At 67.3% G+C, this 56,250-nt stretch carries 51 protein-coding genes (1 of these 51 only partly in view); 22 read left to right on the top strand and 29 right to left on the bottom strand.

Features of this window, described 5'->3' with window-relative positions; translation table 11 throughout:
* From OP497_RS13655 to OP497_RS13635, 5 genes are all read right to left on the bottom strand, one after another.
* On the bottom strand, positions 1–30 hold the beginning of the coding sequence (locus OP497_RS13655; protein ID WP_280549313.1) for a hypothetical protein. 438 nt of this gene lie to the left of the window's left edge; only the first 30 of its 468 coding nucleotides appear in the window; the start codon lies at positions 28–30; its stop codon lies beyond the left edge, outside the window.
* A 241-nt stretch (positions 31–271) separates the two neighbouring features.
* Positions 272–1,573, bottom strand: a complete 1,302-nt coding sequence (locus OP497_RS13650) for a restriction endonuclease subunit S (protein ID WP_280549311.1) — start codon at positions 1,571–1,573, stop codon at positions 272–274.
* Positions 1,566–4,001 carry a class I SAM-dependent DNA methyltransferase gene (locus OP497_RS13645; RefSeq protein WP_280549309.1) on the bottom strand — a complete coding sequence of 812 codons (2,436 nt, stop codon included), beginning with the start codon at positions 3,999–4,001 and terminating at the stop codon, positions 1,566–1,568. Before OP497_RS13645 ends, OP497_RS13650 begins: the two co-directional genes overlap by 8 nt.
* 561 nt (positions 4,002–4,562) lie before the next feature.
* Positions 4,563–5,168, bottom strand: a complete 606-nt coding sequence (locus tag OP497_RS13640) for an exopolysaccharide biosynthesis protein (RefSeq protein WP_280549307.1) — start codon at positions 5,166–5,168, stop codon at positions 4,563–4,565.
* A complete protein-coding gene (locus tag OP497_RS13635; protein WP_280549305.1) occupies positions 5,158–5,313 on the bottom strand; it encodes a hypothetical protein in 156 nt (51 codons plus the stop codon). The genes OP497_RS13640 and OP497_RS13635 overlap by 11 nt, the downstream gene beginning before the upstream one ends.
* Before the next feature lie 202 nt (positions 5,314–5,515).
* Between OP497_RS13635 and OP497_RS13630 the strand changes: the two genes are divergently transcribed.
* Together OP497_RS13630 and OP497_RS13625 are read left to right on the top strand one after the other, a co-directional pair.
* Positions 5,516–6,133: a LysE family translocator gene (locus OP497_RS13630; RefSeq protein WP_280549303.1), complete on the top strand. Its 618-nt coding sequence runs from the start codon at positions 5,516–5,518 to the stop codon at positions 6,131–6,133.
* A gap of 93 nt (positions 6,134–6,226) precedes the next feature.
* Positions 6,227–7,459 (top strand): EAL domain-containing response regulator, encoded by a 1,233-nt coding sequence (locus OP497_RS13625; RefSeq protein ID WP_280549301.1) that lies wholly within the window; start codon positions 6,227–6,229, stop codon positions 7,457–7,459.
* On the opposite strand, the gene OP497_RS13620 is transcribed toward OP497_RS13625, so the two are convergent.
* Entirely contained in the window at positions 7,399–9,075 is a 1,677-nt protein-coding gene (locus tag OP497_RS13620; RefSeq protein WP_280549299.1) for an acyl-CoA dehydrogenase family protein, read from the bottom strand. The genes OP497_RS13625 and OP497_RS13620 overlap by 61 nt on opposite strands.
* Positions 9,076–9,196: 121 nt before the next feature.
* Between OP497_RS13620 and OP497_RS13615 the strand changes: the two genes are divergently transcribed.
* Genes OP497_RS13615 through OP497_RS13595 form a run of 5 tightly spaced genes read left to right on the top strand, consistent with a single transcriptional unit; the run spans position 9,197 to position 14,275 of the window.
* Positions 9,197–9,733 (top strand): NUDIX domain-containing protein, encoded by a 537-nt coding sequence (locus OP497_RS13615; RefSeq protein ID WP_280549297.1) that lies wholly within the window; start codon positions 9,197–9,199, stop codon positions 9,731–9,733.
* Positions 9,730–10,656, top strand: a complete 927-nt coding sequence (locus tag OP497_RS13610) for a MoxR family ATPase (protein WP_280549295.1) — start codon at positions 9,730–9,732, stop codon at positions 10,654–10,656. Before OP497_RS13615 ends, OP497_RS13610 begins: the two co-directional genes overlap by 4 nt.
* Positions 10,653–11,609 (top strand): DUF58 domain-containing protein, encoded by a 957-nt coding sequence (locus OP497_RS13605; RefSeq protein ID WP_280549294.1) that lies wholly within the window; start codon positions 10,653–10,655, stop codon positions 11,607–11,609. The genes OP497_RS13610 and OP497_RS13605 overlap by 4 nt, the downstream gene beginning before the upstream one ends.
* Positions 11,606–13,744, top strand: a complete 2,139-nt coding sequence (locus tag OP497_RS13600; RefSeq protein WP_280549292.1) for a DUF3488 and transglutaminase-like domain-containing protein — start codon at positions 11,606–11,608, stop codon at positions 13,742–13,744. The genes OP497_RS13605 and OP497_RS13600 overlap by 4 nt, the downstream gene beginning before the upstream one ends.
* Positions 13,745–13,789: 45 nt before the next feature.
* A complete protein-coding gene (locus tag OP497_RS13595) occupies positions 13,790–14,275 on the top strand; it encodes a glutathione peroxidase (protein ID WP_280549290.1) in 486 nt (161 codons plus the stop codon).
* A gap of 89 nt (positions 14,276–14,364) precedes the next feature.
* Here the strand turns inward: OP497_RS13595 and OP497_RS13590 are convergent, their stop codons facing one another.
* The gene (locus OP497_RS13590; RefSeq protein ID WP_280549288.1) at positions 14,365–14,751 is read right to left on the bottom strand and encodes a hypothetical protein; all 387 of its coding nucleotides are present in this window, start codon (positions 14,749–14,751) and stop codon (positions 14,365–14,367) included.
* Positions 14,752–14,947: 196 nt separating this feature from the next.
* Here OP497_RS13590 and fabV point away from each other — a divergent pair, with 196 nt between their 5' ends.
* Both fabV and OP497_RS13580 read left to right on the top strand, forming a co-directional pair.
* Positions 14,948–16,174, top strand: coding sequence for an enoyl-ACP reductase FabV (gene fabV / locus OP497_RS13585; protein WP_280549286.1), 1,227 nt, complete (start codon positions 14,948–14,950; stop codon positions 16,172–16,174).
* A 142-nt stretch (positions 16,175–16,316) separates the two neighbouring features.
* The gene (locus OP497_RS13580; protein WP_280549284.1) at positions 16,317–17,294 is read left to right on the top strand and encodes a GlxA family transcriptional regulator; all 978 of its coding nucleotides are present in this window, start codon (positions 16,317–16,319) and stop codon (positions 17,292–17,294) included.
* A 16-nt stretch (positions 17,295–17,310) separates the two neighbouring features.
* Here the strand turns inward: OP497_RS13580 and OP497_RS13575 are convergent, their stop codons facing one another.
* Complete coding sequence (locus OP497_RS13575; RefSeq protein WP_280549282.1) at positions 17,311–17,922, bottom strand: class I SAM-dependent methyltransferase; 612 nt, start codon at positions 17,920–17,922, stop codon at positions 17,311–17,313.
* Positions 17,923–18,131: 209 nt separating this feature from the next.
* Between OP497_RS13575 and OP497_RS13570 the strand changes: the two genes are divergently transcribed.
* From OP497_RS13570 to OP497_RS13535, 8 genes are all read left to right on the top strand, one after another.
* A complete protein-coding gene (locus tag OP497_RS13570) occupies positions 18,132–19,346 on the top strand; it encodes an aspartate aminotransferase family protein (RefSeq protein ID WP_280549279.1) in 1,215 nt (404 codons plus the stop codon).
* A gap of 50 nt (positions 19,347–19,396) precedes the next feature.
* The gene (locus tag OP497_RS13565; RefSeq protein ID WP_280549277.1) at positions 19,397–20,485 is read left to right on the top strand and encodes an arginine N-succinyltransferase; all 1,089 of its coding nucleotides are present in this window, start codon (positions 19,397–19,399) and stop codon (positions 20,483–20,485) included.
* Entirely contained in the window at positions 20,485–21,531 is a 1,047-nt protein-coding gene (gene astA, locus OP497_RS13560; protein ID WP_280549274.1) for an arginine N-succinyltransferase, read from the top strand. The genes OP497_RS13565 and astA overlap by 1 nt, the downstream gene beginning before the upstream one ends.
* Positions 21,531–23,000, top strand: coding sequence for a succinylglutamate-semialdehyde dehydrogenase (gene astD, locus OP497_RS13555; RefSeq protein WP_280549272.1), 1,470 nt, complete (start codon positions 21,531–21,533; stop codon positions 22,998–23,000). Before astA ends, astD begins: the two co-directional genes overlap by 1 nt.
* Positions 22,997–24,376 carry an N-succinylarginine dihydrolase gene (gene astB / locus OP497_RS13550; protein WP_280549270.1) on the top strand — a complete coding sequence of 460 codons (1,380 nt, stop codon included), beginning with the start codon at positions 22,997–22,999 and terminating at the stop codon, positions 24,374–24,376. The genes astD and astB overlap by 4 nt, the downstream gene beginning before the upstream one ends.
* 65 nt (positions 24,377–24,441) lie before the next feature.
* A complete protein-coding gene (zapE, locus tag OP497_RS13545; protein WP_280549268.1) occupies positions 24,442–25,611 on the top strand; it encodes a cell division protein ZapE in 1,170 nt (389 codons plus the stop codon).
* Positions 25,612–25,808: 197 nt separating this feature from the next.
* Positions 25,809–26,546, top strand: a complete 738-nt coding sequence (locus OP497_RS13540) for a trimeric intracellular cation channel family protein (protein WP_280549266.1) — start codon at positions 25,809–25,811, stop codon at positions 26,544–26,546.
* Positions 26,543–27,631, top strand: coding sequence for a DUF3541 domain-containing protein (locus tag OP497_RS13535; protein ID WP_280549265.1), 1,089 nt, complete (start codon positions 26,543–26,545; stop codon positions 27,629–27,631). Before OP497_RS13540 ends, OP497_RS13535 begins: the two co-directional genes overlap by 4 nt.
* A 115-nt stretch (positions 27,632–27,746) precedes the next feature.
* Here the strand turns inward: OP497_RS13535 and OP497_RS13530 are convergent, their stop codons facing one another.
* The 6 genes from OP497_RS13530 to OP497_RS13505 form a co-directional block, all read right to left on the bottom strand.
* Positions 27,747–28,559, bottom strand: coding sequence for a PEP-CTERM/exosortase system-associated acyltransferase (locus OP497_RS13530; RefSeq protein WP_280549263.1), 813 nt, complete (start codon positions 28,557–28,559; stop codon positions 27,747–27,749).
* Positions 28,556–31,441 carry an EAL domain-containing protein gene (locus tag OP497_RS13525; protein WP_280549261.1) on the bottom strand — a complete coding sequence of 962 codons (2,886 nt, stop codon included), beginning with the start codon at positions 31,439–31,441 and terminating at the stop codon, positions 28,556–28,558. The genes OP497_RS13530 and OP497_RS13525 overlap by 4 nt, the downstream gene beginning before the upstream one ends.
* Positions 31,442–31,474: 33 nt before the next feature.
* Positions 31,475–32,695, bottom strand: a complete 1,221-nt coding sequence (locus OP497_RS13520) for a hypothetical protein (RefSeq protein WP_280549259.1) — start codon at positions 32,693–32,695, stop codon at positions 31,475–31,477.
* The gene (locus OP497_RS13515; RefSeq protein WP_280549257.1) at positions 32,664–33,110 is read right to left on the bottom strand and encodes a hypothetical protein; all 447 of its coding nucleotides are present in this window, start codon (positions 33,108–33,110) and stop codon (positions 32,664–32,666) included. Before OP497_RS13515 ends, OP497_RS13520 begins: the two co-directional genes overlap by 32 nt.
* A gap of 391 nt (positions 33,111–33,501) precedes the next feature.
* On the bottom strand, positions 33,502–34,986 hold the full coding sequence (gene nhaD / locus OP497_RS13510; protein ID WP_280549256.1) for a sodium:proton antiporter NhaD: 1,485 nt from the start codon (positions 34,984–34,986) through the stop codon (positions 33,502–33,504).
* A gap of 124 nt (positions 34,987–35,110) precedes the next feature.
* Entirely contained in the window at positions 35,111–38,569 is a 3,459-nt protein-coding gene (locus OP497_RS13505) for a hypothetical protein (RefSeq protein WP_280549254.1), read from the bottom strand.
* Between the two features lie 141 nt (positions 38,570–38,710).
* Here OP497_RS13505 and OP497_RS13500 point away from each other — a divergent pair, with 141 nt between their 5' ends.
* The 3 genes from OP497_RS13500 (at position 38,711) to OP497_RS13490 (ending at position 41,286) form a co-directional block, all read left to right on the top strand.
* On the top strand, positions 38,711–39,424 hold the full coding sequence (locus OP497_RS13500) for a DUF3581 domain-containing protein (RefSeq protein WP_280549252.1): 714 nt from the start codon (positions 38,711–38,713) through the stop codon (positions 39,422–39,424).
* A 105-nt stretch (positions 39,425–39,529) separates the two neighbouring features.
* Entirely contained in the window at positions 39,530–40,498 is a 969-nt protein-coding gene (locus OP497_RS13495; RefSeq protein ID WP_280549250.1) for a magnesium transporter CorA family protein, read from the top strand.
* A 335-nt stretch (positions 40,499–40,833) separates the two neighbouring features.
* Positions 40,834–41,286 (top strand): hypothetical protein, encoded by a 453-nt coding sequence (locus OP497_RS13490; protein ID WP_280549248.1) that lies wholly within the window; start codon positions 40,834–40,836, stop codon positions 41,284–41,286.
* An 84-nt stretch (positions 41,287–41,370) separates the two neighbouring features.
* Here OP497_RS13490 and OP497_RS13485 read toward each other — a convergent pair whose 3' ends face one another.
* From OP497_RS13485 to OP497_RS13455, 7 genes are all read right to left on the bottom strand, one after another.
* Complete coding sequence (locus OP497_RS13485; protein ID WP_280549246.1) at positions 41,371–42,552, bottom strand: MFS transporter; 1,182 nt, start codon at positions 42,550–42,552, stop codon at positions 41,371–41,373.
* A 67-nt stretch (positions 42,553–42,619) separates the two neighbouring features.
* Positions 42,620–43,690 (bottom strand): GGDEF domain-containing protein, encoded by a 1,071-nt coding sequence (locus OP497_RS13480; RefSeq protein WP_280549243.1) that lies wholly within the window; start codon positions 43,688–43,690, stop codon positions 42,620–42,622.
* Between the two features lie 61 nt (positions 43,691–43,751).
* The gene (locus tag OP497_RS13475; protein ID WP_280549241.1) at positions 43,752–43,982 is read right to left on the bottom strand and encodes a DUF3820 family protein; all 231 of its coding nucleotides are present in this window, start codon (positions 43,980–43,982) and stop codon (positions 43,752–43,754) included.
* A 204-nt stretch (positions 43,983–44,186) separates the two neighbouring features.
* Positions 44,187–44,939, bottom strand: a complete 753-nt coding sequence (locus OP497_RS13470) for a DUF1499 domain-containing protein (RefSeq protein ID WP_280549239.1) — start codon at positions 44,937–44,939, stop codon at positions 44,187–44,189.
* Between the two features lie 108 nt (positions 44,940–45,047).
* Positions 45,048–45,665, bottom strand: a complete 618-nt coding sequence (locus OP497_RS13465) for a TPM domain-containing protein (protein ID WP_280549238.1) — start codon at positions 45,663–45,665, stop codon at positions 45,048–45,050.
* A 62-nt stretch (positions 45,666–45,727) separates the two neighbouring features.
* The gene (locus OP497_RS13460) at positions 45,728–46,516 is read right to left on the bottom strand and encodes a TPM domain-containing protein (protein ID WP_280549237.1); all 789 of its coding nucleotides are present in this window, start codon (positions 46,514–46,516) and stop codon (positions 45,728–45,730) included.
* Complete coding sequence (locus OP497_RS13455) at positions 46,513–47,133, bottom strand: LemA family protein (RefSeq protein WP_280549236.1); 621 nt, start codon at positions 47,131–47,133, stop codon at positions 46,513–46,515. The genes OP497_RS13460 and OP497_RS13455 overlap by 4 nt, the downstream gene beginning before the upstream one ends.
* A gap of 213 nt (positions 47,134–47,346) precedes the next feature.
* On the opposite strand from OP497_RS13455, the gene nfsA reads away from it, so the two are divergent.
* Positions 47,347–48,078, top strand: a complete 732-nt coding sequence (gene nfsA / locus OP497_RS13450) for an oxygen-insensitive NADPH nitroreductase (RefSeq protein WP_280549234.1) — start codon at positions 47,347–47,349, stop codon at positions 48,076–48,078.
* Positions 48,079–48,086: 8 nt separating this feature from the next.
* Here the strand turns inward: nfsA and OP497_RS13445 are convergent, their stop codons facing one another.
* The 8 genes from OP497_RS13445 to OP497_RS13410 form a co-directional block, all read right to left on the bottom strand.
* Positions 48,087–48,242, bottom strand: a complete 156-nt coding sequence (locus tag OP497_RS13445) for a YgjV family protein (RefSeq protein WP_280549233.1) — start codon at positions 48,240–48,242, stop codon at positions 48,087–48,089.
* Entirely contained in the window at positions 48,239–49,426 is a 1,188-nt protein-coding gene (locus OP497_RS13440) for an MFS transporter (protein ID WP_280549231.1), read from the bottom strand. Before OP497_RS13440 ends, OP497_RS13445 begins: the two co-directional genes overlap by 4 nt.
* A complete protein-coding gene (locus OP497_RS13435; RefSeq protein WP_280549229.1) occupies positions 49,423–49,989 on the bottom strand; it encodes a TetR/AcrR family transcriptional regulator in 567 nt (188 codons plus the stop codon). Before OP497_RS13435 ends, OP497_RS13440 begins: the two co-directional genes overlap by 4 nt.
* A gap of 70 nt (positions 49,990–50,059) precedes the next feature.
* Positions 50,060–50,308 carry a hypothetical protein gene (locus OP497_RS13430; RefSeq protein ID WP_280549227.1) on the bottom strand — a complete coding sequence of 83 codons (249 nt, stop codon included), beginning with the start codon at positions 50,306–50,308 and terminating at the stop codon, positions 50,060–50,062.
* Complete coding sequence (locus OP497_RS13425) at positions 50,308–52,041, bottom strand: Hsp70 family protein (RefSeq protein WP_280549225.1); 1,734 nt, start codon at positions 52,039–52,041, stop codon at positions 50,308–50,310. Before OP497_RS13425 ends, OP497_RS13430 begins: the two co-directional genes overlap by 1 nt.
* Positions 52,038–52,727 carry a nucleotide exchange factor GrpE gene (gene grpE / locus OP497_RS13420; RefSeq protein WP_280549224.1) on the bottom strand — a complete coding sequence of 230 codons (690 nt, stop codon included), beginning with the start codon at positions 52,725–52,727 and terminating at the stop codon, positions 52,038–52,040. Before grpE ends, OP497_RS13425 begins: the two co-directional genes overlap by 4 nt.
* Positions 52,727–53,020 carry a DnaJ domain-containing protein gene (locus OP497_RS13415; protein WP_280549223.1) on the bottom strand — a complete coding sequence of 98 codons (294 nt, stop codon included), beginning with the start codon at positions 53,018–53,020 and terminating at the stop codon, positions 52,727–52,729. Before OP497_RS13415 ends, grpE begins: the two co-directional genes overlap by 1 nt.
* Positions 53,017–55,554, bottom strand: coding sequence for a hypothetical protein (locus tag OP497_RS13410; protein ID WP_280549221.1), 2,538 nt, complete (start codon positions 55,552–55,554; stop codon positions 53,017–53,019). Before OP497_RS13410 ends, OP497_RS13415 begins: the two co-directional genes overlap by 4 nt.
* Positions 55,555–55,869: 315 nt before the next feature.
* Here OP497_RS13410 and OP497_RS13405 point away from each other — a divergent pair, with 315 nt between their 5' ends.
* Positions 55,870–56,145, top strand: a complete 276-nt coding sequence (locus OP497_RS13405) for a type II toxin-antitoxin system RelE/ParE family toxin (RefSeq protein WP_280549220.1) — start codon at positions 55,870–55,872, stop codon at positions 56,143–56,145.
* The last annotated feature ends 105 nt before the right edge of the window (positions 56,146–56,250 follow it).

Raw genomic sequence — 56,250 nt, 5'->3', positions numbered from 1 at the left:
TGTCCAGTCAGGAATCGACACGTTGATCATGGGGCTTCCCTGCGTTCACTCATTTGACGTATCACTCTTAGCTTAGTTGCCCGGTCGACAGCCCGCCATGCGCCACCTGAGCACCGGGATCTTGTTGGCGGTGATGTCCTTGAGTCCGACCTTCCGTAAAGAGGGGGCAGCGAGCGCCAGAACGTTGCAAGAGAGCTGTCGAAGGTGATCATGGCGGTTCCCTGTGCGATGTGTGGTCCTGTTGTTGTGATGTTGTTGTAAGAGCCCCGGTCTATGCCGGGGTGGTGGCCTGGGCCTGGTCGAGAAGCGGCGTAACGCGGACGCGGCCGGTCAGGAGGTCGTCCATCAGGCCCGATTTTTGGATGAGCATCTTATCCAGGAAGTCCTTCTCAGACTCAATTTTTGAGGCCATTGCTTGTAGCTCTTTGACTATGAGCATTTGCTCGGCACTTGAGGGGAGTGGAACCTGAAAAGCTTTCAATTGAGTTGAGTTTATTGAAGCCAAGTTGGTACTTTGCTTCGATGACCGGATGAAGTAGTGCTTGCCAGCAACTGATGATGAGAAAGCGGTGAGAAAGTGTGGGCTCAGCATGCCCGGGTTTGTGCGAACACGGAACACATGGTTCTGGTGAAGGCAAAGCTCTATTTGACCTTGCCACAAAGCCCCTCGGCCTAACTTGTCGAAGTCTCCTCCTTCATTCATGAGCACATCGCCGGGAAGTAGCCGATACTTGTCAATATCGGCAGGGCCCACTTTAATTCGCTTTATGTCTGTGAGGTCGAGGTAGCCATCCTGAACATTTGCCACCCGCAGGTAAGGCACCAGTGGCCAATCACTACTTCCTGACTTGCCTCCGAGAGTAACCCCGCTAACAATTTCCGAAAGATTACCTAGAGAGCCGACACTCCACTCCCTCGGAATCAACCCCAGCGGCGACTCCTTATAGAGCTCTGGCGCTTGCTCGGGGCTGGGGCGCAGCCGGCCGCTCTCATCGATGCCGCGGGTCAGCAGGTCGTGGAGCAGGCCCTCCTTGACCTTCTCCAGTTTGGCGATCAGAGCATCGGTCTTCTGGATCTGGGTGTCGAGAGTGTCGAGGATGTGGGCGACAAGCTGCTGCTCAGCTCTGTCGGGAGCAAAGACTCGATGCTTCCGAAAAAAGTCCGTGGGCACTCGCTTCTGACCGGCTGACCCGATCATTGAGGCTTCCGCTTTCAGCCTAAGGTTCGGGCTTTGGGAAAGATGAAAGATATAGCGAGGGGAGTTATCAGCTTTGGCCCGCAGAACATGAAACTCCGTGCTTCCGTACCCGACCCCGTTTTCAAGACCAACGGCATGGGCGCCCTTTCCATTCTCCATGCAGGGGGTGATCTTCGCGAAAAGAACATCACCTTCCTGGAAAGGGGTGAAGCCAGACTTTACCTCTCGTAATGGTCTTGTCTGGCGAGCCAACCACTGACCACTTTCACTCACATCCCCCATCGGGATGAACGAGATGGGTGCCTCAGGGCGATCTGGAGTTGGCGCTCTGAGAGGTGGATTGATTTCAGCCAATTCGGCTATAGGTTCAAACATACCCCAGCCCCTCCAGATACTGCTGCAGTTCCTTGGCTGCGGCGTCGCGCTCGGCCTCGATGTCGGCCAGCGTTACCCGGTACTTGTCCCACCAGGTCTCGAAGGCGGCGATCACCTGCTGGCGCTGCTGGCGGATATAGCGCTCGAGGATGTCCTTCAGGTCGTTGTGCAGGATGGTGCCCACCAGGTCGGCGGCGGCGGGTTCGTCGAGGGCATCCACGGCGGCGTTGAGGTGGGTCTCGAAGCTGGCCACCTTGGCCTTGTGGGCTTTTCGCACCTGCGTGCGCTCGCTCTTCCAGGCCTTGATCTGCTCCGGCGTCGGGGCGTCGTCATCCTCGCCGTCGCTGGATTCCGTTTCGTCGCCGTCGTTGCCCTCGGGCTTGGCCTCGGCGGCCTTGATGCGGGCGTCCAGCTCGGCCTTGCGGGCGGCGAGTTCCTCCAGCTCGGCGACGTACTCCTCGAGCAGGAAGTGGACCAGGCGGTGGTCGAGGGGGTTGGCCTTGCTCTGCTCGTCTTCCAAGAGGCTCACGATGCTGGTGCGCCAGGCGTCCACCACGCCCAGGCAGCCGCGGGCCTGCAGGGTGCGGAACTCGTTCTTGTTGTCGAACCAGAAGCCCGCGATGATGCCGCGCACCGCGAAGCGGTCGAGCATGGCGGTGGGCTCCAGCGCCGCGGTGAAGCTGCCCAGCAGCTCGTCGCGCAGCCGGGTGAGGCGACCGCCGTTGCCGGAGAGAGTGGTGATGCTGGCGCCATGTTCGGCCCACCAGGCCTCGAAGGCGGCCATCACGCTGGCTTCCTTGTGCTGCAGGCCGGTGTCGGCCTCGATGGCGGGCTTGAGCTCGCGCTTCTCGCTCAGGGGTTCGGCGAAGGCCACGTAGTCGGGGTCGGGCTTTTCAGAAGAGCCGCGGGGCGTGAAGAGCCCCATGGGGTCGAGGCCCTGGGCGTCGAAGAGCGGGCGCCTGGCGTCGATCTCGGCCACCGGCACGCCGCCCTTGAGGTGGGCGCGCACGTCCTGGGGCTCCGGCGGCGGGGTGTTGTCGGCGTAGCGGCGGATGTTGAGGTTGTAGTCGTTGTCGCGCAGCTCCGCGAGCGGCACCACCCGGGCGAAGCCGGGCACGTCCTCGAAGACCTCATAGGTGCTGGCGATCTTCTCGATGTGCTCCGGCAGCAGGTGGTTCTGGGCACGGCCCTCGTAGTATTCGCGATCGGCGTTGATGAACAGCACACGGCCCTGGCGCTCCTCGGGCTTGGCCCCCTTGGCGCGCAGCACCAGGATGCTCGCCGGGATGCCGGTGCCGTAGAAGAGGTTGGGGGCCAGGCCGATCACCGCCTCCACCAGGTCGTCCTCGAGCAGGCCGGCGCGGATGCGCTTCTCGTCGCCGCCGCGGAACAGCACGCCATGGGGCATGACGGTGGCCAGGCGGCCGTCGGACTTGAGACAGGCGACCATGTGCTGCAGGAACATCAGGTCGGCCTTCTTGGCGCCCTCCGGCACGCTGCCGTAGTGGAAGCGCTCGGGGAAGTTCTGGCTGGGGGTGTAGCCGATGGAGAACGGCGGGTTGGTGAGGATGCGGTCGAAGCGCGTAAGCTCGCCGCCCTCGACGTGCTGCGGGTCGGTGAGGGTGTCGTCGTTGCGCAGGTCGGCGGAGCCAATGCTGTGCAGCAGCATGTTCATCTTGGCGATGGCCCACACCGAGCCGGAGGCCTCCTGGCCGAAGAGGTTGAGCCGGCGCGGGTCGCCGCCCTGCTCCTCCAGGTACTCCTTGGCGTGGATCAGCATACCGCCGGAGCCCATGCAGGGATCGTAGACGCTGTGGCCCTCCTGGGGGTCCATCAGCCGCACCATCATGCGGACCACCGGGCGCGGGGTGTAGAACTCGCCGCCCTTCTTGCCGGCGGAGTCGGCGAAGTCGCGGATCAGGTACTCGTAGGCGGCGCCGAGCAGGTCGGGGAACTCGAAGTCCTCGTTGCGCAGGCGGTACTCGCTGAAGTGGATGATCAGGTCGCGCAGCTTCTTGTCCGGCAGGGTGGTGGAGCCCACCTTGCGGGTGAAGTCGATGTGCTCCAGCACCCCGGCGAGGCTGGGGTTGTGCTTCTCCAGGCCGGCCAGTGCCTTGTTCAGGGCGTTGCCGACGCCCTGGTGGGCCTCCTTGAGCAGCCAGGGCCAACGCGCCTGCTCAGGCACGTAGAAGGTGGCCTTGTACCAGCTCGGCATCTCGATCACCTGGGCGATGTCGATCTCGCCCTTGCCCGCCTGCCTCAGCTGCTCGCGGACCTCCTCCTGGCGCTGCTCGAAGACGTCCGAGCAGCGCTTCAGGAAGAGCATGCCGAAGATGTACTCCTTGAACTCCGAGGCGTCCATGCGCCCACGCAGGATGTCGGCGGCCTTGAAGAGGTGCCGTTCCAGCTGGTTGAGGGTGAGGATCATGTACCGCGGTTCCCTGTGTTCGCTGAGCCGGCCGCCTCGTGCGGCCGTGGTGACTGGCGCCTATCTCACCAAACTTGGGGCGGTAAGGCCATGAAGAAGATCAGTCCTTTTGCTGGCGACGGACTTGGCAGCGCTCTGGCAACTGCTGAGTGGACAAAGTGGAGCGGGAGACGCCCAATGACTGGCGCTGTGGCTGCCTGACAGGCGATCATTCCCGAGCTCTCGGAACTGTCCTGCGAAGATCCGCGTCGCTTGTGCGCGGTTCTTGGGCGATCCAGGAGGGCAGCAGATTCAAAATTCGCCGGGTGCAAGCCCTTGTCGGTTCGAGTCCGACCGCCGGTACTAGGCTGAATCCAGATCTGAAACAGCTGCCTCCGGGCGGCTGTTTGCGTTTCTGCCCCTCCAGCATGCCTCATCGGCAGTCCCCCCTGGCCACCTTATTCCTTATTCCGCGATGCCCTTGGCGACATAGCTGGCGCGCGCCGACAGGGCGAGGCCGTGTTTGAGGCATCTCTCAGGGCCTGGCATGGCGGTTCCTGGGGTAGGGAGACCTGTCGCCGTTCAGGCCAGACCGACGATTACCAGCGCCAGGGTGCCGCCGGTCAGCGCGTAGCCCAGCAGGGCCATCAGGCCGTCGTTGGCCAGCAGCGCCAGGCCGAAGAGCGTCAGGGCCAGGCCCGCTCCGTTGGCGGTGAAGGGCACCACCTCCATGGGCGGCATGGCCAGAGCGATCAGCAGGCAGGTCAGGGCGACGGGGAGATGGGCCGGTGGCCGTGTGAGCTGAACGAGGCGCCTCTTGAGCAGGCGGTCGACCCAGCAGGCAGGACGCTCCATCCAGCGTGTGGCTTTTGTGAAACGTTCCCGCGAGACCCGGCGCTCCAGCAGCCAGGCCGGCAGCCAGATGTAGTTCCGGCCAGCCAGCAGTTGGACGCAGGAGAGCACCACCAGGAGGGCCATCAGCGTCGGCACGCCGGGAATGTCGCCAATCAGCGGCGCCAGGGTGACCAGTCCGGCGATCAGCAGGAAGGGAGCGAAGGAGCGGCGCCCCAGACTGTCGAGAATGGCACCGAGGCTGACACTCTCCCTGTGTTGTCCGGCCTGCTGAATCTTGTCCAGCAGGCTGGACAAGGGCGCCTGCTCCGGGGTGTCGCTGGCCTCACCGGCCATGTCGCCTCCGGGTCCAGAGGAGCAGGGTGTCGAGCAGCAGCAATGCCGGCCCCACGAAGCCTACCGGGCTCGAGGCCCACCAGCCGAGGATGGGTAGCAGGGCGCCGAGGATCAGCAGGGCGATGGCGAGGGTCCGGACCGTCATGGGCAGCGTCTCTGTCGAGGTGTGCCGACAGTGTAGCGTCGCGGCCGAGGGCTCTGCAGCCCCGCGGGACTGTCGCCTTGCCCAGGGATGGCGTAAGGTAGTGGCAACACAGTCCTTCGCCTGTTCTCGGGTGGCGGACTGTTTTCGTTGGCTACCCCGGAAAGCGTGCAATCAGCGTTGACGGTGCCCAGGAGGTCCCTGCATGCCCCTCTCGCTCTGGCTCTCACTGGCCGCGGTCTGTGCCATGGGGGCCATGTCGCCGGGTCCCAGCCTGGCCCTGGTGCTGCGTCATACCCTGGGCGGCGGCCGCCTGCCGGGCATCGCGGCGGCCCTCGCCCATGCCCTGGGCGTGGGCTTCTATGCGCTGCTCACGGTGTGGGGCCTGGGGGCGCTGATCGTGCGCTTCCCGCTGCTGTTCCAGGTGATCACCTGGGGCGGGGCGGCCTACCTGGCGTGGCTGGGGATCAAGGCCCTGCGCGCCGGGCGGGCTGGCGCCCTGGATGCCGCGGCCATGGCCACCAGCCGTCGCCAGGCGGCGCGTGAGGGCGTGCTGGTGGCGCTGGGCAACCCCAAACTGATCCTCTTCTTCATCGCCCTGCTCAGCCAATTCGTGACCCCCGAGATGAGCCTCGCGGCCAAGGCGCTGGTGGTGCTCACGGCGATGGTCATCGACGGTGGCTGGTACGTGCTGGTGGCAGTGGGCCTGTCCCACTCGCGGGTGCTGCCCTGGTTGCAGGCCCGGGCCCACTGGCTCAATCGCATCACCGGCGTGTTACTGCTCGCCCTGGCGCTGCGGGTGGTGGCCGGGCCCATCGCCTGAGCGATAGCGTTGATGTGCGTCATGCTCCTGTCCCGGTGACCCAGGCGCTTTGCTGATACGCTGAAGCTTAGTGCCCTGGTGGGAACCCCCTAGATGAATGATCTGACGATGCAGGCCCAGCGGTTGGCGGTGGTGCTCGAGGAGGATCCCGATGCCGCCGCCACCCTGTCGCTGCAGCTGCGCACCCTGGGCATGGAGACCCGCTACTGCCGGCACGGTCAGCACCTGATCGGCGAGGTCATGGCGCGGCGCCCCCAGTTGGTGATCATGGCCCTGGAGTTCGGCCAGCAGGATGGCATCTCCATGCTGCGCCGGCTCGCCGAGTGCGGCTATCGCGGCCGGGTGCTGCTGCTCAGCGGGGTCGAGCGCAAGATCGTGCGCATCGCCGAACGGCTCGGCCAGGCGCTGGGGCTTCAGATGCTGGCCTCGCTGGACAAGCCGATGCGGCTCATCGAGTTGCGCGAATGTCTCGAGGCCCTGGCCACTGGCCATCCGCCGGATGCCGCGCATCCCGTCACGCCCCCCTGTCGCATCGAGGAGCTGGATCGGGCCTTCGCTCGTCAGGAGATCACCCTTCACTATCAGCCCCAGTTCGAGCTCGCCAGCGGCCGCCTCAGCGGTGTCGAGGCGCTGGTCCGCTGGGCCCACCCCGAAGCGGGCTTGCTGGTGCCCGGTCGCTTCCTGCCACTGCTGACGCCCGACCAGAATCGTCACCTGACGCGCCGCGTGCTGCAGCTGGCGCTGGGAGATGCTGCCCGCTGGCGCGATGCCGGCCTCTCGCTGTCGCTGTCGGTCAACGTCACCGCCGATGACCTGATGTGCCCAGAGCTGCTCTCCCTGGCCAACGAGGCTCGGTGTTCGGCGGGCGATGCCCCCGTGGTGCTGGAGATCACCGAGACCGCCGCCATGGAGGACGAGCTCCTCGGCAGCGAGGTCGCGGCTCGGCTGCATCTCGGTGGCCTGGAGGTCTCGGTGGATGACTTCGGGGTGGGTTTCTCGTCGCTGGCCCGGCTGCAGCTGCTGCCGATCAGCGAGCTCAAGGTCGATCGCAGCTTCGTCAGCCGCCTGCTCGAGGATGCCCAGGATGCCGCCATCGTCGAGGCGGTGGCCCTGTTGGGGCGCCGGCTGGGCATCCGGGTGGTGGCCGAGGGGGTCGAGGACCTGGCCTGCCTGGCCCACCTGGAGCGCTACGGCTGCACCCATGTGCAGGGCTTCGGCCTGGCGCGGCCCATGCCCGCCGCGGACATCCTGGCGTTAGCCGGCGCTCAGTCGCCGATGCGTGCCAGCAGGGCCGCCAGCGGCGCATCCCCGGGCAGCACTCCGTAGGCCGGTCCGGCCTCGTCACCCAGCCGCGATCGGCAGAAGGTCTCGGCCACCTCCGAAGGGGCATGGCGCAGCAGCAGGGCGGCCTGCAGGCACTGGGCCAGCCGCTGGGCGAGCCAGCGGGCACGTGGCTCCAGCGAGGCGGGTGGGGCGGCCAGCTCGGCGTCCAGCAGGGCAAGGGCGCGGTCGAGTTCGGCCTGCTGGCCGCGGACCGCGGCGAATTCGGCCTGCAGCGCCGCCAGCGCTTCCGGATGGCGGCCCAGCACCCGCAGCAGGTCCAGGCAGATCACGTTGCCCGACCCCTCCCAGATCGAGTTGACCGGCGCCTCGCGGTAGAGCCGGGCCAGCGGCGCCTCCTCCACATAGCCGATCCCGCCCAGGCACTCCATGGCCTCGGCCATGAAGCCCGGCGTGCGCTTGTTGTGCCAGTACTTGGCCAGGGTCGGCAGCAGCCGTGACAGAGCGGTCTCGGTCTCGTCGCCACGGGCAGCGCCATCGAAGGCCCGGGCGGTGCGCATCACCAGCGCCAGGCCGGCCTCCACCTCCAGGGCCATGTCGGCCAGCAGCACCCGCATCAGCGGCTGCTCGGCCAGCGCCCGTCCGAAGGCGTGGCGCTCCCGGACATGCCGCCAGGCCTCCACCAGGGCCTGGCGCATCATGCCCACCGGGGCGGTGGCGGCATCCAGCCGGGTCTGCTGGACCATCTCGAGGATGGTGGCGATGCCGCGGCCGGGCTCGCCCACCGGCTCGGCCCGGGCGCCGCGGTACTCGATCTCCGCCGAGGCATTGGCGCGGTTGCCGCACTTCTCCTTGAGGCGCTGAAGTTCGATGGCGTTGCGCTCGCCCTCCGCGGTGACGCGCGGCACCAGGAAGCAGGAGAGGCCCTCGTCGCTGCGGGCCAGGGTCAGGAAGGCGTCGGACATGGGGGCGCTGCAGAACCACTTGTGGCCGGTCAGCCGCCAGCCGTCCGCCGAGCCCTCGGCGCGGGTGGTGGCGAGGGGTTCGGCTCGCGTGGAATTGGCGCGCACGTCGCTGCCACCCTGCTTCTCGGTCATCGCCATGCCGAAGGTCAGCCCGGTCTTCTCGCCCGCGGGCAGCAGGCGCGGGTCGTAGTCCCAGGCCAGCAGCCCCGGGGCCCAGTGCGCCTCGACGGCCGGCGTCTGGCGCAGCACCGGCAGCGCGGCATGGGTCATGGTGACCGGGCAGCAGAAGCCGGGCTCCGCCTGGGTCAGCAGGTAGAGGGCGGCGACATGCGCCTGATGGCCGCCGCGTCCCTCTTCCTGCCAGGCCACCGCATGCCAGCCATGGTCGATGGCCAGGTGCATCAGCTCGTGGTAGGCGGGATGGTAGGCCACCTCGTCCAGCCGCCGGCCGTGACGGTCGAACAGGCGCAGTTCGGGCGGGTGGCGGTTGGCCGCCTCCCCGAGTTCCTGGACCCGGGCGCTGCCGGCCTCGCGCCCCAGCGGGGCGAGGCGCCTGGCGACCCACTCCGGGGCCTCCCGGGCCAGTGCCTCCTGCAGCGGGGTATCCCCGGCGAGCAGGTCGCGGTCCGTCGGTGGCGAGGGCTGGTTGGTCACCTCGTGGGTGGCCAGCCGGGTGCGGGGGGCGGGGTCGGGCATGGTCGGGCTCCGAGATAGAGGCCTGACCTGAGCATGGTCCCCGCCCGGCGAGCGGTCAACGCGCGGCGTGACGCTGCCGGCGTGACTGGGTAGGCTGAAGGCATTTCCCCGGGAGTCCCCCATGACCATCGATGCATCCCTGCCCGAGCCGCATATCGCCGATGAGCAGATCCAGCTGGTGGATGCGCGCAACCGCCCCTGCGGCAGCGCCCCCCGGGCCGCCATGCGCCGCTTCCGGTTCTGGCACCGGGCCACCTATGTGGTGGTGCGCAATCGCCGCGGCGAGCTCTGCGTGCAGCGTCGCACCCTGACCAAAGAGGTCTTCCCGGGCGGGCTGGACCTCGCCGCCGGCGGCGTGGTGGGAGCCGGCGAGGCGGTGCACGTGGCGGCCCGCCGCGAGCTGGCAGAAGAGCTCGGCATCCGGGGTGTGCCGCTGCGACATCTGGGCGAGTTCGTCCATGACGCGGGCGGCAACCATATCTTCGGCAGCCTCTTCCTGGTCGACCACGATGGCCCGCTGACGCTGCAGGCCGAGGAGGTGGCCGAGGCCTTCTGGCTGCCACCCGCCGAGGCCCTGGCCCTGGAGGGCGTCACCCCGGATACCCGCCAGGCGGTGCAGGCCCTGCTGGCCGGCGGCGAGCTGGAGGCGGGGCGATGAACCGGCCGGAGCGACTTCCCGACCTGGAGGCGGTGCTTGCCGCCCTGGAAGGGGTGGTGCTCGGCAAGTCGCGGGAGGTGCGCCTGGCGCTCTGCTGCCTGCTGGCCCGCGGCCACCTGCTGATCGAAGACCTGCCGGGGCTCGGCAAGACCACCCTGGCCCAGGCGCTGGCGCGGGTCGTGGGCCTGGACATGCAGCGCCTGCAGTTCACCAGCGACCTGCTGCCCGCCGACGTGCTGGGGGTCTCGGTCTTCGACCCGCGGGAGGCGCGCTTCCTCTTCCATCCCGGGCCGGTCTTCCACGGCCTGGTGCTGGCCGACGAGATCAACCGGGCCACCCCCAAGACCCAGAGCGCGCTGCTCGAGGCGATGGAGGAGGGGCGGGTGACCGTGGAGGGCGAGACCCGGGCGCTGCCCGAGCCCTTCTTCGTGATCGCCACTCAGAACCCCCAGGAGCAGGCAGGGACCTTCCCGCTGCCGGAGTCGCAGCTCGACCGCTTCCTGATGCGCCTCTCGCTGGGCTATCCGGACCCCCGCGCCGAGCGCGAGATCCTGCGCGGCCGGGCCGGGCGAGTGAAACTCGAGGCGCTGATGCCGCTGCTCGACGCCGAGCGCCTGCGCGGCTGGCAGGCGCAGCTGGACGGGGTCCATGTGGCCGATGCCCTGCTCGACTACGTCCAGGCCCTGGCCGCGGCCAGCCGCGAGCATCCCGAGCTGGCCTGGGGGCTCTCCACCCGGGGCGTGCTGGCCCTGCTCCAGGCGGCCCGGGGCTGGGCGCTGCTCGAGGGGCGCGATCACGTGCTGCCCGAGGACGTCCAGGCGGTGTGGGTCCCGGTGACGGGCCATCGACTCAGCAGCGGCCCCCGGGAGGAGGGCGAGGCGCTGGCCCGCCACCTGCTGACCCGCGTGGCGGTGATGGGGTGAGCGTGGCCACCGCGGCGACCTCCGGCCCCCGCCCTGCCGGGCGGTTGCGCCACTGGTGGCTGCGTCGCCTGGCCGCCTCGATGGATCACCCCCTGCCCCAGCGACGGCTGTTCCTGATTCCCACCCGCTTCGGCCTGGGCTGGGCGGTGCTGGTGGTGGTGCTGCTGCTGTTCGGCATCAACTACCAGAACAGCCTGGCCTACGGGCTGGCCTTCTGGCTGTTCAGCGTCGGCGTGGTAGTGCTGCTGCGCGGCTGGCTCAACCTGCTCGGCGTCACCCCGGGGCTGCGGTTGCCCCGGGAGGCCTTCGCCGGCGGCGAGGCGCGTCTGGGGGTGGTGCTCAGGGCACGCCGCGAGCGCACGGCCCTGGAACTCCGCTGCGACGGTGCCCGGGGCCGGGTGGACATCGTCGGCGGCCTCGGCGAGGCCGAGCTGGCCCTGCCGACGCCCCGGCGCGGGGTCCTGGCGCTGCCCTGGCTGCGCCTCGAGACCCGCTGGCCGCTGGGGCTGGTCCGGGTGGTGGCCTGGGTCCGCCACGACGCCGAGCTGCTGGTCTGGCCACGCCCGGTGGGGGAGGACGAGCCGGCCGTGCGCCACGGCGGGGCGGGCCTGGAGGCCAGCGACTTCGCGGGATTGCGCCGCTTTCAGCCCGGCGACAGCCCGGGGCGGGTGGCCTGGAAGCAGTGGAGCCGCACCGGGGTGCTCGCCACCAAGGCGTTCAGCGTGCCGCCGCGCCGGCAGCTGTGGCTGGACTACGCCGCCTGTCGCGGCGACCCGGAGCGGCGCCTCTCGGTGCTCTGTGCCCGGGTGCTGGCCCACCACCGTGCCGGCGACCGCTATGGCCTCAGGCTGCCGGGCCTCACCCTGCCCCAGGGTGAGGGCGAGGCCCAGCGGCGCCGGGCGCTGGATGCCCTGGCGCGCTTCCCGGCGGCCCGGCCGGAGGCTGGAGCATGAGCGTCCGTACTCCCGCCAGGCTGGCGGCCCCGGCCGTGCTGGCGGATGGCCGGGGGCTGAGCGGGGGCATGCTGCGTCAGCTGTTCATCGGCCAGTGCCTGGTGCTGGCCCTGCACCTCGCCTGGATGCCGGCCTGGCTGGTGGCACTGGCCCTGGCGGTGGCCGGCTACCGGCTCGTGCAGCTGCGTCGCGGCCTGCCCCGTGCCGGCATCCTGCTGCGGCTGGCCGCGGTGGGCGGGCTAGTGCTGGCGCTGTGGCTGCAGTTCGGCACCCTGGGCACCATGGACGGGCTGGTCGGCCTGCTGCTCGGCGTCTACCTGCTCAAGCTGCTCGAGACCCATGACCGGCGCGATGCCCGGGTGGTGGTGGTGATCGGCCTGGTGGCAACGACCGTGGCCTTCCTGCATGACCAGGGGATTGCCATGGCCGCGGGTGCCCTGCTGGCGGTGGCCTGGCTGCTGCAGTCGCTGGTCTGGCTCTCCGGTGCCACCGGCCTGCGCCAGGCCTGGCGGGAGACGGCCTGGCTACTGGCGCTCTCGGCCCCGCTGATGGCGCTGCTGTTCGTCGCCTTCCCGCGCCTGGGGCCGCTGTGGAGCATGCCCCAGCTGGACCGGGCCGCCACCGGCCTGACCGACGAGATCTCCCCGGGCGACATCGCCGAGCTGTCGCGCAGCGATGCGCGGGCCTTCCGGGTCCGCTTCGAGGGGCGCGAGCCCGCCCCCGACGAGCGTTACTGGCGGGTCTACACCCTGTCGCACTTCGATGGCATCCGCTGGTCGCGGGCCACGCCCGACCAACTGGCCGGCGCCCTGGAGCGCCCGGTCGAGGCCTTCGTGCGTGAAGGAACACGCTCCCCCTGGCAGGCGCAGGAGGGCGCGCGCTTCAGCGCCGAGCTGCTGCTCGAGCCCGACAGCCGCACCTGGCGCCCCTCGCTGGGCACGCCGCTGGAAAGCGACAGCCGCCTGCGCTTTCTGGCCGACGGCACCCTGGAGGGGCTGACCCCGCTGAGTTCTCGCAGCCTGCTGAGGCTCTCCAGCAGCGGGGCGCCGCCGGTCAATCCGGACCCCGCCGGGGAGCGGTGGCACCGCCTGCTGCCCGACGGTGCCAACCCCCGTACCCGGGCCCTGGCCGAGCGGCTGTGGCGGGAGAGCGACGGCGACCCCGACGCCTATCTCGCGGCGATGATGGCGCGTTTCGGCGAGGCCCCCTATCGCTATACGCTCTCGCCGCCCCGGCTGGTCGGCGAGCACCGCGTCGATGACTTCCTGTTCGACAGCCAGGCCGGCTACTGCACCTACTACGCCTCGGCGGCCGCCGTGATGGCGCGGATGGTCGGCATCCCGGCGCGGGTAGTAGCGGGTTTCCTGGGCGGTGAGCGACACCCGGATGGCCACTTCACGGTCAGAGACTATGATGCCCACGCCTGGGTGGAGGTATGGCGCGACGCTGCCTGGCGGCGCCTGGATCCCACCGCCGTCATCGCCCCGGAGCGCATCGAGCAGGGCGCCCAGGCGGTCGATGACGGCGCCGAGGCCTTCCTGGCGGATGCCCGCTTCTCGCCGCTGCGCATGCGCGAGGTGGGCTGGGTGAACCGCCTGCGCCTGGAGTGGGAGCGCCTGGAGTACCGCTGGCAGCGCGGGGTGATCGGCTACCAGCGCGAGTCGCGTCGCTCCCTGATGGCAAGGCTGGCGGGGTGGTGGCGCGAGGCCTGGGCGCGGTTGGATGCGTGGCTGCCCGGCCGGGGGGCCGTGACCACTGCGCTGGGCCTGGTGGTGGTGCTGGTCGTTGCCGCGGGCCTTGTCCTGCTGGCTCGTGGGAGCTGGCAACACCGCCGGCGCCGGCGCCGGCGTGACGAGCGCTGGCTGGTGGGCAGCCTGCAGGCCTGGCTGGCCCGGCATGGCCTGGCGGCCCGCCCGGGGGAGTCTCCCGCCGCCCACCTGCGGCGCATCGCCCCCCAGGCCGGGCCGGCGGGGAGGGCGCTCGAGGAGTGTGCCCGGGACCTCGAGCGGCTGGCCTATGCGCCCCTCGAGGAGGCCGAGCGGCGCCAGCGGCGACGCCGGCTGGCGCAGCGCGTGGCCGAGGTGCGCCGCCGGTTGCCGAGGCGGCGGTTTGGCCCGGGCGGGGCTGGTGCGTGAGGAGTCGGCATGTCATCGTAGAGGGTCAGAGAGCGAGCCCGATCCATGTCCATCCATGATTACGAATGCCGCACCCCGAGTGGTGAGCCCTTCAACCTGCGCGCCCTGCGTGGCCAGGTGCTGCTGATCGTCAATGTGGCCAGCCAGTGCGGTTTTACCTCCCAGCTGCGTGACCTCGAGCACCTCTATGTTCGCTATCGCGACCGGGGGTTCACCGTGCTGGGCTTTCCGTGCAACCAGTTCGCCCGCCAGTCGCCGGAGTCGGCGCTGGACTTCTGTCGCTTCGCCGAGCACGAGTACGGGGTGTCATTCCCGCTGCTGGAGAAGGTCAGGGTCAACGGCCGCGGCGCCCATCCGCTGTTCGTCGAGCTCAAGCGCCAAGCGCCGGGGGTGCTGGGAACCGGCATGATCAAGTGGAACTTCACCAAGTTCCTGGTCGGCCGGGATGGCCGGGGCATTCACCGGTTCTCCCCCCGCGACGGCGAGGTGGCGTTGCGCGAGGCGCTGGAGAAGGCCCTGGACGAGCCCTGAAGGACCAGGCATCTCGCCGCGTTCGACCGGCACCCGCTCCCTCGGCGCGTTCCAGCCCAATGGCCGAGCCGGGTCATCCCGGGTCGTGGTCAGGGCATCTCGCCGCGCTCGACCAGCACCCGTCCCATCAGCTCGTTCCAGCGATGGCGCGTCATCATGGTGGTCAGTCCCGAGAACAACGCCCAGCTCTTGCGCCGCCAACCGTTGAGCCGCAGATTGTGGGCCACCAACTGCTTCATCAGCTTGTGGTCGTCGAACGAGCGCCATTCGCCGGCCACCGACATCTGGTGGCGCGAGAGCACCGGGGCAAGTTCCAGGCGGAAGACCCACTCCAGATCGCGCACGCTCAGGTCGTGGCGCTGGATGACCGCGACCATGCGCGCATAGTCGGTCTCGCGGGGCTCCCGTTCCAGCCACAGCGGGGCCAGCGCCAGCCATAGCTCGCCGCGTTCGTCGACCAGCATCTGTGCATCCATCGCTACCCTCCTGCCACACTCGTTGCCCGGGACGAGCATCCTGCACCAGCCCTGCGCTGGCCTCAAGGGCGGACAGCTGCCGTCGGGGCCGCTAGAATGTCGCCCACTGCCCCTTCGATCCAACCATTCGGCGCATTCATTCCCCCATGCGGACGGGAGCGGTTGCCCCGCCCGCCGGACAACAACGAGGTCTGACGTGATCATCAAGCCCAAGGTACGCGGTTTCATCTGCACCACCACCCACCCCGTCGGCTGCGAGAAGAACGTGCTCGAGCAGATCGAGGCGACCCGCGCCCGCGGCCTGGACAAGACCCCGGGTGACGAGGAGCAGCGGCCGAAGAAGGTGCTGGTGATCGGTGCGTCCAGCGGCTACGGCCTGGCGGCCCGCATCACCGCGGCCTTTGGCTACGGGGCCGACACCCTGGGTGTGTTCTTCGAGAAGCCCGGCAGCGAGAAGAAGCCCGGCACCGCCGGCTGGTACAACAGCGCCGCCTTCGACCGGTTCGCCAAGGCCGAGGGCCTCTACAGCAAGTCGATCAACGGCGACGCCTTCTCCCACGAGGCCCGCGAGACCGCCATCGAGCTGATCCAGCAGGACCTGGGCCAGGTCGACCTGGTGGTCTACTCGCTGGCCTCGCCGGTGCGAAAGCTTCCCGACAGCGGCGAGCTCAAGCGCTCGGCGCTCAAGCCGATCGGCGAGACCTACCGTGCCACCGCCATCGACACCAACAAGGATGCCATCATCGAGGCCGAGGTCGAGCCCGCCACCGAGCAGGAGATCGAGGACACCAGGGCAGTGATGGGCGGCGAGGACTGGGAACTATGGATCGATGCCCTGGACCGTGCCGGAGTGCTGGCGCCCGGGGCCCGCAGCGTGGCCTTCAGCTACATCGGCACCGAGATCACCTGGCCGATCTACTGGCACGGCGCCCTGGGCAAGGCGAAAGAGGATCTGGATCGTGCCGCCGGCGAGATCGACAAGCGCCTTTCCGCCACCGGTGGCGGCGCCAATGTGGCGGTGCTCAAGTCGGTCGTCACCCAGGCTAGCGCGGCCATCCCGGTGATGCCGCTCTATATCGCCATGGTCTACAAGGTGATGAAGGAGAAGGGCCTGCACGAGGGCACCATCGACCAGCTCAATCGCCTGTTCGGCGAGCAACTCTATTCACCTCGAGGTCAGGGCGGTGAGGTGGCCACCGATCAGGCCGGCCGCCTGCGCCTGGACGACCGGGAGCTGCGCGATGACGTCCAGCAGGCCTGCAAGGCGCTGTGGCCTCGGGTGACCACCGAGAATCTTTTCGAGATCACCGACTACGCCGGCTACAAGCACGACTTCCTGAAGCTGTTCGGCTTCGAGCGCGACGACGTGGACTACGAGGCCGACGTGAACCCGGTGGCCGACTTCGATGTCGTGAACCTGTAGGGTCCCGCGTTTCCGGCAACGCCGAATAGGCCGCACGACGCCGCTGCCCTGTCCGCGCGGCGGGGCTGTGGATCTTCCTGGCCTTGGGTAAGATGGGGCACATTGCCCAGCGCCCCGGCACCCACCCCAAGGCCAGATCTGCATGCCCGAGCCCCTCACTTCCCTTCGCCCGACGTCAGTGACGCGGCATGTCGGCGTGGTGGTGCTGCCCGGCTTCTCCCTGCTGGCCCAGGCCTGTGCCACCGAGCCCCTGGCGGTGGCCAACCGCCTCGAGGGACGCACGCTCTATCGGCTTACCACCTTCGCCAGCGTTGCCGGCCCGGTGGCCAGCGCCTCCCATCAGGCACTGATGCCCCAGGCCGGGATCAATGAGGTCGATGAGCCCCTGGACCTGCTGCTGGTGTGCGCCCCGGGCCCGCTCTTCGGCAGCGTCCCCGTGCCCTTGATCGAGTGGCTACGTCGGCTGGCCGGGGCGGGCGTGCTGCTGGGCGGCATCGGCGGTGGCACCGAAGTGCTGGCCCGGGCCGGGGTGCTGGATGGCTACCGGGCGACGCTGCCCTGGCAGCGCTTCGATGCCTTCTCCGAGGCCTTCCCCCGCGTGCGCCTCTCCCGCCAGCTCTTCGAGATCGACCGCGACCGCCTGACCTGCGGGGGCGGCACCGCCGCCATGGACATGATGATGACCCTGGTGGGCAGCCAGCACGGCCCCCGGTTGGCCGAGCGCATCTCCGAGCACTTCGTGCTGGAGCGTATCCGCATGGGCGACGAGCCCCAGCAGGTCCCGCTGCGCTCGCGGCTCGGCCATGCCCCCGAGAGCCTGGCTGAGGCGGTGGCGCTGATGGAGGCCAACATCGAGGAGCCGCTGACCACCCACGAGCTGGCCGAGCACCTGGGCATCTCCCGTCGCCAGCTAGAGCGACTGTTCAAGAAGTACCTGCAGGCGGTGCCCAGCCGCTACTACCTGGACCTGCGCCTGCAGCAGGCGCGGCGCCTGCTGCGTGAGAGCGACCGTCCCGCCGGCGAGATCGCCCTGCAGACCGGCTTCTCCTCGGCGGCGCACTTCTCCACCGCCTACCGCAACCACTTCGACATCACGCCCCGCGAGGAGCGGCTGAGGTAGAGAGCGGGTCGACTCGCTAGCGCGCCAACAGGGCGCGGACCAGCGAGCCCATCATTACCGGTGTGTCCTGCTCGATGACGAAGCCGGCCGCCTCCAGCAGTGGCCGGGCCTGGCGGGTGATGTCGGTGGCGATGGCCGAGGTGAGGGCGTTCAGGCCATGTCGGACGAGGCCCGCGGGATGGTCGTCGGTCTGGAACTTGTCCATCACGCAGAGCTGGCCATCCGGCTTCAGCACCCGGCGGGCCTCGGCGAGCCCCCGTGCGGGGTCGGGCATCACCGCCAGTATCAGGTGCATCACCACCACGTCGAAGTGGTCGTCAGGGTAGGCGAGGCACTCGGCATCCATGACCTGGGGCTGGACGTCCCGGCCCTGAGCCTCGGCGCGCTGCTCGAGGCGCCTGACCATGGTCGGTGACAGGTCGCCGGCGTGAAGCTCGATGTCGCGGGGCAGCCAAGGCAGGTCGAGCCCGGTGCCGGCGCCGACCAGCAGCACCCGCATGCCGGGCTGCCAGGTCACCTGGCCGAGGGCCGTGCGGCGGGCTCCACGGAAGGCGCGCTCGGCAACCAGGTCGTAGACCGGGGCGTAGAGCCCGTAGCGGATCCGGTTCCAGGCCGTGGTGTTGAACATGACGAACTCCTCGTCGACGGGGGGGTGTCCCGCGGCGCGCCTGGGGCAGCACGGCGACTGCCTTTTACACAACTCGCCGTCCCATTGCTGAAAGCTTCCTGCGGCGGCGCTCCCTATACTCGAGTGTCAGTTGACTCGAATGATAGTTGATCCGAATGATAGTTGATCCGAGTGATAGTTGATTCGTCATGCCAGGAATGGAGAGCGACATGAGCCAGACCCCGACCCGCGCCGACTTCGACCACTACATGGTGCCCAACTACGCCCCTCAGAAGGCGGTTCCGGTGCGCGGCGAGGGGAGTCGCCTGTGGGACCAGGAGGGCCGCGAGTACATCGATTTTGCCGGCGGTATCGCCGTGAATGGCCTGGGGCACTGCCATCCGGTGCTGGTCGAGGCCCTCACGGCCCAGGCGAACAAGCTCTGGCACCTCTCCAATGTCTATACCAACGAGCCGGCCCTGGCTCTGGCGCGCAGCCTGGTCGAGCGCACCTTCGCCGACAAGGTCTACCTCTGCTCCTCCGGCGGCGAGGCCAACGAGGCGGCCCTCAAGCTGGCGCGGCGCTGGGCCCATGACCAGTATGGCGAGCACAAGCACCGCATCGTCTCCTTCTCGCAGTCCTTCCATGGCCGTACCTTCTTCACCGTCAGCGTCGGCGGGCAGCCCAAGTACTCCCAGGGCTTCGGCCCGGTGCCGGGGGGCATCGTCCATGGCCAGTTCAATGACCTGGACAGCGTGCGCAACCTGATCGATGACGACACCTGCGCGGTGATGGTCGAGCCGATGCAGGGGGAGGGCGGCATCATCCCCGCCGACCCCGAGTTCCTGCAGGGGCTGCGCGACCTGTGCGACGCCTTCGATGCGCTGCTGATCTTCGACGAGGTGCAGACCGGGGCCGGGCGCACCGGCTCGCTCTATGCCTACCAGCAATACGGCGTGACCCCGGACATCCTGACCAGCGCCAAGTCGCTGGGCGGCGGCTTCCCGGTGGGTGCCATGCTGACCACCGACCGCGTGGCCCCGGCCATGGCCATCGGCACCCACGGCTCCACCTACGGCGGCAACCCGCTGGCCTCGGCCGTGGCCCTGGCCGCCGTGGAGTACATCGACACCCCCGAGGTGCTCGAGGGCATCAAGCGCCGCCATGATCTCTTCCGCGAGCACCTCGAGGCGATCAACCGCCAGCATGGCGTGTTCCGGGAGATCCGCGGCATGGGGCTGCTGATCGGAGCCGAGATGGCACCGGCGTACGAGGGGCGGGCCAAGGACATCCTGCCGCTGGCCCTCGAGGAGGGGCTGATGGCGCTCATCGCCGGCCCCAACGTGCTGCGCATGGCACCCTCGCTGGTGATCCCCGAGGCCGATGTCGCCGAGGGCATGGCGCGTCTCGAGCGGGCGGTGGCAAGGCTGGTGGCGGGGCAGTGAGCCCCGGTTCCGCGATGCGTGACGACTCATCCCCTTCCGGAGACCCTGCCATGCTGGTCATACGCCCCGTCCGCCCAGCGGACCTGCCGGCCCTGGAGCGGCTGGCCGGCAGCGCGACGCCGCGGCTGACCAACCTGCCGGCCCACCGTGATCGTCTGGAAGAGCGTATCGCCCGCTCCCAGCGTGCCTTCGCCGCCGAGGTCGAGGCGCCCGGCGACGAGCACTACACCTTCGTGCTCGAGGACCTGGCGCGCGGAGAGGTGGTAGGTACCGCCACCATCCGGGCCCAGGCCGGCGCCCGCGAGGCCTACTACACCTATCGCCAGGAGACGCTGATCCACGCCTCCCAGCAGCTCGACGTGCGTCGCGAGGTGCCGACCCTGTCGCTCTCCCACGAGGTCTCGGAGGCGACCCTGCTCTGTGCCCTGTCGCTAGATGCCCGCTACAAGGGCACCAGCGCCGAAAGCCTGCTGCGCCGGGCGCGGCTGATGTTCATCGCCCAGTACCCCGAGCGCTTCGCCGGGATCCTGGCCATGGCCTTTCCCGGCTACCTGGACGAGCAGGGCGAGTCGCCGTTCTGGAACAGCGTGGGGCGCCACTTCTTCGTGCGCGACTACCAGGAGATCAACTACCTGGCCGGGGTGCGCTCGAAGAGCTTCATCGCCGAGGTCATGCCTCAGTTCCCGCTCTACCTGGCGCTGCTCACCCCCCAGGCCCGGGCCGCCATCGGCCGCGAGCATCCCGACCACGAGCCGGCCTTGACCGAGATGCTGGCCGAGGGCTTCCTGCGCTCGCGCCACGTGGATCTCTTCGATGCCGGCCCGGTGATAAAGGCCGAGCGCGAGCGCCTGGCCAGCTTCCGCCGGGCCGCCTGGCACCCGGTGCGCATCCGTCCCGCCCACGCGCTGCCCGATGCCGAACCGGCCATGGTCGCCAACCAGCGCCTCGGCGATTTCCGCTGCGTGGTGGCGCGCTATGCCCTGTCGCCCACCGGCCAGCTGATGCTCTCCCCGGCGCATGCCGAGCGGCTGGGCGTGGAGGAGGGGCGCGCCGTGCTGGCCGCCCCCCTGCCGCTGCCGGGGATGGGGGATGGGAGTGTCGACGCGCACGATCCGGGCTATGACGAGGGAGAGCTGTGATGCGTATGCGACCGATCGCCGAGGGCGACCTGGACGAGCTGCAGGCCCTGGCCCGGGAGACCGGGGTGGGCTTCACCTCGCTGCCCGACAACCGCGACTTCCTGGCGGCCAAGATCGCCTCGACGGTGGCCGCCTTCGAGGAGCGCACGCCGCAGGACCAGCGGCTCTACTTCTTCGTGCTCGAGGACGAGGCGAGCGGACGGTTGGCCGGCTGCTGTGCCATCGAGGGCCAGGTGGGGCGCGAGATCCCCTTCTACCACTACCGGCTCGGGACCCTGGCCCACTCCTCGGTACAGCTCGACCTGCACCGCACCATCGACACCCTCTTCCTGAGCTCCGATCACACCGGCGATGCCGAGGTGGCCTCGCTGTTCCTGCGCCCCGAGTACCGCGGTGCCGACCGTCGCCACGAGCGCAACGGCGCGCTGTTGTCGATGATGCGCTGGCTGTTCATGGCCGAGTTCCGCGACCGCTTCCCCGACAAGGTGCTCGCCGAGATGCGCGGCGTCTTCGACGAGCACGGCAGGAGCCCCTTCTGGGAGTGCCTGGGCAGCCACTTCTTCCCGCTCGACTTCGACGAGGCAGACAAGCTCACGGGGCTTGGCCAGAAGAGCTTCATCGGTGAGCTGATGCCCAAGTTCCCGATCTACACCCCCTTCCTCAGTGAGGCGGCGCGGGCCTGCATCGGCCAGGTCCATGTCCATACCCGACCGGCGCTGGCCATGCTCAAGAAGGAGGGCCTGCGCTGGGAGGGCTATATCGACATCTTCGACGGCGGCCCCACTGTGGAGGCTTACATCGACGACGTGCGTGGGGTGCGGCTGTCGCGGCGCTGCCGGGTGGAGGTCAAGACCGGCATGCTCGAGCGCTCGCCGCGGCCGCGCTGGCTGGCGGCCACCACCGGGATGGCCGGCTTCTGTGCCGCCTGGCTGGGACGCGGGCCCGACGCCGAGGGCGTGGTGACGCTCGACGAAGCCGAGGCACGTCGGCTGGAGGTCGCCTCCGGCGACACCCTGCGCATACTGGATACCGAGGAGGAGGCGTGATGAAGGCAAGACGACAACTGCTGATCGGTGGCACCTGGCAGGCGGGTGAGGGCGAGGCCTTCACCAAGCACGATCCGGTGTCCGATGAACGCCTCTGGGAAGGCGCCGCCGCCACCGAGGCCCAGGTAGGCGCCGCGGTGGCGGCCGCCCGGGGCGCCTTCCCGGCCTGGGCGCGCACCGCCTTCGACGAGCGCCAGGCGCTGGTCGAGCGCTTCCGCGAGGTGCTGGAGCGTCATCGCGAGGACCTGGCCACCGCCATCGCCCAGGAGACCGGCAAGCCCCTCTGGGAAGCCCGCACCGAGGTCGGCGCGATGATCGGTAAGGTGGCGATCTCGATCCGCGCCTACCAGGAGCGCACCGGCGAGCGCAGCCGCGATCTGGGGGACGCCACCGCCGTGCTGCGCCATCGCCCGCATGGGGTGATGGCGGTCTACGGCCCCTACAACTTCCCCGGCCACCTGCCCAACGGCCACATGGTGCCGGCGCTGCTGGCCGGCAACTGCGTGGTGTTCAAGCCCAGCGAGCAGACCCCGCTGACCGCCGACCTCACCCTGCAGTGCTGGCAGGAGGCGGGGCTGCCCGACGGCGTGATCAATCTGGTGCAGGGCGCGGCCGCTACCGGCCAGGCGCTCTCGGCAAACCCCGGCATCGATGGCCTGCTGTTCACCGGCAGCGCCCGGGTCGGGGGCCTCCTGCATCGCCAGTTCGCCGACCAGCTGGACAAGATCCTGGCCCTGGAGCTCGGCGGCAACAACCCGCTGGTGGTGAAGGATGTCCCCGACCAGGAGGCGGCCGTGCTGAGCATCCTGCAGTCGGCCTTCCTCTCCGGCGGCCAGCGCTGCACCTGCGCCCGGCGGCTGATCGTGCCCGAGGGCCAGGTGGGGGATCACCTGCTGGATGCCCTCAGTGACGCCATCTCGCGGCTGCGGGTGGCGGGCCAGTTCAGTGACCCCGCGCCCTTCTATGCCGGCCTGGTGAGCGTGGTGGCCGCCGATGGCCTGCTCAAGGCCCAGGACGACCTGGAGGCGCTGGGGGGCACGGTGCTGGCGCGCATGGCGCGTGTCGAACCGGATACCAGCCTGCTCAGCCCGGCGCTGATCGACGTCACCGGCCTGGCGGTGCCCGACGAGGAGCACTTCGGCCCGCTGCTCAAGGTGCATCGTTATCGCGACTGGGACGAGGCGCTGCGCCTGGCCAACGATACCCGCTACGGCCTCTCCGCCGGGCTGATCGGCGGCGAGCGCGATGACTGGGACGACTTCCTGCTGCGTATCCGCGCCGGCATCGTCAACTGGAACCGCCAGACCACCGGCGCTTCCGGCGATGCGCCCTTCGGTGGCGTCGGCGAGAGCGGCAACCATCGCCCCAGCGCCTACTACGCCGCCGACTACTGTGCCTATCCGGTCGCCTCCATGGAGAGCGAGGCGCTGGTGCTGCCCGAGACGCTGCCGCCGGGGGTGACGCTATGAGCCAGCCGACCCCGGACGTACGCGAGGTCAACTCTCTTGAGGTCAACTTCGACGGCCTGGTCGGCCCGACCCACAACTATGCCGGCCTGGCCCTGGGCAATGTCGCCTCCATGACCCACGGCGGCCTGGAGGCCAATCCCCGGGAGGCCGCCCTGCAGGGCCTGGGCAAGATGAAGGCGCTGATGGACGCCGGCTACGCCCAGGGCGTGCTGCCGCCCCAGCAGCGCCCCGACCTGGGGGCGCTTCGCCAGCTCGGCTTCTCCGGCAGCGATGCGCGGGTGCTGGCCCGGGCGGCGGGCGAGGCCCCGCAGATCCTGCGCGCGGTCTGCTCGGCCTCGAGCATGTGGACCGCCAATGCCGCCACGGTGACGCCCTCCGCGGATGCGCCGGACGGCCGGGTGCACGTCACCCCGGCCAACCTGCAGTCGAGCTTCCACCGCTTCCTGGAGCCGGCCACCACCGCCCGAGTGCTGGCAGCGATCTTCCGCGACGAGGCGTGCTTCGCCCACCACCCGGTGCTGCCGGCGACCCCGGCTTTCTCCGACGAGGGCGCGGCCAACCATACCCGCCTCGCCGCGGACCACGGCGAGCCTGGGGTGCACCTCTTCGTCTATGGCCGCGCGGCCTTCGGCTGGGGAGCGGAGGAGGGCGTGGCCCCCCGGCGCTACCCGGCGCGCCAGACCCTGGAAGCGAGCCAGGCAATTGCCCGCCAGCATGGCCTCACGGAGTCCCAGGTGGTGTTCGCCCAGCAGCACCCCGAGGCCATCGACGCCGGTGTCTTCCACAACGACGTCATCAGCGTGGGCAACGGCCCGGTGCTGCTCTACCACGAGCGAGCCTTCCTCGACGAGCAGGCCACCCTGGATGCGCTGAGGGGCAAGATGGCCACGCCGCTGGTGCCGATACGGATTCCCGAGGAGGCGGTCAGCCTTGAGGACGCCGTGGCCTCCTACCTCTTCAACTCCCAGCTGCTCTCCAACCCGGACGGCACCATGACGCTGGTGGTGCCCGGGGAGTGCCAGGAACGCGAGAGCGTCTGGCGCACCATCCAGGATCTCCTGCTGGCCGGCCACAATCCCATCAGCGAGGTCGTGGTCAAGGACGTCAAGCAGAGCATGCGCAACGGCGGAGGCCCCGCCTGCCTGCGGCTGCGGGTGGTGCTCTCGGCGGCCGAGCGCGCGGCCCTGTCGGGACGTGTCCTGCTCACCGAGGCCCTGCACGGCGAGCTCACCGCCTGGGTCGAGCGTCACTACCGCGACCGCTTGGCCCCGGAGGACCTGGCCGACCCGCAGCTGGCCAAGGAGACCCTGGCGGCGCTGGACGAGCTGACGGGGATCCTGGCCATCGGCGCCGTCTACCCCTTCCAGCGAGGATGAGTGGCGCGCCGAGTGCCGGTGGCGCAGGCCAGGAGGAGGCCGACATGGGCGGGGAGCCGCAGGCGATGAGGGCGTCTCCGTCGCCAATGGACGCCTATCGCCAGGCGGTCGAGCAGGCCGGCTTCGCCTCGGACGAGGCCCAGTGGCGGGCAGTCGGCCATCTCGAGGCATGCTTTCACGCCCTGCAGGAGGCGGAGGGCAGTGCCACGGCCGCGGCCATCCCGGGGGTCTACCTCTGGGGCCCGGTCGGGCGTGGCAAGACCTGGCTGATGGATGGCTTCCATCGGAATCTCCGGGTGCCCGCGCGTCGCCTGCACTTCCACCACTTCATGCGCTGGGTTCACCGGCGCCAGTTCCAGTTGAGCGGCACCGCCGATCCCTTGATGGCCCTGGCCAGGGAGCTGGGCGGCGAGATTCGGGTGCTGTGCCTCGACGAGCTGTTCGTCAGCGACATCGCCGATGCGATGATCCTCGGGCGCCTGCTGAGCGCCCTGTTCGATCATGGGGTGACGCTGGTCTGCACCTCGAACCAGGCCCCCGACCAGCTCTATGCCGATGGCTTCAACCGCGAGCGCTTCCTGCCCGCCATCGCGGCCATCGAGCGGCACATGCGGGTGGTCGAGCTCGACGGCGGCCAGGACCACCGGCTGCATCCTGGCCAGGCCCATCCGCGTTACTGGGTCGCCCAGGCGGGGGAGCCGAGCGTGCTGGTCGAGGTGTTCGAGCGATTGCGCCGAGGAGAACACGTCTCCGACGACCCCGTGGAGCTCGGGCATCGCGCGATTCCGGTGGTGCGTCGCAGCGAGCGGGTGCTGTGGTGCCGCTATGCCGACCTGTGCGAACAGCCACTCGCCGCCCTGGACTTCATCGCCCTGGGGGATCGTTTCGCGCATGTCCTGCTGAGTGACGTGCCTCGCCTGAGCGGCGGACAACAGGCGGGTAGTATCGCCCGGGGCACCGAGGACGGGGTGTCCCGCGTCGCGGCGGGCGAGCGGGACTTTCCCGAGCTGGCCAGGCATGACGATGGCGTGCGCCGCTTCATCGCCCTGGTCGACGAGTGCTATGACCGGCGCATTCCCCTCTACCTGGAGGCGGAGGTGGCGCTGGGCGAGCTCTATCCCCACGGCTACCTCGCCTTCCCGTTCCGGCGGGTACTGAGTCGCCTGCAGGAGATGCAGCTGGCACGCTTCGGTCGCCAGCGTCAGGAGGAGGGCAGTCATGGCGGAGCCCGTTGAGATCGAGCGGCTGAGCGCTGACTCGGTCGCACGGCTCACGATATCCTCGTCCAACACGTCGAAACCGTGACGCTCATGGTCCAGTGCCTCTCCCCGCAGGCAAGCTGAATCCGGCGCGACCGGCATCCTGCCACCGGTGAGGCGAAAGGGCGGCGTGATGCGCTATGCTGCCGGCCAGCGAACAAGGGAGAGACGATGTGACGGGCGTGGTCTACTGGCTGGACATGGCGGGGGTGATCGTCTTCGCCCTCTCGGGCGTGATACTGGCCTGCCGTTCGCGGATGGATCCCTTCGGCATGCTGGTGCTGGCGGCGGTGACCGGGATCGGTGGCGGCACCCTGCGCGACCTGGTGCTGGGCGTGCGTCCGGTATTCTGGGTGACGGATCCGGCCTACCTCTGGGTGATACTCGCCACCGTGGGCCTGTCGATCCTCGGCTTCCACTACATCCATCGCCTCTCGCGCGGCTTCCTTCCGGTGGCGGATGCCTTCGGCCTGGCGCTGTTCACGGTGATCGGCGCCCACAAGGCCCTGATGCTGGAGGCGCCCGGCGTGGTGGCGGTGCTGATGGGGCTGCTGACCGGGGTGGCCGGCGGTATGGTCCGCGATGTGCTGGCGCGTCGGGTGCCCATGGTGCTCAGGCAGGAGGTCTATGCCACCGCCTCGATTGCCGGTGGCGTGGTCTTCGTGGGGCTGGAGGCCCTGGCCGCACCGCTGGCCGTCTCCATCGCCACGGGGCTGGTGGTCACCCTGGGGTTGCGGCTCTCGTCGATCCACTGGCAGCTGTCCCTGCCGGTATTCGCCTGGGTGGTGGTGCAGCCGCCAGCGACTTCCCAGGATCCTGAGGGCGGCGAGGAGGAGGCCCGTGGGCGATCCAAGGCCAGGGTCAAGCTGATCCCGCCCGGACGCGCCAGACGAAGGAGGAAGGCGAAATGAGCATGACCCTGATGGAACGAGGAAGGGTCCGCACGCCCGCAGTGCTCGTGACCTGGCTGATGGTGCTGCTGCTGTCGCTGGGCGGCTGTGCCCTCCCGCAGCAGGAGCAGGGGCTGGACCATGCGGCGGTGGCCGAGGCGATCCGCGAGCGCTACGAGGCGGCGCTACCCGACCTGCCCCTGAGCAAGCAGCGACACTATGCGCAGCGGCTCTATCGGCTGACCGGCGAGGATCGTTACCTGCCCCTCAACCGCGCCTATGGGCGGCAGCTGGTGAGTGACCTGCGCGAGGAGATCGATGCCCTGGCCGACCCCGGCCATGCCGCGCGACGGGCCCAGGAGCAGGTGGCGGCCTATCCGGAAGGCAGCGCGAAGCAGCGTCGCCGCAAGCGAATGCTGGGTGAGTGGGGAGAGATCGCCTATGCAAAGGGCCTGGCCTTCGACCTGACCCAGGCGAAATATCACGGCCTGCTAAATGAGGCCGACCTTCCCGGCTACCACCGGGCGCTGGACTACCTGGCGGGCGTCGATTTCCGCACCTTCGTGCTCGATCCCGACGTGATGGCGGTCTACGCCGCCCAGGTCGCCAACCTGGTGTATTACCTCGAGGACCTGGGGGTCGCCGATCTGCGGGAGGAGGCCACTGCAGCCTTCCGTCGACAGTATCCCCCGGCGCGTGACCCGCGGCTCTCGACGGCCGAATATCGCAACAAGATCTATGGCATGACCCACTTCGTGATCGCCGCCAGCGACTACTATCAGCAACCGGTGTCAGCCGAGGAGTTCCGCTGGGTGTTGAATGAGTTCGCCGCCGGGCTGGAGCGCATCCTGGTCGACACCAAGGAAGACATCTATACGGAGGTGGGCATCAGTTTCCTGCTGGCCGGGGAGGAGGACCATCCAGCCGTGACGCGCCTGCGGGATGCGCTGGTCGAGGCCTATGACCCCGAGGCGAGGATGGTGCCGTCAGAGCGGGGAGGCACCGACCTGGCCAACGGGGAGCACCGCAACGTGCTGGCCATCATGCTGCTGGACTGGCCGGAGAGATTTTATGCCGGGCCTACCATTTCCATTGGCAGACAATGATATCTGGAATCTGGCAGGCAATTGCGGGTCTAGTTTCTCTTGGATATACCGATAATGGGACAGGAACGCTCAGTTGCTACTACGCTGCTATGCACCTTCAATAACTTTTCTCATATCAGGTCATAGTAGATAGTGCCTTCTTCTTGGAAGAAAGGCTTGCCTGAGATTCCAGTTCATCCTGTATATGTCGGTAAAGTGGCAGAAGTTTGGCGTGGATTTCTCTCTCGGCTTGGTGCTGATCGATATAGAATGCGCCTCTTTTTCCATGAAAGTCGATGGTGTCTCCAACCCGGGTGAAGTTGAAGCCAGACATGGCAAGGAGTCGAGGTAGCTTCGCCTCCATCATGGCGAAAACATGTCGGCGACTCGTTATGCCGACTAATGCATAAGTGGCAAGGAAAAGGCCGACTACAATCACAGGAAATGTCTGCTTTTCATCCTGCGTGAACTCCAATAATGTGGATTTTGCTCCAGTCTCCACCTCGGCATTGACAGACCTTTTACGAAAGGGGCGGGATATCGCAAGCCTTGAAACTTCGCATATCTCGTCTTTGGCAAGCAGCGACGGATGAAGGACAGCATGGGTAAGGCTCTGTCCTGCGTAGCTTTGGAGAGGGAGCCTTGTATCAAGATAGTCATCGCCAGTCGAAGGCAGCACAAGTCTCATGCATCCGGCAGTTTTTCCACTACGCCGATGTTCGATCAGGCAGTGAAGCGATCGCTCGTCGTACTCGTCATATTCCAGCCTTTCACGAGCATCAGAGGGCTCTTCATAGCCGAGCTCTTCGCAATAAACCTCATACCGCAAGCGATAAATCCTTCGCTTATCCTCATCGCTTGTGGCGAGCCTGAAATGGAATCCGCTCTTGAAGCGATCAAGCAGCTGAGTAGACGACTCTGCATTGCTGCCAGGTGAGCAATATCTCATTCTCTTTTCCTTGAGCTGGAAGGATAAGGTGGCTCTTGGCTGTCAAGAGTGCTAAAAAGTGGGAAGCCGAAAGCTTGATGTATGGGAGCTGGTTTTCCTAAATGGAAGCCTTGTCCGAATGCAATGCCATAGGACTTAAGCATCGGCAGCAGCGCTTCCTGGTCGACGAACTCGGCGATGGCCTGCTTGCCGAATCCGGCGGCGATATCGGCAATGGCTTGGACGATGACACGGCTCTCGGGGCTGATCGGCAGGCTGCGGATGAAGCTGCCGTCGATCTTGATGTAGTCCACCGGCAATTGCCCCAGGTAATGGAAGCTGCTGAAGCCCACGCCGAAGTCGTCGAGGGCGGTGCGACATCCGAGGTCGCGGACCGCCTGCAGCACGCCGCGCGCCGTGGAGAAGTCGGTCACGGCGGCGGTCTCGGTCACCTCGAGGATAAGGTGATGAGGATCGGCACCGCTGGCGGCCAGTTCGTCGGCCAGGTACTGCTTCAGGCCTTCATCATGCAGGGACGGGCCGGACAGGTTGACCGCCAGGCTGATGCCTCGCTCCTGCAGTTGGCTGAGCAGCCGCAGGCTGTGACGCAGCACCCAGCGGTCGACCTGCACGATCTGACCGCTGCGCTCCGCTATCGGGATGAAACAGGAGGGAGACACCAGGCTGCCATCCGCATCGCGCATGCGCAGCAGCACCTCGTAGTGTTTCACGTCGCGATCCTCCAGCCGCATGATCGGCTGCACCATCAGCTCGAAGCTGTCCTCTGCCAGGGCGCTGCGCACGCGCTCTACCCAGTACACCCGCTCCTGCAACTCGTCTTTGGCATTCTCGGTCCTGGAGAGTAGGTGCCAGTGCTGGATGCCGTTCTCCTTGGCCTTGTACATGGCCACGTCGGCACTGGCCATCAGGTCGGCCGGCGTCGCGCCGTGGATCGGGAACAGGGCGATGCCGATGCTCGCGGTGACCCGGTGGCGCCGCCCCGCGGCCCTGAACCCCAGGCTGTCGAGCAACTGGTCGATATACTGGGCAACCTGAACCGCCTGGTCCTCGTCGGCATGTTCCAGCAACAGCGAGAACTCGTCGCCTCCCAGGCGGGCGATGACGCCGCGATGGCCCAGGTTCAGCAGCAAGGTCTCGGTCACCTCGCGCAGCAGGCGGTCTCCGACATGGTGGCCACTGAGCTCGTTGACGTCCTTGAACTGGTCCAGGTCCAGCAGCAGAACGGCGCCGCGTGATTCGTGCCACAGCGCCTTCTGCAAGGCGTCCTGGAAGTAGCGCCGGTTGTAGAGCTCGGTCAGGGGGTCACGCTCGGCCAGCCAGGTCAGGCGAGCCTCCGCGGCCTTGCGTTCGGTGATATCGAGCCCCACAGAGATCCGCGACATGCTGCCGTCAGTGCCGGATGGCAGCGGGGCATGGTACCAGGCGATGGTATGGATGTGCTGGTCTGGGGTCTGCAGGGTGCGTTCTTCCTGCTGGGGCGTGTCGAAGGTGCCGACCAGAGAAGGACTGCCCGCCTCGAACACGTCCACGAAGTGGCGACCCAGCAGGGAGGGCTCGTCAAGGTCCAGCATCGCGCGAGTATAGTCGTTGATGAGGCTGATTCGCCCCCTGCTGTCCTGGGCGATGATGAAGACCCGGGCGGTATCCAGCAGGCTGTTCACGAAGTCCCTTTCCTGGGCCAGCTCTTCGACGCGCTCTGCCAGCTGGTCGCCGCGTTCCTGGACTTCCAGCTCCAGCATTTCGAGTTGTTGCGAGAGCTCCAGTGTGGTGCCTTCCAGCACGTCGATCTCGTCCGGCAGGCGATGGCGGACGGAGGGGATCGCGGCCCGGACATCATCGAATCCACCGCTGGCCAGTGTCGGCAGCAAGCCGGCGATCCGGCGCAGGCGTGCCATGGGGCGCAGCAGGATCATCAGCAGCAGCAGTTCCGCGGCGATCCAGCCCGCCAGGCCGACCCCCAGCAGGGTACGAGTATCCTCGTTGATGGCCTGGATCTGGGCCGAGATGTCGGAGATCAGCAGGAAATAACCGGTACTGCGTCGGTCCGCGTCCTCGTCCATGCGGACCGCGCTGAGCTCGAGGTACTGGCCCTGGTACTGCAGCTGCAGAGGGGCTTGCAGCAGAGCGCTGACCGGTCCGAGTCCGGCTGCCCGTTGCAGGACGGGCAGGCTCTCTTCCTGGCGTGTCAGGGCCAGGAGATAGCCATTCCAGGGGGCGAGATGGCGTTCCTCGGGAAGGTCGCGGCTATCCAGCGAGCCGGCTACCAGCAGGGCCACCTCGGCGTTGGAGACTTCCCTGGCCTGTCGGGTCACATCGGCCAGCGAGCGGGAGAGCACGACCAGGCCGACGCTTTCGCCATTCACCAGTACCGGAACGGCGGCATATTGCTGGCAGTCCGTCGCACAGCGCAGTGCCGTGATGGGTATCTCGGTGTCCATGATCTGCTGCACCCAGGCCTGGATCGGCAACCTGCCCTCCGACTGACCGGAGCCCCAGCGGCCCATGGGCCGTCCCTGGGTGTCCACCACCCGTATCTCGTCGATGCCGGCCTCGAGCTGCAGGGTCGGCCACTGGGATGCCAGAGCCTCCTCGACCTCCTCCGCATTGCCCGCCTCGAGGGGCGGCCCGAGGCGTGGCGAGGCCGCGGCCAGGCCCGCCAGCTGGCGAAGGTTCTCCGCCGAGCGCAGGAGGGCCAGGCGGATCTCGCGCTGCTGGCGTTCATGGTGCTGGTTGCGGCTCTCCTGGAATTGGCGGGTCAGGTTGTCGTGGCCCAGCCAGGTGAACAGCGTCACGAGCCCGACCAGCAGCAGGCTGCTCAGGGCGATGACACGCCATGTCAGGCTGAGTCGGCGACGGGTCCGGAGGGACGCGGGAAGTGTCATCTCAGTGGGATCCTGGCCAGGCGCATGGAAACGTCAGAAGCGCAACGAGAGCTGGAACAGCAGCATGTTCCAGCGACGACTGGTCTCCGATGGGTCCGGGTTGTCCTGGACAGGCAGCCAGCCGGTACCATCGACATGGTGATATTCGCCGGCCAGCATGATGCGGGGGTGAGGCGTCCACTGAAGTCCCAGGGTGATATCGTCCGCGAACTGGGAATGCGCGGGCCCCATTCCGCTTGCCTCGAATGCCTCTCCCGAGCGGTCGTTACGATTGCTGATCAGGCTGTCGTAGCGTATCAACCACTGCCAGTCCTTATCGAAACGTCGAGTGTACTGCACGTACCAGCTTTCACCCGTGACATCGAAATTGAAGGCTGGGTTGTTGAAGTTCTCGAGTCCGGAATTTCGCCATGCGTATTCGCCCGTCAGGCTCCAGTTTTCCTGGTTGTACTGCAGCGACAGAATCCATGGGTTGAAATAGAAGTCACCGTCGCTAAGTCCCGGCGCTGAAGAGTCGAAGCGCGCATTGGCGCTAGCTGCGCTGACTGCGGCAATGATCCGTCCCCCATCATGCTCATAGCGAATTTGGCCAATGGCGGAGCGTTTCGGGTTCAGGCTCCCTGGAACCGAATCGAGCCTCAGGGTTCGGCGGAGGTCATCTCCCGCCTGCGCTTGGCCGAACCCTATTTGTGTCCTCAATGAGCCGCGGCTCAAGCGTTCCTCGTGATATAGGGAGACGCCATCGCCTGAAAGGGCCAATGAGCGGGTCCTGTCGAAATAGATGGACTGTGGCAAAAGGATGCTGGGGCGAGTAAAAGCCACATCGCGGGTCTGGTTGTAGAAGCCGAAGGGGTTCTTGAAACGGCCGACCTGGATGCCGAAGGTGCGCTGCTGGTTCGAGAGCATCTGATAGTCGACAACGCCATAGTCCAGGACCGGCCTGGCCTCGCTGCCATCCCCGCCGGCGCGCCGGCTCAGTACCTGGGCGGCCAGCAGTACATCCTCGTGAGGCCGCAGCGAGGCATTGGCGCCGATCTCGGTGAACTTGAAGCTGCCCTCGTTCTCGCTGCTGGGACCGAAGAAGTTGTTGTCGTCGGTGATCACCAGCGCCTGGCTCAGGAAGCCATGCACCTGGAGGGTATCCAGTACGCCTTCGTCGCTCCGGGCCTGGGCAGACATGCCTAGGGCCAGTGCGCCGGCCATGGCGATTATGGAGCGGGGATCACTCCATCGAAATGACTTGGACACGATCATCCAGGTACTCCCTTTCAAGATATCCCAGGGCGCCAGGTGTGGTGGCGATCCGCTCGCGCATCTCCGCCTGGTCGCGAACACGGTTGGGTGCCTGCCCGGTGCCCGAGAACACCATGCGATCCCAGGCCAGCTGCAGCTGGTGTGGATAGACGGATAACTGTTCCTTGGCAAAGCGCGCATGCACGGGATGGTTATTGTCGAGCACGAAGACCCGCACGGCCTGACCGTCGGGCCAGGTGCGCTGCCTCATGGCGAACATGGCGCGGGTGGTATCGCGCTTCAGCTGGTGGGTCTTCACATCGGGGTGTGCCACCAGCAGGATCGGTGCCTCGCGGGCAAAGGCCGGTACACCGGCCAGCGACAGGCCGGCCAGCAGCATCACCGTGGCCAGGGCCAACAGGCTCAGGCGCAGCATGGAGCGCGTCTCCTCGGCTGGCTGGCATCGGCAACGGCGCCCGCCGCCGCCAGGGAGCGGATCAGGACGAATGATGGCATCGGGGGTTGCGTTCCCGTTGTCTGATGAACGCCAGGTTCATGCACCATGCAGGTGCGGCCTGCATCTCACGCGTGTATGAGTCGATGACGCCTTCTCCCTGCAGCCCCTGGGGGCATTATCTTTTTGTCCGATGCGTAGTCAGTGCTTCCTCACGACAGGCATCAGGAAGATCATCGTGCCGTTCCGACACGGATCATCCTTATACGCTACATCACTTTAAGGAACTTTACAGGCCGGCGTATCAACGCGGTGAGAGGAGATGCCCCGGCGGTGGATGGCCGCCGGGGGGGGGCAGTTGAAGGAGTCGGGGTCAGTTGAAGACGTGGAAACTCTCGGCATTGAGCCACAGGTGGGCCATCACGCTGGCGACATAGCCCAGGGCGATCACCGGGGTCCAGCGCAGGTGACCCATGAAGGTGTAGTTGCCGCGGGCCTGGCCCATCAGGGCGACGCCGGCCGCCGAGCCGATCGACAGCAGACTGCCGCCCACGCCGGCGGTCAGGGTGATCAGCAGCCAGTGGCCATGGGACATGTCCGGCTCCATGGTCAGCACGGCGAACATCACCGGGATGTTGTCGATCACCGCCGAGATCACCCCCAGGGTTATGTTGGCGCCGGTGGCGTTCCAGCCGGTGTAGAGGGCCTCTGAGAGCATGCCCAGGTAGCCCATGAAGCCGAGGCCACCCACGCACATCACCACCCCGTAGAAGAACAGCAGGGTGTCCCACTCGGCCCGTGCCACACGGTTGAAGACGTCGAAGGGCACCACGCTGCCCAGGCTCTCGAGCTTCTTCCAGTCACCGCGCTGGCTGTAGCGGGTGCGCTTGCGCTCCAGGGAGCGCGGCAGGGTGCGACGCAGGAAGTAACCGAAGAACTGCAGGTAGCCAAGGCCCGTCATCATGCCCAGCACCGGCGGCAGGTGCAGCAAGACGTGGCAGGCCACGGCGGTGGCCACGGTGAGCAGGAAGAGGGCGATGATGCGTCGCGCGCCGCGCTTCAGCCAGACGTCCTCTTCCAGGCTGGCCGGCTTGCGGTTCTTGATGAAGATGCTCATCACCACGGCCGGGATCAGGAAGTTGACCAGCGACGGCACCAGCAGTTCGAAGAACTCCTGGAACTCGATCAAGCCGGCCTGCCAGACCATCAGGGTGGTGATGTCGCCGAAGGGGCTGAAGGCGCCGCCGGCATTGGCCGCCACCACGATATTGATGCAGGCCAGGTTGATGAAACGCTTGTCGCCCTCGGCGACCTTGGTCACCACCGCACACATCAGCAGGGCGGTGGTCAGGTTGTCGGCGATCGGCGAGATCAGGAAGGCCAGCACGCCGGTGATCCAGAACAGCGAGCGGTAGCTGAAGCCCTTGCGGACCATCCAGGAGCGCAGTGCATCGAATACCCGGCGCTCGTCCATGGCGTTGATGTAGGTCATCGCCACCAGCAGGAACAGCATCAGTTCGGTGAATTCGAGTAGGGTCACGCGGAAGGCGTGCTCCGACTCGGCGGGCATTCCCGCCTTGACATAGACCCAGCCGATCAGCGCCCAGATGATGCCGGCCGCGACCAGGACCGGCTTCGACTTGCGCATGTGGATCTTCTCTTCGGCCATGACCAAGGCGTAGGCCAGCACGAAGACGGCGACGGCGAGGAGGCCCACGAAGGAGCCGGTCAGGTCGAGTTCGCCGGTGGCGGCGAGTACGGGCCCGCTGGCCAGCAGAGAGAGCGCGGCGAGCACGAGCATGCCCGGCCAACGAGCGGGTTGCCGTGGCGTGGGGGGTATACGACAGGTTGTCAGCATGGCTGCGATCATCCTGAGGCAGGAGGTGGGGGAAGGGTTAAAAAGCGGCAAAATCTTATCACAGAGTGTTGCGATGCAGTATGCCACTTATTTATTACCCCCGATTCTTTGGTAGGGGGAGCGTTCAGTCCTGGTTTGCAGGGGACTCGGGTTGGGTGCCTAGGGCTTCCTGCCACTGGCTCACCGTGACCTCCTCCAGATCCTCTTCCGGCGAGGGACGGCGGCGTTCATACCAGCGCCGCGGACGCAGCAGGCGAACCTCGGGTTGGCCCTTCTCGAGAGATACCCCAGCGGCCAGGATGCCCAGGCGTGCATAGAGGGAACCCTCCGGCACGCCGTCGCGAATGACCAGGTCCGCGAGCATCTCCAGGGGGCCGCCCGTCAGGCGCGCGTTGCTCAGCTGCAGGGTATCGTCTTTCAATTGCAACCGGGCGTTGCCACGGATGTCCTTCACCGTCAGACGCCGACTCAACCACTCCCACTCCCGGGCGCTCGATAGGAACAGGCGTGTCAGCAGGCCGCTATCGCGCATCGCCATCTCGAGTCGAGCATCGAGTTGCAGGGGGCGGGTCCAGTTCAGTTGGCCTTCGGTGATATCGAGCCGCGCCCACCAGCCGGCCTCGCCACGCGTCTGCTCATCCCGGCGCTGGATGTTGTCCAGTCGAAGCCGCGAACCGGAGGCATCGAAGCGACGGCTGACCAGGTCGCCATCCCGCAGGTGGGCCTCGAGTCGCAGGTCGCCGTCCAGACGCTGCTCGCCGAACCGGATGGTCGTGTCGAAGGCCTGCAGGGTGAGGTCGCCGCGTGCCCGGAGGCCCTCGAGGTGCAGGTCCACTTCCAGTCCGGCACGACCGCCCAGCAATGCCAGCCCCGAGCCCTCCGGTAGGTAGGCGTTATAGCGAGAGAGGTCATCCACCTCGGCGATGGGCAGCTGGACGCGAGTCGTGAAGTTCTGCAGCGAACGGTCGTCATGGTCGAGGCCGAAGTGCGGCGTTTCGGTCTCGAGGCTGAAGTGACGGCCCTCGACATGCGCCTGTGCCTCGCCGATGCGGTGCAGGCTGAAACGGGGCAGCGTCAGGCTCAGCCGGGCTGCCGGCGCCTCATGCGCGCCGTCGAGCTCGGCCTCGAGCCGGCCTCGGCCATTGGCCGTGAAGTCGAGGAAGCCGACCGCCAGGTCGTCGGCCTCGACCAGCAGCTGGCTGCCCGGACGTAGCTGGCCATTCGTGACGTGCAGGCTGGCCCTGAAACGGCCGTTACCGGCCACGGTCAGGCCGTGAGCAGAAGGCAGGAAGTCATCGAGGAAGCCAAGGTTGGCGATCATCCCATCGAGTACCAGGTCTCCGTCCAGCCCCGGCGTTGGTCCCTCCCGGCCAGGCATCGGCAGTGGGCCGAGACGTGCCTCATGGGCCACGATCCGGGTGCGCAAGCGTGGGCCCGAGGCCGCCGCCTGCATCGCCAGCCGAGACCCGGAGAGGTCCAGGCGGCCGTTGTCCAGATTGGCTTCCCGCACCTGGAGATCCAGTGCCAGCTCTCCTTCCACCTCCTTGCCGAGCAGGCGGCCGACGATGTGCTGCCCGGTCAGGTCGATCTGGCCACGGGCCAGCCCGTCCTTGACCTCGATCCGGCCGCGAGTGGTGGCCCTTCCGGACCGCAGTGTCACCGCTACGGCCGCGGGCAGGTAAGGCTGCAGCACCGCGATATCGGGTATGGCGGCGTCTTGCCAGGAGAGTGACAGCCGCGGGCTTGACAGCGGGGCACCGGCTTTCGCGATATCGCTCTCGGTGGTCAGGGCCAGTCGACCGTCCCGCATCAGCAGCCCACCGTCGGAGGATCTCGATACGCGGGTCTCTTCCAGGCTGGCGTCCACCCGGGCCACGGGCCGGCCCAGAGCCTCCTGCCAACTGGCCGTGACGCTGCCTCGTCCCCGGACATCCAGACCCAGCAAGCGGGCACGCAATGACTCGGTGGTCACGGCCAGGCGGCTGCCCGAGGCCGGCCGGCCCTGCTCCAGCTGCAGGCTGGCCACCAGGTCGCCACCGCCTTCCAGCGTCAGGCCACCGTCGAGGGTATGTGTCAGGAAGTCATCGAGGACATCGAGGCGGGCGACGCGGCCCCTGACGACGACTCGGCCATCCAGCGCCGGTGGTCCATCTCCATCGATCAGCTCGGCCAGGGGCGCCATCGAGGTCAGGATCGCCTCTTCGAGGGTGATCTCGGTGGTCAACGGCAATTCGTCTCCCACGCCACGTGCCGAAACCTCGAGATGGGTGCCTGTCAGGTCCAGCCGTTGCTCGCGTGGATCGATCTCGGGCAGTGCCAGATCCAGCGTCATGCTGCCTTGCAGCGCCCGCCCGGCCAGGGTCAGGGCCACTTGGTCGCCGACAAGGCGGAAATTGCCCTCGAGCAGGCCGTCTCGATACGCCAGGTATCCCTCCAGTTGTGCACTGCCACCCTGCAGGGCCAGTGGGCCGCCCTCGGGCAGGTAAATCGCCAGGGCGCCAGCGTCAGGCAGGCGGGCATCCTCCCATTCGAGCCTAGCGGAGGTCAGTTGCCGCGGGGTGTCGGCGAGGTCAGTGCCGAGCACGCGGGCGGAGAGATGGAAGCGCCGGCTGGTCATGAACGGGTTGGCCAGCCCGGCCCGTCGCATCAGCATCTCGTCGAGGGTCACCCCGAGCTCCATGACCGGCCCCTCATCGCTTTCCACGACCCGGCTGGTGACGCGGCCGCTGCCGTTCAGGCGGTAGCTCGCGGAGCCGTCATCGGGGGTCGCCCGGCCCGGCCTGGCCCCATGCTCAGGGGTCTCGGCAGGTGTCAGCAGTGCCCGCTCATCCAGTGCCACCTGCAGCGCTGGGGAGTCCAGCTCAAGGTGGCTGCCGGGCGCGAGCTCGCCCCGCTCGAGCGCGAGCTCGCCGGTCAGCCTGCCGTGGCCGGCCAGGTCGAGCCAGCCCAACTGGCGCAGGTAGGGGGTGAAGACGTCCCAGGCATCGGCCTTGGTATCCAGGGACAGCGTTCCCGAAACGAAACGGATCGCTGCCAGGTCGGGGTATTCGCGCCAGCGGAAGGGGGCCACCTGAAAGTCGGTCGCCAGGCGGATGTCGTTGGCCAGCACCGTGCTGCCGCGCCTGATTCGGGCCTTTTCCATGCCGAGCTCGAGCCCCCGGATCGACACCTGGCCATCGTCCAGCCGCAGGTCGGACAGCGCGAGCTCGCCATTACCCTCCAGGCGGAGGTCGTCAAGACCGAAACGGCGTAGCCCTTGTGCCGTAAAGCGGGAAATTGCCAGACGGCGGTCGAGCAGCGCCGGCAGCGAGATCCGCAGACGGGCTCGGTCCATCGTCAGTTGCAGAGGCGGGGCCTCGCTCTCGATGTGCAGCCCCTCCAGGGTGAGTTGCCCGGGAAAGGCGCTCCAGCCCGACTCCCAGCGGATCGACATGCCGGCCTTCTCGGCCAGCCACGCCTGGGTGTATCGGGCGTTGATCAGCCCGTTCGCCACGACCAGGTACAGGGCGAAGGCCAGCAAGGGCACGGCCATCATCCAGGTCTGGCGTCGATGTCTGGGTGAAAGAGCATTCGGGCGTTGCATACGGCTTCCTCGAGCTGAGGGGTCCGGGGTCATGTTACATGGCCTCGTCAGCCTGCGTTGCCATGGGGTTTTGTGGCATCATCTGCCTTCCCGGCAACCGCCGGCAGGGTACAGACCGCCAACGACGCAGGCATACAGTGCATGTTTCTCGATGATTTCCATACGCTTACGGACGGGCGTATCCGCATTTCCGCACATCAGGCCAGCCAGTTCGCCAAGCGCATTGCCGGCGACTACAACCCCATCCACAATCCGGATGCGCGTCGCTTCTGTGTGCCCGGCGACCTGCTCTTTGCCCTGGTGCTGGAACGCTTCGGTCTCTCCCAGCGCATGACCTTCCGCTTTCTGAGCATGGTCGGGGATGGTACGCCGCTGTGTTTCAGCGAGCAGCCGAATGGTCGGATTCGCATCTGCGACGAGAACGGCAAGTGTTACCTGGAGGTCGAGCGTAGCGGCGAGACGACCCGCGACGCGGCGGTGGTGGAGGCCTTCACCCGCCGCTATGTGGCTTTCTCGGGCAAGAACTTTCCCCACTACCTCAAGCCGCTGATGGAGGAGAAGGGGGTGATGTTCAACCCGCGTCGCCCGCTGGTCATCTATGACAGCATGGGCTTCTGCCTGGAGCGCCTGGATGCCCCCGCGCCGGGCCTGGAGTTCGTCGATTCCTCGCTGGAGGTGGCCGGCAAGCGCGGCGATGTGCTGCTGGAGTTCCGCATCCTGGCGGACGGCGAGGCGATCGGCACCGGCTCCAAGAAGCTGGTGGTCAGCGGGCTCTGCGACTACGACGCCGAGGCCATGGACGAGGTGGTCGCCGAGTTCTACCGTCTCAAGGCCGCCCACGAGGCCGAGGCCTGAGGCGACATCGCCTGCCCCGGAGCTCTCAGGCCACCACGGTGACAGGGCAGGGCGCAGGCGGTGCCGTAAGATTCAGGAATTGTCTCGCCAGAGGATGACGACCCGATGATGCGTACGCTGCTGCTGGAGGCCGATGGCCGAGTGACGAGGGGCGGGGAGGAGCTGATCGTGCGCTGGCGCGATGATGTCGGGAGCCGCATCTGGATCGACCTGCAGGGCGAGGGCCAGGCACGCGAGCGGGAACTGCTTGAGGCCTTTGGCTGCCACCCCCTGGCCATCGACGACGCCCAGCGCGACCGCCACCCGCCCAAGATCGAGGAGTTCGAGACCCATACCCTGGTCCTCTATCGCGGTATCTCCTCCTTCGATGCCGAGCTCAACTTCACGCCCCAGCAGGTCGCCTTCTTCCTCGGCGAGCGCTCCCTGATCAGCCTGCACCCCGGCACCGCGCTGAGCATAGACCGCCTGCTGGCCCACGAGGGCGAGACGCTGCTGCGCCGCTCCCCCGAGCATGTGGCGCTCAGGGTCATGTACGTCTCCGCCGGCTACTACCTCGACAGCTTGCTCGAGTTCGAGAATGCCCTCAGCGACCTGGAGGACGAGCTGATGGAGGACGGCAGCGATGCCCTGATGCGCCGGGTCATCGCCTATCGTTCGCGGCTGGTGAAGATGCGCCGGGTATTCCGCTATCACGTCGGCATCACCCAGGAACTCACCGCCTACGATTACGAGCACCTGCCCCGCGACAACGAGGACACCCTGCACGCCATCAACGACGTGCACGAGCGCTTCGAGCGCCTGCACAGCCTGACCCAGATGTACTACGACATCTGCGGCGACCTGATCGACGGCTACATCTCGCTCTCCTCGCACCAGCTCAACATCACCATGCGGGTGCTCACGGTGATCACCGCCATCTTCGTGCCGCTCACCTTTGTCGCCGGCATCTACGGCATGAACTTCGCGCACATGCCGGAGCTCGCCTATCGCTGGGGCTACTTCGCGGTGCTGGGGGCGATGCTCGTCATCGGCCTCGGCCTGCTGTGGCTGTTCCGGCGCCGGAAGTGGCTGTGAGCCTGGCCGTCGTCACGGCACGTTGACGCGGCGCCCTTAGCCTGGACGAGGCCAGCCTCTAGTCTCGGGGGACTTTCCCCTTTCCTGGCCCCGACATGCACCCACAGCAGGCCGAGGCCCGAGCGTGGCGATCCAGCCGACCATCGCCGCCGCCGTGCTGGGGCCGTTGGGGCTGGGGATCATCGGCCTGCTGGCCTGGCGGATCCAGCGCGTCAAGAATCACTGACCACAGGGCCTCTCGACTTCTTGCAGGGCAGCGACAGGGGGTTGGCACTATGCTGGGGAAAGGCCCCTCCGGGCCTGACGCTCACCTTTACCCATTCGGGAGGTGCATCATGATAACGCCAACCATCCCCTGCAGTACCCTGCCTCGCGGGATGCTGCTTTCCCTGTTGTTAGCCGCACCGCTGGCCCTGGCCAGCGGCGGCCATGACTTGACCTTCCAGGGTGACGCCAGCTTCGGCGGCCCCCACGGCGGCCAGGCGATCCAGGTGGCCGTCGTCGATGCCGAGACCGGCGAGGTCGTGGCTAAGGAGTCCGCTAGCGTCTCCGCTGACGGCGACCCAGCCTTCTCCTTCGACTTCCCCGGCGCCCTGCAGGACGGCAAGGGCTACGCGGTCCACTACTGGATCGACTCCAACTTCGGTGGTGGCAGCGAGGGCAGCTGCGATCCCATGAAGAATGATCACCAGTGGAGTATATCGCTGGAGCCCGCCAGCGACGTGGTCACCCATGTAGAAAGCCACAACCCTGGTGCGCAGTCGGACGTCTGCGCCACCTTCGAGTAACCTCCCACGTCAGGCCCGCGGTGCCGCCAGTCGGCCACGCGGGCCCTCCTGTCTTGCAATCGATGACTCGCTCGCCAGCCGGCCTCATGTCGAGGCGTGACTGCCGCTGCCGGCGCTCGAAGTGCGCGCCACCCTGGCCCGCAGGGCGAACAGCGCCAGGGCCAGCAGGCCCGCCAGCGCCATGAGCAGCAGCGGGAAGCTGTGCGTCCCGAGCCCCTCCAGCAGCAGGCCGGCCAGCGAGGGCACCGCCATGGCACCGCTGCCGGCTGCCAGGAAGATCAACCCGGTGGTGCGTCCGCTCATCGCCATCAGCTGGTTGCTCAACCCGAATAGGGTGGGAAAGATCGCCGAGGCGGCCAGCCCGAAGAGCAGCGAGACGGCGCCCAGCCCCAGCCAGTCCAGCTGCAGCGCCAGGGCGCTGGCCAGTCCCAGGGCCAGGCAACCGCGCAGCACCCACCAGGGCGAGAAGCGGCGCAGCAGCGGGATCGCCAGCAGGCGCCCCACCGAGAGCGCCAGCCAGAACAGGGTGGCCAGCATGGCGGCCTCCTCGCCGGGCATGCCGCGCAGGGTGGCGTAGGCGGTGACCCAGCCGGCGAAGGTGATCTCCATGCCCACGTAGAGGCCGAACATGAACAGGAACAGCGCCAGCCGCCAGGTATCGGCGGGCGGCATGGGGGCATCGCCCTCGCGGGCGGCCGGTGCCCGGGGGCTCTCCAGGCGGGCCAGCGGCCAGAGCAACAGCAGTGCGTAGAGCGCCACCGCCCAGAAGGCCCAGGCGAAGTGGCCGGTCAGCGCCAGCATCGCCACCAGCACCAGCGGCACCAGGGTGTTGCCCAGCCCGAAGCAGAAGTGCAGGGCGCTGATCCAGGGTGGCGAATCCTTGCCGTGGGCCCACAGCAGCAGGGTGTTGGAACCGGCATTGGCCGAGACCTCGGCCAGGCCCAGCAGGAAGACGGCTCCGGTCAACATCGCCAGTCCCTGGCTGAACGGCACCGCCGCGAGCCCCACCGCCATCAGCAGCAGCATGGCGGCCAGCACCCTGTGGCCCGGAAAACGGTCCACCAGCCGCCCCGAGAGCAGCGAGCCGAGCATGTTGCCCAGTGCCCGAGCGGTGAACAGCACCGAGATCTGGCCCATGCTCGAGCCAGTCATCGCTGCCAGTTGCGGCAGCGCTGGCCCCAGCAGGCCGCCGCTCATGCCGACGGCCAGCATGACCAGGAAGTAGCGCTGGGTGACTCGGCGGGCGTGGAGCGTCGAGGCCGGCATATCCCCTCCTTGGCAGAGTAAAGGGCGCGATTGTGCCATCTTTGCTCGCCCGGCGACTCCTCCCCGCCTACGCCTCCTGCTTGTCGACTGCGGCCAGCACCCTCGCCCCAGCCCCAGCCGACACGCGATTACCGCCCGAGGCCTTGCTGAGGTACATGGCGCTGTCGGCGTGGTCGAGAAGCTCCTCCAACGACTCGCCCTGTTCGGGATAGGAAGCGACACCGATACTGATAGATGGCTGGTTGTGCCTCGTGGGAGTGATGACATGCTGCATCATTTTCTTGCCCCCGGCCGCATCGGTATCGGGAAGCAGCATCACGAACTCGTCACCGCCATAGCGAGCCAGGACGTCACTGCTGCGCTTGCATGCCTGAAGACGTTTCGCCAGGTCCAGGATGGCCCGATCACCGGCGCCGTGTCCCTCGCTATCGTTGATGTTCTTCAGGCCATCCATATCGATGACGACGACACAAAAGGGACGCTGCGCACGCCTGCCCATTTCCTGGATCGGGCTGGCCAGGTCATCGAAGGCGCGTCGGTTGAACAGGCCGGTCAATGTATCCCGGCTGGCCATCTTCAGCAGGGTGCGATTGGAGACATGGATGGTATGCACCAGGGCTGCGGTGAGGTAGCCGACGATCAGCAGGGCGATGATACTGGTGCCGATTGGCGCCAGGCTGTCGGTTGCCAGGATCTCGGTGCCCTGCAGATGGAGCAGCAGCAGCTGGCATGCCGCAATCGCCGCCACCTCGAGCATCGTGTGAATAACACCCAGGGTCAGGGCGCTGGTGATGACCGCGAGCAGGTAGAGACTCGTCAGCGGGCCGGTGACGCCCTCGGTGCCATAGAGGAACCAGGTAATGAAGCCGATCATCGCCCAGGTGTGCAGAGCCAGCAGCCAGCGCTGTCGTTCCCCGAAGAAGCGCAGCCGGCTGGCCAGCAAGCTGAAGCCGAAATAGCCGAAGGTCGCTGCCAGCACACTCAAGCCCCCTTCGTCGGGAAGGCCGATGATCACCAGATAGAGGATGACGAGCGTGACCAGCAGCCATTCGATCTGATACAGGCCGGCAGAGAAGCCCTGGATCTGGACGCCCTCAGGATCCCATTCCAGCGGCGGCAGGGGGTCTTGTTCGGACATGGGATGGTCTCGCTGGTGGAGGAGATGCTGGGTATCACGCTACTTGATGTATGGCGGCGCTTCACCTCGATGATGTATCGGCAGTTCCACGCAGCGGGTCGAGCAGCTCGCTCAGGCCGTTGTGGTCGATCTCGTGCATGAGGTGCAGCAGCCGGCCGATCTGGCCCTCGGGAAAGCCCACGCGGGCGAACCAGTTGAGGTAGGGGCCGGGCAGATCGGCGATCAGGCAGCCCGCGTGCTTGCCGAAAGGCATGCGCAGGGTGACCAGTTTCTCAAGGTCTTCGGGGTTCACTATGCTCGCTCCATGACGGACAGCGGCGACCTTACCATGCCCGATGTAACGCTCGAAGGGCCCATCGGGGTGATCGGCAGGGCAATCGCACGTCGATAATGAGTCTCAAGCATCGAGCGACACCACCCTGTGGAAGCTCAGTTTACTGAGCGATTGGCGCCGCCACCCAGGCTCTGGCCCGGCCGCCTGTCCAGCCGCGGCGCCTTACTCCAGTCGCTGGGCGAGGTCCGCCAGGAAGGCCTGGATGCGCGCCGCGTTGGTGCCTACATCGCTGCGGCCGAGCCGCGAGGCGGAGCGCATGTCGACCCGCACGCCGTTCGGCGTCTCGGTCAGGCGGATCACGACGTCGTCCTTGAAGCCGAACCAGGTGGTGGTATCGGTAGCCTCCAGCCTGGCCTCGCCCACCGCGGCGATCTCCCAGCCGGCGTCGCGCGCCGCGGCCTCGGCGGCAGCCAGCACCTCGGGGAGGGGCGCGTCCAGCATCAGCGGCCGGATCGCCGGATAGGCCTTGCGCTGCTGGCGGGCGGACGCCTCGCCGGGGTAGTCCACGGCATTGGGCGCGGCCTCCCGGGCCTCGACCAAGGCCTCGAAGGCGGGCGGGTCCTGCATGTCGGTGGTGATGTCGTGGATGGGCGGTACCGTCCTGGCCTGCTGCAGCTGCATCCAGGGCACCGCGACCAGCACCAGACCGGCCAGGATCACCAGGGCACCGAGCAGCGCCGGGAGAGCGCGGCGGGTGAAGGCGGCGATGATCAGCCCCACCAGGCCCAGCCCGGCGGCGCCGAGAGCGATGAAGGCACCGTAGCGCAGCATGCTGAAGGCATCCCCCAGCGCGAGCAGCCCGGCGCGATAGGCCGGTCCCGCGCCAGCCATGGAGAGGGCCGCCAGGATAGCCAGGATGCCCCCGGCCAGTGCCACCTTGAAGGCCAGTCCCGCGCCTTGATGTTCCGATGTCATGCGGTCTCGTGTCATGCCGGTTCCTCGCGTCGGTCAGCCCATGTCGGACGGCGGCACCGCTGCCGGGGAGACGTGCTCGTCATGCCCCGGTGCATGGGCAGAAGAGGGTCAATCCAGCACGATCAGATGATTGGGCAGTTCGTTGCGCTCGTGAGTGGCCGGTACCTGCTCCTTGAGATGTTCGCCACAGGCCTCGATGCACTCCAGGAACCCCTGCAGGGTTTCGCCGGCTTTTACCTGCTGGGTGAAGGCCGCCACGATGGATTGCCAGGTCTCGTCGCTGATACGTGCCGAGATGCCCCGGTCGGCCAGGATTTCCACATACCGCTCGGCTTCGGAGACGAAGATCAGCATCCCCGTTCCCCCCTCGGTATGGTGCAGGTCCTGTTCCAGGAACTGCCGCCGGGCGAGGTTGGCCGCCCGCCAATGGCGAACCGATCGCGGGATCAGCCGCGTGGTGAGGGTGGGGATGCGGAACACCAGTCCCAGCACGATGAAGGTCGCCCACTGCACCAGCGTCAGCTCGTAGGCCGTCAACCAGCCGGGAAAGTAATTGACCGTACCGGGCACCACCAGGGCCAGCAGGCCGGCCCAGAGCAGCGGGATATAGGCGTAGTTGTCCGCTCGCGGCGCCAGCACGGTGACCAGCTCGGCATCGGTATCGCGTTCGACTCGATGAATCGCCTCGGCTACCTGGCGTTGCTCGTTTTCATTCAATAAAGCCATGGGGATCGTGATCTCCGAATCCTGATTGTCGTGTCGGTGTCGCCACCGGCCGGAATGCTGAGTTACCAGCCACCGGAAGCGCCGCCGCCACCGAAGCCGCCGCCTCCGCCGCCGAAACCACCCCCGCCGCCGAAGCCGCCGCCACCGCGCGACCTGCCGCCAACAGCACCGCCCAGCAACATGCCGGCCAGCAGGCCGCCGCGACCGCCGCGTACCAGGGTCATGACGATCACGAACATCACGAAGAAGAGAATCGATGCCGGTCCTTCAGGCCCCTGCTCCCGAGCCGGGGCGCTGGAGGTGGTGCTGGTGTCCATGGGCTCGCCGCCCAGCACCTGGATCATCGCCTCCACGCCCTCGGTGATGCCGCGGGCGTAGTCGCCCTCGCGGAAGGCCGGCGTCAGGATCTGGTTGATGATCACCGAGGACTGGGCGTCGGTCAGGCGACCCTCGAGGCCATAGCCGACCTCGATGCGCACCTTGCGCTCGTTCGGCGCGACGATCAGCAGGGCGCCGTTGTCCTCCTCTGCCTGGCCGATGCCCCAGTGGCGCCCCAGCTGATAGCCATACTCCTCGATGGTGACGCCCTGCAGGTCCGGCAGGGTCGCCACCACCAGTTGCTCGGTGGTGGCGTCTTCGTGGGCCGCCAGCCGCTCGCTCAGGCGTGATTCGGTGGCCTGGTCCAGCAGTTCGGCCTGGTCCACCACACGGCCGGTCAGTTCGGGAAAGCCGAGTTCCTGTCCTTCAAGTTCCTGTCCTTCAAGTTCCTGGGCCTGGACGTCTTGTGCCTGAAGGCCAAGGGCCCCCGTCAACAGCAACGCCAACAGCGGAATACGCAGAAGATTACTCATTCAAACTCCACCTGGGGGGCCTGGTCCGCGTTCTCGGTCGTGGCTTCGAAGGTCTCGCGAAGCGGCATGTCGCTATAGAGGAAGCTGTGCCACAGGCGGCCGGGGAAGGTGCGGATCTCGGTGTTGTAGCGCTCGACCGCGGTGATGAAATCGCGCCGCGCCACGGCGATGCGGTTTTCAGTACCCTCCAGCTGCGACTGCAGGGCCAGGAAGTTCTGGTTCGACTTCAGGTCGGGATAGCGCTCGGACACCGCCATCAGTCGGCTCAGCGCGCCCGTCAGTTGCTGCTGGGCCTGCTCGAACTGACGCATCTTTTCCGGGTCGTCCAGCGACTCGGCGTCGATCTGGATGGACGTGGCCTTGGCCCGCGCTTCCACCACGGCGGTCAGGGTCTCCTGCTCCTGCCGGGCAAACCCCTTGACCGTCTCGACCAGGTTGGGGACCAGGTCCGCGCGCCGCTGGTACTGGTTCTCCACCTGCGCCCAGGACGACTTCACCTGTTCGTCATAGGTGGGGATGTTGTTGACGCCGCAACCGGTCAACAGCATCGCCATGATCAGCACAAGGGCCAACCGCCAGACGCGAGGGTCGGGGAGCGTGGTGTGTTTCGTCAGCATGGGGTGAGTCATCCCTGTCATCGCGATTCGATGACGTCCAAGGTACAGCATCAGCTTGATGCGAAGGAAGCGATGCCAGGCCGACACGCCACCCGGCAGCAAACAGGGCGGCCCCGGGCGATGCAAAGCCTCGCCGAGTGATGGACAATGTGGCTTTACTGATGTTCGCCGAGCGCCTTGACGACGTTGATCGACACCCTGCAACGAGGTCCCATGAATCCCACCATCGAGCTGCTCAAGTCCCACCGCTCCGTCCGCAAGTTCACCGACCAGCCGGTTTCTCGCGAGCTGCTGGAGATGCTGATCGAGGCCGGCCAGGCCGCGGCCACTTCCAGCCACGTCCAGGCCTACAGCGTCATCCATGTGAAGGCCCCCGAGAACCGCGAGGCGATCGCCGAGCTGGCCGGCGGCCAGTCGTACGTGGCCACCGGCGGCGCCTTCCTGGTGTTCTGCGCCGACATGAAGCGCCCCACCGAGGCCGCCGAGCGCACCGGCGCCCGGGTGGTGCGCGGCATGACCGAGCAGCTGCTGGTGGCCAGCGTGGACACCGCCCTGATGGCCCAGAACGTGGCCATCGCTGCGGAATCGGAAGGGCTGGGCATCTGCTACATCGGCGGGATACGCAACAACCCCCAGGCGATCAGCGACCTGCTGGGGCTGCCGGACCACGTCTTCCCGGTGTTCGGCATGTGCCTGGGCTATCCGGCCCACGATCCGGACGTGAAGCCGCGCCTGCCGGTGGCGGCGATCCTCAAGGAGGACCGCTACCGCGACGACCGCGAGCTGGTGGCGGCCTATGACCAGACCATGCACGCCTATTACCAGTCGCGGAAAGGCGGGCCCAAGGACACCAACTGGTCGCAGAACCTCACCCCGCTGTTCGACACCAAGCTGCGCCCCCACATGCGTGACTTCCTGGTCAAGCGCGGCTTCGAGATGAAGTGAGCCACGCCTCAGCCGTGGATGTAGCGCAGGCGGGCGCCGCGCATGACGATCCCGCGCGGCATGAACATGCCCCAAGTGCCCAGCAGGCCCGCTGCCAGGGCGGGGATGTCCCGCGGGTCGCTCCAGGTCAGCGCCGCCACCGCCAGGGTGGCGGCTGAGTTCAAGGGGCACTCCAATCGGCAGCAGCCCCTCGCTCTTTGAGTAGCCACAACCCCAGCCCGGCGACAGCGAGCCCCAGGATGGCGAAGAGCATGAAGGCGGTGACATGGCCTTCGGCCCCGACCAGCCAGCCGGCCAGCGGAGAGCCGGCGATCTGGCCAACCGAGGTGGCGAGCAACGGCATCACCGGGGCGAAGGAGGGCGCCTCGGTCATGATCTGGGTGCTCCTGACCAGGTAGAAGCCGCTGAGGGTCATGTACCCGGTGCCGAACAGGGCCGCGGATACCAGGGCGAGGGCGAAATTGCCGGGATCGAAGGCCAGCAGCGCGAGGCTGGCAGACATCACCATGAGGCCAGCAGCATGGCTCGCGGCCGGCCCGAAGCGGGCGATGAGATCACCGGCGCCAGCGCCCAACAGCCCGCCGAGGCCGACGGCCAGCCACATCCAGGCGGTCTGGCTCGGCGCGAGCCCCCCGGCGTTGATCACCGCATCCGGGGCAAACACCCAGTAGGCCGCGCTCACGCCTCCTATGCCGACGGCCAGGCCGCTCAGCCGGGCGATCCCGAGCCATTGCTCACGGCTCGCCGGCAGGGCGACGGGTCGGGACTGCGACGGTGAGGGACGTTGACCATCCCGAGGCAGATAGCAGAGGGCCGCCAGGGTGCCCAGGGCCGCCAGGGCGGCGAACCCGATATAGGCACTGCGCCAGGCCTCCGCCCAGATCAGCACCGCCGGCATGGCGAGCGCGATGCCCAGGCTGGTGCCCGCATTGATGGTGGCGTTGACCCGCCCGCGCAGGACCCAGGAGGGCACGACCCGGTGAACCGCCTCCGCCATGACCGGCGATGACAGCCCGGTGCTGATCCCGCAGATCAGCACCCCGGCGGCCAGCAGCAGCGATGACGGCGCCAGGGCAATCATCATCAGCCCGATCCCGGCCAGGCCGACGGCCGCGACCCCCGTGCGGCGAACCCCGAGGCGGCGTATCACCCAGGTAGCGGCGAGGATCGCGAAGACGAAGCTCAGGAACGGCAGGGCGCCGATCACACCCGCCATGGTCGGGGAGATCGTCAGCTCGTCGCGCATCGTGGGCAGGAAGAGCCCGAACACGAAGCGGGCCAGGCCGTAAGTGATGGCAATGATCCCGCTGCCAAGGGCGGCCATGCCGAGGGGGGGCAGTGGTCTCATCGGGTCTCGCTCCGGGCGGTGGCGAGGAGGGTGTCGACCACCGCCCGCGTGTCGGCCAGCGCCGTCTGTGCACCCAGCAGGGCCACCGCCGTATTGCTGCCTTCCAGCACCACGAAGAGGCGTCGCGCCAGGCCGGCGTGGTGGTCCAGCCCATCGCGTGCCACGGCGGCTTCCAGGCGCGCCAGCAGGTCGGTCTTGGCGGCCGCCGCCAGGGCGTGGATCTCGGCGTTGTGCTCGGCGAACTCGCCCATCGCCTTGGCCATGATGCAGCCATGCTGGCTGTAGCGTTCCAGCCAGTTGCCATGCGCATCGACCAGGGCTCGGGTCACCTGGCCCGGCGAGGCCGAGGCCGTCGCCGCATCGAGGCTGGCGATGAAGCGCTCATGGCGAGCCGCCAGGACGGCTGCCACCAGGGCCTCCTTGGAGGCGAAGTGGTTGTAGAGCGTCATGCGCACCACCCCGGCGGCCGCCACGATGCGGTCGATCCCGGTGGCGTGGAACCCCTGTTCATAGAAGAGTCGCTCGGCCGTGGCGAGCAGCTGGTCGCGTTTGGAGGCGGGCATCGATGGTTGTTCCTGTATAGACTGATCTATCTAAATACGGAATCATATGAATACAGGGAACCCAGTGGTGTCAAGCGAGCGATCGAGCGAAGTCCAGCAAGAGCGCCGAAAAGGGCTCGCGGCATAGGGTACGGGACTGCTCGAGGGCGGCGATGGCACCGGGAACATCGCCGGCTTCCAGGTGGCCGAGCGCTGCCACTACTTGCCGCTGGGCGGCCTGCTCGGCCTCGAGCAGTTGCGTAAGCTCCATGCCGCAGCGGCGGCAGTGGCTGTCGCCGTCGCCGCTGCGGCGAGCACGGCAGTTGGGGCAGCGTTGCATCACGGCTCCAGATAGAAGACCAGGTCGGAGAGCTCATCCGTGGCCCGCGCCAGGGCGGCGATATCACCGCTGGCCAAGGCATCCTGGACACTCTCGATGTTGTCTACCAGGTCTTCCCGGTCCTCGGGGTTGGCGCCTTCCATCAGTCGCTCGGCCTTCTCGATCAGGGCCTGCGCCTGGACCGCCTCGCGCTGTGCCGACTGGACCGGTTGGGCCTCGCCCTCGATGAGGGAGGACAGGCGCTGACGCGCGTCACTGAGCTCCTCCTGCTCGAAACGGGCGGTGGCGTTGTCGATGGTGATGTGTTTCTCCAGGCCGGTGCGTTTCTCCCGGGACGTGACGTGCAGGATGCCGTTCAGGTCCAGCGAGAAGGTCGTGATGATCACGTTGCCGGCAGGGACGTCGCTGAGACCTTCGATGCGGAAGGAGCCGATCTCGGTGTTGTTGAGGGCATCGGGATCCTCGCCCTGATAGACGAAGACGTCGATGGTCGTCTGGCCGTCCTCGAAGGTGTAGAAGGCTTCGCTCTTGGTGACCGGGATGGGGGTGTTCTTATGAATCAGCGGGATGAAGGTGTAGGGATAGAGCTCGCCCAGACGGTCCGATAAGGCGCTGGTGCCGAAGGTGTAGGGCGTCACGTCGACCAGCACGTTCGCCGTCACCGGCTGCCCGCCGATGACCGCCGCCTGGATCGCGGCCCCGGTGGCGACACATAGCTCCGGGTCCACCTCGCTGCGCGGTGCGATTCCCAGCTCCTCCTCGAGCCATTGCTGGATCAAGGGTGTGCGGGTCGCCCCTCCTACCAGCAGTACTTCATCCACATCGGCCACCGTGAGTTCGGCGCCATCCAGGGCGATGTGCATCGCCTCGAGGGTTTCGTCGATGAAGGGCGTGATCATCGTCTCGTAGTCCCGGCGATCAAGCTCCAGGGACAGGTGGATGGGGTGTCCGTCGTGCTCTAGCAGATACTCTTCCTCGATGCGGGCGTAGGGCGCATCGCTGAGCGCGATCTTGGCCGTCTCGGCGGCACGTCCGAGGCGTGCCATGGCGGCGCGGTCGCCGCTGGGGTCGACCCCTTGCTCGGTCTTCAGCCGCTCCACCAGGAATTCCACGATCCGGCTGTCGAAATCGTCGCCGCCGAGACGGTTGTTGCCGTGACTGGCCAGGACCTCGGTAACCTCCTGGCTCAGGCGCACCACCGAGACATCGAAGGTCCCGCCCCCCAGGTCATAGACCAGCAAGGTCTTGGCCTCGGCGTGGCCGCTCTCATAGGCCAGGGCCGCAGCGGTAGGCTCGTTGATGATGCGCACCACTTCCAGGCCGGCCAGTTCGCCGGCATCGCGGGTGGCCTGGCGCTGGGCGTCGGAGAAGTAGGCCGGCACGGTGATCACAGCTTTGCCCACGGCCTCGCCCAGGTGCTCCTCGGCGGCGCGCTTGAGGCGGCGCAGGATGAGAGCGGATATCTCCTGCGGCGTGTAGACCTGTTCCCCCATCGTGACCTTCTGGTCATCGCCCATGCGTCGCTTGATGGAGCGTACGGTGCGTTCGGGGTAGAGGGCGTACTGGTTGCGGGCGACCTGACCCACCAGCAGGGCGCCGTCGTTGGCCAGGCCCACTACCGACGGCAGCAGCCTGGCGCCATCTACGTCGATGATCTGCACCTTGCCGTCCTGGACGATGGCCACTTCGGAGTTGGTGGTGCCCAGGTCGATGCCGATAATGTTGTCGCTCAAGATTTTGTTTCCTCAGTGCGCTTGTTGACGATGACCTCTGCCGGGCGCAACAGGCGGTCGTGTTGCAGGTAACCGCTGCGCAGCTCGTCCACCACTTCGCCGTCTTCCCGGTCGGCCTTATGCACCACCTCGGTGGCGTGCATGGTATGGGGATCGAAGGCATGGCCCACGCTTGGCAGCGGTGAAACCCCACGCCGGATGAGGATGTCATCCAGACGCGCCAGGTTCATGGCTGAGCCGTCGGCCATCCCCGCGACGAACGTGCCCGCGCCGCCACGACGCGCCAGGAAACCCGGCCGATAGCGGCGAGCCTGCTCATGGCCGGCCCGCAGACGATCGCGCAGTTCCAGCAGCTCGAGCAACAGGCCGCGCTCGGCGTCGCGTTGCTGGTCTCGGGCCGATTGTTGCTGGCGCTCCAGTTCCTCGCCGAGGCGGGTGTTGCTCTGGCGCAAGGTGTCGAACAACTCCCGGAACTGATCGAGGGCGGCCTTGATCTGACGAGATTCGAGCTTCACCTCGTTCTTGAGCGCCGCCTGCTCGGCCAGCAGGGTAAACAGGTCCGGGGATTCGGCCTCCGCGGCTTCTCTTGTCTCTGCAAGCTGGGCGTGCTCTTCAGATTGGGCGTCGCCGGCCTCCAGATAGGCACGAAAACGCTCGACGAGCTGCTCCTTGGCGGCGGCGTCCATCACGATTCCCCGCGTAGCAGGGCCGCGAACAGCGCCGGGTCCGGGCGGCGCGGCTTACCCGTCGGGGCGGCCTTGTCCAGGATATCGCTCACCGTCGGCGGCGAGGTGTCGAACAGCTCGTAGCCGAGGCGGTCGCGGCGGGTGCGTAGCGCCTCATAGGCGCTGCGCAGGGCCTCGAAGCGTTGTGGGTCGCGCTCTGGGGGATGACGTTTGACGCCTGCACGATAGGCGGCCTCGATGTCGGCATCGGTGGCCTTGGCTGTCACCCCCAGGGTCAGGTAAGGGTCACTCATGTGAACAGGTCCGGCTGGTTAAAAGGATCATCATCGTCCGATGGCGCATCGTCTTCCACGGCATGCCCCTTGCTTTCCGTCCGCCGTTTGGGTCGCGGTGCCGGGAAAGGAGGAAGATCATCGGGATCGGCGCTCATCATGGCGCCGAGCATCTCGATCAGCGCCGGGCGACCCAGCTCCCGTTCGAGCTCCTTGAACTGGCGCTTCATGTCGCGACTCAGCCCCAGCATGTCGAGGAGCCTATCCAGTCCCATCAGGTTGATGAGCATAGGCAAGGCCTCGGGCCCCAGCTCCTCTCCCATCTCCGGCGGGAGGGGGGAATCCTCGAAGGAAGTAAGGCGCAGACTGTCGAGCACATTCAGCAGGCGCTCGGTGCTGCGCGTGTCGCCTTTTTCTCGGGCGTGCTCCAGGGCCCGCTCCAGTCGTCTGATGTCGGTTGAGCTCGCCTTCCACGGGGCACCCTTGTACTTGGCCTCGAAGGCATGAAAGGCAAATACGGGCGCGTCTTTCCAGCGCTTGAGGGCCGCCTGGGCGAAGGCTTGCCGAAGCGCGTCCCAGCGGCAGCGGCGCAGGGTCTCGCAGGCGGCTTCCATCTCCTGGAAGGAGAGCTCGAATTGGGCCGAGGCCTTCAGGACCTTCTCGAAATAGCGGGTCACCTCGGGCGGCAGCTTGCCACCGCTGTCCAGGTGCTCGCGCAGTTGGGCAAGGCAGGCCTTCAGGTCTTCAGCGCCTCGCGGTTGCGGCTTGGACAGGCCCAAGTCCGTGAACAGGGCCTTGGGCGGTTTGCCCACCGCCGCCGCTTCCAGCGCGATACTCAGTCCAGCGGCGAGGCCGTCGCCGAGACGCTGGTTCACCGCCCGCAAGGCTGAAGCGCCGGCCGGGGCATCGGTGGCCAAGGTTATCAGGGCGTCGACGATCTCCAGCTGGATGCCGAAGCGTTTGGACCGATCCCAGGCACTGGCCTGTTCGAGCTCCCGGCGGGCCAGGTCCGGGCGGGCATTGCGAAGCTGTTTGCGCGCATGGGCGAGGTGGGCCTTCATCAGGCGTTCCCGGGCCGTCTTGTTGATCGGGTCGATGGCCAGGATGCGTCGGGCGAAGCCTGCTGCCTTCTTGAAGGAGCCGCCCGCTACGGCCGTGTCCAGGGCCGCCGTCAGTACCTGGAGGTTCTCGGGCCAGCGAGCCAGTGCCGGCTCGAGGAGACGGCGCGTCTCCTTGAGCTCCCTGCCGCGCAGGTAGTAGGCGGTCAGGCGAAGATAGGCCTGTGGGGCATCCGGGTCGTAATCGAGACTCCTTTCGACGAGGTGGGCGACTGCCCGGTCCAGGGCATGGGGCTCCGCAGACGGCGTGGCGTGTGCCAGGATGTCCCCCGCCTGATCGACGCGCCGCAGCACCAGGGCGATGCGTAGCGCCTGGTCACTGCCGGGAGCTGGGGCATGGGGTTCTTCCAGGTGCTGGGCCAGGAGCTCCCAGCACTCTAGGGTGTACCACGGGTTGTCGCTGTATCGCTCGGCCTGCCAGGCGCCTACTTGTACTTTTTCCGCTTGCGAGAGGGAGCGTCCACCGGCCTCACGGGGCCAAGCGAGGCTCTGCGGGGCGTCATCGATCAACAGGCGCCGTCCCTGTTCATGCACCCAGTCGTCGCCCAGCTTGTCACGGTGACGGTACAGGAAGTGCAACAGCGCCTTGGGCGGCGGTTCGTCGCCCAGCTTGCGGGCCTCTTCGAACAGTGCCTGGCGCTCGGGGCTCCAGCCTCGCAGGGTCAGCGCGAAGCGACGGGTGGCCTTGCCGACATCGGCGAGGCGAGAGGCCAGTTCCTGTTCCGGTACCAGGGCGAGTTTGGTCGCTTGGCGTAGCGGCGCGAAGGCCGACTCGGCCGGCACCCTGGCCAACAGGGCCGCGGCCTGGGTCGGCTGCTCGGGCAGGCGCTGCATGGCCTTGAGGAGGTGCACGCCATCGCGGTAGGGCGAGCGGAACGGAATGGCGGCCAACGCTTGCTCCAGGGCTATGTCATCGCCGCTGCAATAGGCCGCTAGTGCCGCTTGCGCTGCCTCGCCGTGGACCACCACGGGATCCTCCGGCGCCAGGCCCTCCATGACCTCGGCTTCCCCGCTCAGGTAGTAGGCCGCCAACTGAGTCCGCAGTGCTGCCAGTTCGTCAGCAGGCAGTGTGTCAGCGGCCTGGTTGAATATCTTGACCGTCTCGTGGACGCGCCCCAGGCGCAGCAGCAAGGCGGTGTGTGCCAGGCGCAGCGGCGCGGCAGCCCCCAGCCGGTGGCGGTTCTCCCACATCACCAGCGCTTCCTTGAGCATGCCCTTCTCGGTGAGTGAGTGGGCACGGCTTTCGTAGGCCTGTGCCAGGCCCTCGCGCCACTCCTCCCGCTGCTCTCGTTTCAACAGCTCCTTGAAATGGGCGATGGCCTCGCGGAAACGGCCTCGCTGCAATGTTTCTTGGGCGGAGCTTTCCAGGGCGTCGGACGAGAGAGAGGCGGGGCCCGGCTTGTTGCGCGCCGAACGCTTGTTTCGTTTCTTGGACATGCTCTGGCCATGGAGACAGGTTGATGATGCGCCACCAGGGCTTTGGGCGCGTTGACCCCGGCACGCTATGCGACAGCCGCGCCAGTGGCGGGCCGATGGTGATAGGTAGCTTTAGGTGCGACTATAACGTGTCCGACGCTGGTGGTGAAACTGGGCACCTATCCATGGGTGGAGCACCGCGCGCCCCCGCCAACTGTTGCTCATGAGTCATGCTCCTCGTTGTCGACGGTGTGGATGACGTCGAAGCCCTCGAACGTCGGCGGCCAATTGCCGAGGTGCTCGCCTGAGGGCCGCTGCCATCTTGACGCGCGTCACGTGACGCATTACATTGCTGGGATGATCAAGTCCTTCGCCGACAAGCGCACCCATGAGCTGTATGCCAAGGGACAGTCAAGACGGTTTCCAGCCGATGTAGCAGCCAGGGCCGCTCGAAAACTCGAGTATATCCACCTGGCCATGCGGCTGCGCGATCTGGAAGTGCCACCCGGTAACCGGCTGCATGCGTTGTTCGGCGATAGAGCGGGGCAATATGCGATATCGATCAATGCCCAGTGGCGTATCTGTTTTCGCTTTGAAGACGGTGATGTATAGAGCGACAATCAAGATGAGAGTCACGCGACAATCAAGATGAGAAAGCCGAGACCTTCGGTTGTCGACGTCGGGAGGGCGTAGCCCGAGCGACGTCGACGAGGGAAG

It is taken from the genome of Halomonas sp. 11-S5 (assembly GCF_029889825.1).
GTDB lineage: Bacteria > Pseudomonadota > Gammaproteobacteria > Pseudomonadales > Halomonadaceae > Halomonas.
The sequence above is the reverse complement of the archived record's forward strand: the minus strand, read 5'-3'. Positions and strand labels throughout refer to the sequence as shown.

Bases quoted from the DNA above. Each gene is read 5' to 3' on its own strand.
- OP497_RS13410 (WP_280549221.1), bottom strand. From the start codon at position 55,554: ATGTCCAAGAAACGAAACAAGCGTTCGGCGCGCAACAAGCCGGGCCCC.
- astB (WP_280549270.1), top strand. From the start codon at position 22,997: ATGAGCCAGCCGACCCCGGACGTACGCGAGGTCAACTCTCTTGAGGTC.
- OP497_RS13460 (WP_280549237.1), bottom strand. From the start codon at position 46,516: ATGAGTAATCTTCTGCGTATTCCGCTGTTGGCGTTGCTGTTGACGGGG.
- OP497_RS13505 (WP_280549254.1), bottom strand. From the start codon at position 38,569: ATGCAACGCCCGAATGCTCTTTCACCCAGACATCGACGCCAGACCTGG.
- OP497_RS13610 (WP_280549295.1), top strand. From the start codon at position 9,730: ATGAACCGGCCGGAGCGACTTCCCGACCTGGAGGCGGTGCTTGCCGCC.
- OP497_RS13430 (WP_280549227.1), bottom strand. From the start codon at position 50,308: ATGCAACGCTGCCCCAACTGCCGTGCTCGCCGCAGCGGCGACGGCGAC.
- OP497_RS13645 (WP_280549309.1), bottom strand. From the start codon at position 4,001: ATGATCCTCACCCTCAACCAGCTGGAACGGCACCTCTTCAAGGCCGCC.
- OP497_RS13480 (WP_280549243.1), bottom strand. From the start codon at position 43,690: ATGTCCGAACAAGACCCCCTGCCGCCGCTGGAATGGGATCCTGAGGGC.
- OP497_RS13630 (WP_280549303.1), top strand. From the start codon at position 5,516: ATGCCCCTCTCGCTCTGGCTCTCACTGGCCGCGGTCTGTGCCATGGGG.
- OP497_RS13500 (WP_280549252.1), top strand. From the start codon at position 38,711: ATGTTTCTCGATGATTTCCATACGCTTACGGACGGGCGTATCCGCATT.
- nfsA (WP_280549234.1), top strand. From the start codon at position 47,347: ATGAATCCCACCATCGAGCTGCTCAAGTCCCACCGCTCCGTCCGCAAG.
- OP497_RS13495 (WP_280549250.1), top strand. From the start codon at position 39,530: ATGATGCGTACGCTGCTGCTGGAGGCCGATGGCCGAGTGACGAGGGGC.
- OP497_RS13520 (WP_280549259.1), bottom strand. From the start codon at position 32,695: ATGATCGTGTCCAAGTCATTTCGATGGAGTGATCCCCGCTCCATAATC.
- OP497_RS13530 (WP_280549263.1), bottom strand. From the start codon at position 28,559: ATGAGATATTGCTCACCTGGCAGCAATGCAGAGTCGTCTACTCAGCTG.
- OP497_RS13415 (WP_280549223.1), bottom strand. From the start codon at position 53,020: ATGAGTGACCCTTACCTGACCCTGGGGGTGACAGCCAAGGCCACCGAT.
- OP497_RS13625 (WP_280549301.1), top strand. From the start codon at position 6,227: ATGAATGATCTGACGATGCAGGCCCAGCGGTTGGCGGTGGTGCTCGAG.
- OP497_RS13590 (WP_280549288.1), bottom strand. From the start codon at position 14,751: ATGGATGCACAGATGCTGGTCGACGAACGCGGCGAGCTATGGCTGGCG.
- OP497_RS13525 (WP_280549261.1), bottom strand. From the start codon at position 31,441: ATGACACTTCCCGCGTCCCTCCGGACCCGTCGCCGACTCAGCCTGACA.
- OP497_RS13470 (WP_280549239.1), bottom strand. From the start codon at position 44,939: ATGACATCGGAACATCAAGGCGCGGGACTGGCCTTCAAGGTGGCACTG.
- astA (WP_280549274.1), top strand. From the start codon at position 20,485: ATGCGTATGCGACCGATCGCCGAGGGCGACCTGGACGAGCTGCAGGCC.
- OP497_RS13565 (WP_280549277.1), top strand. From the start codon at position 19,397: ATGCTGGTCATACGCCCCGTCCGCCCAGCGGACCTGCCGGCCCTGGAG.
- OP497_RS13615 (WP_280549297.1), top strand. From the start codon at position 9,197: ATGACCATCGATGCATCCCTGCCCGAGCCGCATATCGCCGATGAGCAG.
- OP497_RS13485 (WP_280549246.1), bottom strand. From the start codon at position 42,552: ATGCCGGCCTCGACGCTCCACGCCCGCCGAGTCACCCAGCGCTACTTC.
- astD (WP_280549272.1), top strand. From the start codon at position 21,531: ATGAAGGCAAGACGACAACTGCTGATCGGTGGCACCTGGCAGGCGGGT.
- OP497_RS13435 (WP_280549229.1), bottom strand. From the start codon at position 49,989: ATGCCCGCCTCCAAACGCGACCAGCTGCTCGCCACGGCCGAGCGACTC.
- nhaD (WP_280549256.1), bottom strand. From the start codon at position 34,986: ATGCTGACAACCTGTCGTATACCCCCCACGCCACGGCAACCCGCTCGT.
- OP497_RS13650 (WP_280549311.1), bottom strand. From the start codon at position 1,573: ATGTTTGAACCTATAGCCGAATTGGCTGAAATCAATCCACCTCTCAGA.
- OP497_RS13635 (WP_280549305.1), bottom strand. From the start codon at position 5,313: ATGACGGTCCGGACCCTCGCCATCGCCCTGCTGATCCTCGGCGCCCTG.
- OP497_RS13575 (WP_280549282.1), bottom strand. From the start codon at position 17,922: ATGTTCAACACCACGGCCTGGAACCGGATCCGCTACGGGCTCTACGCC.
- OP497_RS13595 (WP_280549290.1), top strand. From the start codon at position 13,790: ATGTCCATCCATGATTACGAATGCCGCACCCCGAGTGGTGAGCCCTTC.
- OP497_RS13455 (WP_280549236.1), bottom strand. From the start codon at position 47,133: ATGCTGACGAAACACACCACGCTCCCCGACCCTCGCGTCTGGCGGTTG.
- OP497_RS13490 (WP_280549248.1), top strand. From the start codon at position 40,834: ATGATAACGCCAACCATCCCCTGCAGTACCCTGCCTCGCGGGATGCTG.
- zapE (WP_280549268.1), top strand. From the start codon at position 24,442: ATGAGGGCGTCTCCGTCGCCAATGGACGCCTATCGCCAGGCGGTCGAG.
- OP497_RS13535 (WP_280549265.1), top strand. From the start codon at position 26,543: ATGAGCATGACCCTGATGGAACGAGGAAGGGTCCGCACGCCCGCAGTG.
- grpE (WP_280549224.1), bottom strand. From the start codon at position 52,727: ATGGACGCCGCCGCCAAGGAGCAGCTCGTCGAGCGTTTTCGTGCCTAT.
- OP497_RS13440 (WP_280549231.1), bottom strand. From the start codon at position 49,426: ATGAGACCACTGCCCCCCCTCGGCATGGCCGCCCTTGGCAGCGGGATC.
- OP497_RS13620 (WP_280549299.1), bottom strand. From the start codon at position 9,075: ATGCCCGACCCCGCCCCCCGCACCCGGCTGGCCACCCACGAGGTGACC.
- OP497_RS13580 (WP_280549284.1), top strand. From the start codon at position 16,317: ATGCCCGAGCCCCTCACTTCCCTTCGCCCGACGTCAGTGACGCGGCAT.
- OP497_RS13465 (WP_280549238.1), bottom strand. From the start codon at position 45,665: ATGGCTTTATTGAATGAAAACGAGCAACGCCAGGTAGCCGAGGCGATT.
- OP497_RS13570 (WP_280549279.1), top strand. From the start codon at position 18,132: ATGAGCCAGACCCCGACCCGCGCCGACTTCGACCACTACATGGTGCCC.
- OP497_RS13600 (WP_280549292.1), top strand. From the start codon at position 11,606: ATGAGCGTCCGTACTCCCGCCAGGCTGGCGGCCCCGGCCGTGCTGGCG.
- OP497_RS13640 (WP_280549307.1), bottom strand. From the start codon at position 5,168: ATGGCCGGTGAGGCCAGCGACACCCCGGAGCAGGCGCCCTTGTCCAGC.
- OP497_RS13515 (WP_280549257.1), bottom strand. From the start codon at position 33,110: ATGCTGCGCCTGAGCCTGTTGGCCCTGGCCACGGTGATGCTGCTGGCC.